Origin of the sequence: Neomelitea salexigens DSM 19753 (genome assembly GCF_000422345.1) — a bacterium.
Taxonomy (GTDB): domain Bacteria; phylum Pseudomonadota; class Gammaproteobacteria; order Pseudomonadales; family Spongiibacteraceae; genus Spongiibacter; species Spongiibacter marinus_A.
Genome location: NZ_AULP01000002.1, coordinates 172,356 through 229,522, shown reverse-complemented (window position 1 = coordinate 229,522; position 57,167 = coordinate 172,356). Strand labels below are relative to the sequence as shown.

The following is a 57,167-nucleotide window of genomic DNA, read 5'->3' as shown; positions in this document are numbered from 1 at the left end:
TTCTTGCAGTTTAGCGATGGCGTTGTCGCTTAAGTCGCCGCCGCTGGTGTTGTCCAGGCAGGCGCGAATGCAGCGCTGCACAACCAAGTCGTTGTATTTACGCAGCGGCGAGGTGAAGGTGCTGTAGCAATCGAACCCCAGGCCAAAATGTGGGCGTGGTTCGGCGCTAAGCTCCCCAGGCTGAAGCATGCGAGCCATAATGCTGCGCAGCGGCAGTGGGCTATCTGCCTTAGACGCGGCGCTCAATACGCGCCGGTAGCCGTCGAGTTCCTGAACCGGCGCGTCGCTATATTCTGGCAGGGACTGGTCGACTAACTTGCCGATACTTTCGAGGCGCTCTTCTCTAAACCCTGCGTGACCATTGTATAAAGCGCGGTCGGTGCCGCGCTTTTCGCGCAGCCATAATGCGGCGCTGCGGTTGGCCGCGAGCATGCATTCTTCTACCAGGCGGTGGGCGTCATTGCGATCTTGGCGGACGATGGCAGTGATGCGGCCCTGCTCGTCTAAGTCGTAGTGGAAGTCTGCTTGTTCGGGCATGATTAGGGCATTCTCTTCACGCCACTTGCGCAACGCCCCGCAGGCTTGATGAAGCGCCTCAATACTGGCGTGAGGAAGCTGAGAGCCTCCTGCCAAATGGACGGCGACGTCGTCATAGCTAAGTTTTGCGTGGGAGCGAATCAGGGCTTCTGAGAAAGCAATATCTTTGATTTCGCCGCTTTGGCTAATTTGCATGTTGCAAACCAGGGCCGCGCGCTCAACATCTTCTGCCAGTGAGCAGAGGTCTTGGCTGATGCGCTCGGGCAGCATGGGCTGAGTACACCCTGGTAGATAGACCGTACTCGCGCGCTGCTGGGCGGCGCGGTCCAATTCGCTGCCTGCTTCAATGTAAGCGCCGGGGTCGGCTACCGCCACTTGCAGCGTCCAGCCGGCGTCATTGGCCTCCGCGTAGATTGCATCGTCGATATCTCGCGTGCTGGCAGAATCAATCGTTACAAAAGGCGTGTCGCGCAGGTCCTCGCGTTGGTTTGCGCGACGGTCGATGAGTTCTTCCTCGGCTGGCCAGTCAAAAGGCAGCTCAAATTTGCACAGGGTATACTTGCCCTCTACGCCAGCGTCTTCCGGGCTGCCGATTTTGCTCAGCACTTTTACTTGAGATTTGCCATCTTTCCAGGGGTGGCGATGGACTTTGCAGTGCAGATAATCCCCGGGTTGCGCTTTTTTGCGCTCAGAAGGCGGGATGAAGAGCAATTTATTAAAGCGGGGCAGGTCAGGCTCCACAAAGTGCCCTTGGCCACGAACGATGTATCGGCCTGTAAAGCTTGTCAGAGGGCTATTGACCAGTTTCTCCAGCTCGCCCTTAAACTTGCCCTTGTCATCGGTCAACACATTGACCTTTACCCGGTCGCCGGGAAATACGCGCAGCATCTCGTCGGGGGGGAGAAACACATCCCGGCCATCATCCAGGCGCACGAAGCCGAAGCGGCGCTGGCTGCCGCGTACCTCACCTTCGCCCTGATCCTTACTTTCAATGATGTCGGTTTTCAGCTGCTTTAGCTGTTGCAGGGCGTTTTGGTCGAGCATGGTGTTGAGATACCTTGGCTTTCGGTCTGAGAAAGGGGCGATAGGGTAGCGGAAAACCTCCGCCACGTCTTGCTCGCCGAGGTTATGGGCGCATTAGGCACCAGATTTAGTTGACATCACCGCGGCAGCTTTTAATATTCAAGACAGCATGTCTTTATTGGAGCAGCCGTTTGCCCCATTCCGACAAGGCCCGATGGGCCATCAGTTGTAGGCTTGGTAGCCGCTATGCGGGGGCAGCCATGCCGCCGTCTTCTCTTCCTCAAAACATCCTCACCACGTTGCTCGTCGCGCTATTGAGCAATGGTCCGATTTGTTTCTTGCAGCCAGTAGAGAGCCCCTGATGGAAAAAATCTTTGTTCTGGATACCAATGTTTTATTGCATGACCCGATGGCCCTGAGTGCTTTCCATGAGCACCGTGTGGTCGTGCCGATGACGGTTCTCGAAGAGCTTGATCACATTAAGGACCGGCGTGACAAGGACGTAAGCCGTGAGGCGCGCATTGCGATCAATGCGATTGATAAGATTCTATTCAAGGCCAGCCCCAAGCAGATTCAGGAGGGGGTGCCGATCCCGGCGGCACGTGAAGGCGAGGCTGCGGGCTCCCTGGCGATCTTTCCCGATCAACTAATCAGTCACGATACCGAGGCTCCGTATCTGGATGGCAGCCAGCAGCAGGCGAACGACAACCGGATTATTAATGTTGCCTTGCACTTACAGGTGAAAAATCCAAAGGCCTACGTTTGCTTGGTAACCAAAGACATCAACATGCGTTTGAAGGCCAAGGGGTCGGGGCTGGAAAATGTTGAGGACTATCGACGGGACCGGGTTCTGGACGATATCCAGTATATGGCGAAGGGCTATGAACACCTCGCCGGGCGATTCTGGGACCAGGTCGACAGTGTGGAAACGCTACGGGAGGGGCCGCAAACCCTACATGTTCTAAGCAGGTCGGTGCTTCCCCATGTGCATATCAATCAGTTCATCTACGATGACAGTGGCTTTGCCGGTTTGGTGAGAGCGGTAGATGATGACCGGGTTGAGTTATTGGATCTGTGCCCTGAGCAGCTGATGCACCAAAGCCTGTGGGGCCTCACGCCACGCAACATGGAACAGGCGATGGCGTTTTTTCTCATTGCCCAGGCGGATATCGATATGACGGTGCTCACTGGTCCGGCGGGCTCGGGTAAAACCCTAATCGCACTGGCCTATGGTTTGCACGCGATACTTGAAGAAAAGCGGTATGACAAGTTGATTGTGGCGCGGTCGACGCCGCCAATTGCCGAAGATATCGGCTTCTTGCCTGGCACCGAGGAAGAAAAAATGGCGCCGTGGCTTGCTGCCTTTGATGACAATCTTGAGGTGTTACACGGGGGGGATGAGTCGCCCTACAGCAGCATCGAATATGTGAAAGACAAGGCTAATATACAGTTTAAATCACTAAACTTTATGCGCGGTCGCTCGTTCAACAATGCCTATATTGTCATTGATGAGGCGCAGGGCTTAACCCAGTTCCAGCTTAAGTCGATTATCACTCGGGTGGGGGTTAACTCGAAGATCGTGGTGCTGGGAAATCTGGCGCAAATCGACAACAAATATATTTCGCCGCTTACTTCCGGGTTAACGTACCTAGTTGAAAAAAGTAAGCACTTCGCCCACGCCGGGGTGATGCATGTAAATGGCATAGAACGATCTCGATTAGCGGCGTTTGCTGAAGAAAATTTGTAGGGCTTGCCTCGCCGTCTGTCAATAGGGTGAATCCGCGGTAGTCACTGCACTGTGCCTTTATTAATGTTGGGGTATGCAACTCGGCGTTAAATTGGAGGGAGTGCGGCCATGATTGAAGAAAAGCGTGTTGGTGCGGAACCTGTGCCTCACAACCTTACTGAGCTGCTTACTGAGCTGCAGCGAACGTCACTGCGTCGTATTGAAAACTTTGGCTGGCAGATCAAGTTTATTCGTCGTCCCCGTTTTCAGCCGCCCGTTGTCGTTGTTGAAAATACGACAGGAATGAACATTGGTATCCTGGAGGAAGATGGCGGCGTTAATCTCCGTCCGGCCATCTCCCTGAGAGACTGATTTCGCTAGCCCTTGCTTGGGTCGACGAGTGTGACGACCTGCTCATCTGGGTCGCGGCTGGCATTTGCCGCCCGCAACTCTGCGAGATAACCCTCCCATAAGATTTGATAATTTTCACCGAGTTCCCGCAAGTAGCGCCAAGAGTAAATTCCACTGTCGTGCCCGTCATCGAACACCAGCTGAACCGCATAGTTCCCGACGGCAATAATATCGCGGATCTCCACATTCAGTTTGCCAGTTTGCAATACCTCCTGGCCGCGCCCGTGGCCGCGTACCTCCGCCGAGGGTGAGAAGACACGTAAAAATTCGCAGCTGAGTTGGTAGTGACTGCCGTCGGCGTAGCGGAGCTCCAGCAGGCGTGATTTCTTGTGTAGCTTAATTTGCTGGGGCGGCATATCTGTTTGATTCATATGAGTATTTCCAGTTTCTCTGGCGACATCATAGCTGAGCGTTGGTGCGCTGTAGAGTGCAAATTCGAAGAATCTAAGTCGCTACCGCTCTGCGTAACAAAGTTGGCGGCCTAAAACGGTGCCGGCGGCGCGCGTTTATTGTACAATGCGCGGCTTTTCTTAGCCTGTATCTGCCTTGCGGGGGTTCTATGTTTAACAAAGAGATGACGATAGCTGGTTTCGACGACGATATTTGGTCTGCAATCCAGGAAGAAGAGGTTCGTCAGGAAGAGCACATCGAGCTGATTGCTTCCGAGAACTACACCAGCCCCCGCGTAATGCAAGCTCAGGGTACGGCGCTGACCAATAAATACGCCGAGGGCTATCCTGGCAAGCGCTACTACGGCGGTTGTGAGTATGTAGATAAAGCCGAGTCTCTGGCCATTGAGCGCGCCAAGGCACTGTTTGGTGCTGACTACGCAAATGTTCAGCCTCACTCAGGCTCGCAGGCAAATGCAGCGGTATATCAAGCGTTGGTACTGCCAGGTGAGACAGTGCTGGGTATGAGCCTGGATGCGGGTGGGCACTTGACCCACGGCGCCAAGCCCAACTTTTCCGGCAAAACCTATCATGCTGTGCAGTATGGCCTGAACAACGACACGGGCGAAATCGATTACGCGCAGGTCGAGGCTTTGGCTCTAGAACATAAGCCCAAAATGATTGTGGCGGGCTTCTCCGCGTACTCGGGCATTGTCAACTGGGCGAAATTCCGTGAAATCGCCGACAAAGTGGGCGCCTACCTGATGGTTGATATGGCTCACGTGGCGGGCCTGGTCGCGGCGGGCATCTACCCGAACCCAATGCCTTTTGCCGACGTAGTAACCACCACGACTCACAAAACCCTCCGTGGCCCGCGTGGCGGTTTGATCCTGGCAAAGGCCAACGAAGAAATTGAGAAGAAGCTGAACTCTGCTGTTTTCCCGGGTGGTCAGGGCGGCCCGCTGATGCATGTGATTGCCGCTAAAGCGGTGAGCTTTAAAGAGGCCATGAGCCCTGAGTACGTCGACTACCAAAAGCAGGTGGTTGCCAATGCAAAAGCGATGGCCAAGACTTTTATTGATCGCGGTATCAATATTGTTTCAGGCGGTACCGAGAACCACCTGATGTTGGTGGATCTGATCGGCAAGCCTTACACCGGCAAAGACGCTGATGCAGCGCTAGGGGCAGCCAACATCACCGTGAACAAAAACGCGGTTCCTAACGATCCACGTTCACCGTTCATCACCAGTGGTCTGCGCGTAGGTACACCGGCAGTGACAACTCGCGGCTTCAAAGAAGCAGAGTGTATCGATCTGGCCAACTGGATGTGCGATGTATTGGAAGCACTCGAGTCTGGTGATGCCAGCGCAAAAATTGAAGAAGTGAAAGCGAAGGTGCTTGAGGTTTGTAAGCGCCACCCCGTTTACGCTTAATGTAAATTGGGTTGAAGAGCCGGGCATTGCCCGGCTTTTTTTTGCCTGTGCATTTGCTGCATTCCCCTCTAAAATGGAGATGGAGTGTTGCTATGAATTGGTCTGCTTGCTGAGCGCCGTAGATGCAACAGTCGAGCAGGAACTCGAAATACGTCGGCGCCTAATTTGGACTGTGTCGATGTGTATTACTCGTGGATATTGGAGTGCTTAATGAAGAAGAAAATAATAGGTGTGACTTGCGCAGTGCTAATGACGGCGTGTGCAAGCACCGAGCAGGCAGCAGATACGCAGCAGTCACAACAAGGTGCGGGTGGACTCCCTCAGTGGGTGATGAATCCTTACATTGACGATGGTTTCGCCAGTGCTCAGTGCGTGCCGTATTCCAGTAATATGTCGATCGACCGCCAGCTTGCTGTTGCCAATGCGCGGACGGATTTAGCCCAACAGCTAGAAACGAAAGTTGCAGTTTTGGACAAGGTATTTCGCGAGCGCACGGATGTGTCCAGCGGTGTATCCAGCGGCTCAACCTTCTCATCGGTGGCGAAGCAACTTACCCAGCAGACGCTGATCGGTACACGAGCTGAGCGTGTGGAGTTTGTTGAAATCGACGGTAAGAAAAACCTGTGTGTATTGGTGACAATGGGGCGCGATAAAACCCTGGCACTGTTTGATAACATGTTGGCCGCGAGTGAGCGCCAAGTGCAGCCAGATACCCGAGAGGTGCTTTTGCAGCAATTTAAGGGCGCACAAGCTCAACAGGAGCTCAACAAAGAAATGGCGCGCTAATACGTCGCTTAAATGCAGTAGGTCGCTGATGTCGTGACCGCAAGCGCACAAAAAAGCCCGCCAATGGCGGGCTTTTTTGTAGCTGCAATAGTACTGCTAACTAGTCTTGGTCTAGATCGACCTCAACAACCTCTTCTTCGGCATTGCCTACAAATCGCTCTTCGGTAAATACGACTTCACCATTATCGATAATATCGACCACGTAGTTCACGCCGCCTGGCACTTCGAAGACTTCATCCTCGCCTTTGTCGAGAATAACGAATTTGTAGTAGTCGTAGTAGCCGTCTGGCTCGTCGAGATTGTCGATACCGATGGTGAAGGCGCCGCTTCCGAAATCATTGGCGATGTTGCGAATAATCACTTTACCGGTATCGCTGATAATGACTTTGCGAGAGGCGGTAGCGGTATTGCCTTGGTCGTCGGTAACGGTGAGCTTGATCTGATACTCGCCGTCCTGCGTGTAGGTGTAGACACCCAGCGGGATACCGTCGTCAACCGTTTCGCCATCGCCAAAATCATAGCTGTATTTGACGATATTGCTGTTTGGCGCCACGGACGACAAGGCATTGAGAATACCTGTGTTGAACTCGCCGTTGTTATCGAGTGAACCGCGGATGACATCGCTATATTGGTCAAACAGGCGCGCTGTAAGTTTTCCTTTACTGCCAGCATCTTTGCTAACAGGCAAGAAAAACAGCTTACTGGCAGATTGGATTTCGCCTGCGCTGCTTCTGCCGCCAATGCGGAAGCCGAGCTCGCCTTCCACTTCGGGAACTTGGATCTCAAAGCTAACATTGCCACTATCGCATGGGCCATCTTCGCTGGTGCGATTGCCGTAGCAGATGCTCGTGTAACCCAGTTGCGGCTCATCCAAATTGAACTCATCAATGCTTGCCTGGTCCATCTCCAAAAGCTCACGCAAGGGCTCGTTGAGGTTCGCGTAGCCAATGTAAATGCGATAGGTGCTGCCGGGTTTGGCGGCAGGCAGGCGGCGATCTGGCCCTAGGCCAAAGATAGCAAAGTCCGAGGTCAGGCCTTCGGGTCCGGCATTGAGGTAGTTGCCTTCCAATAAACCGACAAATTCCATGCTGTCCGCGGCGTCTGCTTCATTGACCAGCGTGCCGCGGCCGAGGAAGGCCAGACGGGCAGGGCCAAAGGGTTGGTTGTACAGCTTTTCTACCTCAAAGCTACCGCTGCTTTGGTCGGCTGAATAGGTTTTGCCATTGAAGCTGATGCGGATCAGTGGTCGGTAGTATTTGCCTGCGAGGCTATCCCATTTGCTTTCGGTAAAGTCTATGCGCTCTTCCCCGCGCTCGTCTGGGAGGCGCAGGTCGAGCAAGGCGGGATAGGTGCTTGAAGCAGGAGCGCTGGTTTCGATTACTCGGGTGAAGTCGTAGCCAGAGTCATTGACCGGCGACGTCGTGGTGGCATTAGCATTAGCTTCCTCGCCATCGACGACTTTCAGGCCGATGGAGTAGAGCACGGCACCAACGGGGTTACTATCATCGAAAGACCAGCCGAAGTTGGTGTAGTCAATGGCTGTGGTGCCGTCGCCGTTTTTGCTGCGCGCCCAACCGTTGATAGGAACCACAGTGCCGTCCTGGCCTTCTTCCCAGGAGTTGGTCCACTCTACAACGCCTAGGCCATCTTTCAAGTACAGATAGTAGGAAAAACGTTCGCCGTAGTATTTGATAACAATACAGTTCTGCTCGCCGCTGATCGGCGCCGTTGCATCGTCATCAATCAGCGTTGCCGTCCAGCCAGTGCCAGAGCTGAAATTATAAAATAACGGCACGATGGTGGGGCCGGCTACCCAGCTGTCTCCGACTTCAACCTTTGCGGGGAATAAGAGCGCGGGTTGGGGCTGTCTGAAGGGCGCCACACCCAAGTCTGATTTCAGCTGCTCGGCAGTTTCCGTCAAGTAGATGTTGCCGCGACTGTCCTTGGCAAAATTATGGAAAACTGGCGCGCTGATGTCGTTGCTGTTGGGTGTTACGACATAGTATCCCAAGCGCAGGGTTTTAATTCCGCGAGAATCTTCCACAACGGAGGTTTTCCAAACGCGATCCGTTTCAAAGTCGCCGAATCCTCTTAGACGCATTTCTGAGCGATCGGGAAAGCGAAATTCCTGAGCGCCAAAGTTCACGACGATATCCGCGCTATTGTCCTCAAACGTTAGGTAGGTGTTAAGTGACAATTGTGAATCGTAATTGAGGTTGATTACGGGCTCGGTATTGGCGTTCGGCTCTTTGTACTCAGTGCCCGATTCGTCAAACACGCAGCCTTGCAGGCTCAGGCCTAGGGCTAGCGATGCGGCGGTCAGTAATTTCAGATTTTTCATAACTGGGTCCTCTTAAAGCGTGAAGCTGCCGATCAACGAAACCCCGAAGATTCGGTCGTCGTTCACGGTCGAGCCTTCAACAAGGGCGTCAAACTGGCGCTGGATATAGCTGAAGCGGACTTCCATTGGTAGTTTCATGGTAGTTTTGCGCAGATCGTAAACCGCATTGAGGGTATAGGCGTCGTACTCAATGCTGTCCTCAATGCCAAACTCGTCGCGAGTTAGTGACGTGCCACCGTCGACAGTGGCTTCAGCGTCATAGGAATAATCGTAGCGCAGGCTCAGGTCCAGGTTGCCAAACAGGCGTATTGAGCCGCCCATGTAGATGCCGCGCGATTCGAAGTTGCCTTTGTAGATAGATTCGATGGGTGTGGAAACATCGCTAGATACCGGCTTTTCGTAGTCCACGGAGAAAAAGCCCACCATGAGTCGCAGGTCTTCCTCTTCAACCGCATAGCCGATGACCGCTTCGGTGAAGGTGGTGTTGACGTCAATTTTGTCACCGGCGGTGAGCAGCTTGGCGTCGTTATCTTCTACGTAAAAATAATCACGTGTTGCTTGTACCGTAATCAAAAACGTCTGTACGTCGTAATTAATATCAATGCGGTGGTTGGATTTCTCGCCGCCGAAAAGCTGAATCGGATCGATGCTCAGGTCGGCGACAAAGCGTGTCCAGCCTTCTTTCTCTGAATCAGACGCTTGGGCGATTTCATCCTGATCGGCACTGTCACCGGGCGTCAGCTCGTAACTCAGACGGGGGCGAATCGCCGCCATCCAGCTAATGTTCTGCATCCAGGTGGCTTGCTCGGGAAACCATTCGAACTGCAGAATATTGAGGCCGACCGTTTTCACGTAGGCGTCGCGGATCGTGTCCGCCTCTAGCTCCTGATATTTGTAACCGACAGATACGCCGCCAAAGTAGTTATAGCTAGCATCGTCGCCAAAGCTCGCTCGTTGATCTTGATCTTGATCTTGCTCTTGCGCCAGTGCGCCGCTTGATAGTATTGCGGCTGCCAGTGCAATTGCCGAGGCCTTTCTCGTCATCTCACTTACCCTCTATGTGGTGTTATCCGTCTTAGTTTTGCTTTGGTGACGGTGATTTTAATGTGTTCCAAAATGTGTTCATGATGTCGGCGGCGACAACTTTGCTGAGCTTCGCCGCGGCTTTCTGGCAGGCAATTTCAGGGTCGCCGGAAACCGCTTTTGCCGAGCGACTGGCGGCGCTCAAATGTTGTGTATTCGCGCTGAGTGTCGCATCAGTTTTTATCCGGCAAAAATGCGCGCCATTGCGCTCCATCGTCCTTCTCTGGCTGTTCATGGACAGCTGAAGTTTCGCTTGATTAGCGCTTTCGCTGCCCTGTAGGCCTTTCGCGGCCAGTTCTGAGGCGATGTTCCGCGCCACTTTTTTGCTGTCTTCATCCTTTGGCGCTATGTGAATCAGCAAGTTGTCGAAAAATTTCAGTGCCCGCTCGGCGTCATTGTTGAGTGCGCTATCGTTAAACGGCTGGTTGCCGTCGAGTAGTCGATACTGGGACAGCAATGACTGAAAATTGAGCTGGCGTTCTAGCGCGCGGTAGTGGCCGCGCAGAGCAGTGGCTAGCGAAGTGCTGTCGATGGCTGGGGAGGTTTGCGCGAGCAGTGAACGAATTTCACTGGCGACGCGTTCCGCAGCCTTTGCCAAGTCCAGCTCGGCCAAACTGTATAAGCTTTGGTGCTCTGCCACCTCCCCAGTTTTGATGATGCGAATGTCGGAGAGGGCGACGTCGGGAACGCGGATGCGAATGTTGTTGTTAAACTCGCTGCGACTGCCGGATTCGTCGGAGATATTGTTTAGTGTTAGCTCTGATCCAATTTGCAGCTTAAGACTGCTGGCGATTTCATTGCGAGCGGCGAGCTTGGCCGCCTCGCTGGCAGCTGCGTGACCAAGTGAGAGGTCGGCCGCGCCAACACCGAATACAAAACCCTTGCGCTGGGGTGGTTGGTTAACCCAGTCTGGCGCGGCGGCGAGCGCGGTATTGCAGGCAATAAGTAAACTGGCGACGGCGAGCTTGCTGGCGGCTACAAGTGGATGCTTCACAGGCCAAATCTCGCGCGTTTGCTGTATTTGTGGATCTGTTTTTGACCGTTCCAAACTTCGCGGTTGCTCTTAAGGTCAATCAGTTTTAGGTCGACTTGGTAGGTGGTCGTGCGCTGTCCCTCAAGCTGGTCTACTAATGAGGTGATAACACCGCTCAGTGCATAGCCGGCGGCCGTCTCTTCGCCGAGTTCAACGGCGCTTTCCATGCTGGCAAACATTTCCTGGTCGAGCTTCTCGTCGCGCACACGCTCGCGCTCTGCGCCGGTCACCACAAACTCCGCTTTCCCGCTGCGCAACAACTCACGCTTGATCGAGTTGATGAAGGTTTCCACTGCAATTTGCTCGTGGGATCGATTGCTGATGTGCTGAATCGCAATCACAGGTAGTGAACCGTCCGCCCTTGATTTCGCCCAGGGGAAACTCAGCATGTCGCTGATCAGTGCCTCGGCAACAAGTTGCGAGTCGGTGGCATTCCAGCGATCGGTTAATGCGGGTTGGCTGCCGTTTTCCATGCGTTTAACGTTGCTACTTCCGCAGGCGCACAGCAGCGCTGAAAGAATAAGGATAGTAAGAGAGCGAAAGGTCATCATGATTTGACTCAGTAGTGATCGATGCTGATTAGGCGCTTGTCAGCGGGAACCGTCAGCGAGTTAGCGCGGTCGCCGCGCGTGATGGTAAGTTGGCGGCCCGCTAAATCTGCAGGAAGTGGCGTGATGCGTATCTTGGCTGGCAGAAGCTGCCACTGGCGTAAATCGGCGCCCGCGGTGAACGTGGCCAGCGCACCGCCGAGCGAAAACGGTAACTTAATGCCGCCGGTTATCGATTTATAGCCCGCGGATTTACTGACTTCGCGCAGCAGTGCTTCCTCGAAGCGGCGTTTCAGCGTGAGGGTCTGGTAGTGCTTGAGATCGCCAGCGATATCGGCCAGTTCAACGCTTTGCAGTAACGCGCCGTTTTCACCAATGACTTTAGCGGCTTGGTGAGGCTGTGGCTCCGAGAAATAGTCGAGAAACAGACGGATCCCGCCGCCGATTGTGTCGGTAAGGCCGAGACTTTCCAGTGCGCTCCAGTTGTCGCCGAGCTCGACGACAATGGCATCTTTGTAGGGGCTGCTGTACAGCAGTGACAGTCCAGCAAATTGCTGCTTTTGCTGGCGTTTTTCTGCATCTGTGCCGCGAATCATTGGCCGTAGGATCAGCCGCTGTTGAATGCTGTCGGCGGTGAGTAGCATTTCCAGAGGGGCTTTCGTCGGAAGTGTGCCGAGATGTTCAATCAGCCAGCTATTGGTTGTTGGCGCGCCGTCTTGCGTCGGTGCGGCAAAGGCAGACTCTTGTATGGCTTGATCGCTTGCGCCGAGTTGTTGCATACAGCGCAGACCGCCCTCTTCAGCGAGCACTTTTACATTGCTGTGCGGCGGCGAAAGGTCGCCCTCTGGCAGCGCATCCAGGGCGCGTTGGTAGCTGATTCTGGCGCTGTCCAGGTCTTGATTGATTTCAAAGACGATGCCGGAAACGACATACAGCCAGGGGCTTTGTACATCGACAATACCCTGGCTTAACTCTGTGTTCGTGCGTTCGGCAAACAGTGATACCACCATTTGTGCCAGGTCGCGGTTTTTGTCGCTGTCTAAGCCCATGTCCTGGAGAAAGCGCGCTTCGCCTTGCAGCACATCGAGGCGGCGCATTTCTACTGCTGCCGCTTCCCTTTGTTGCAGGGGGAGTTTGTCTGCGCCGGTGGCGAAATGGTTGAGCGCCTTCAGGTAACTGATAAAGCCAACTTCAAGTGAATTGGGGCGATAGGGCAGGGCACCGGGTTTGCGCAAGCTCGCGCTGCCAAACTCGCTCAGCCGTTGGGTGTAAAGTTCTTCGCTGCGTTGATAGGCGCGCTCAAGGGCTTGGTTACTTCCTCGGTAATCGCCCTCATACCGCCGCAGGCTGGCGTGGGTGAATAGCGACACGAGGTCTTGGTCATCGTAGGTGATGTCCTTGCTTAACGGGGGTGTCGGTGAAGAAAGGCCGGCGGCGATCGCCGTATTCTGCGGCTGGGTGTTGCCGCTCAAGCAGGCTGCCAGGGTGAGTGGCAGCAGGCCTGCGAGGCTTCTTTTCCAGTTTGTTCCGTTAGTCATTAGTCGAAAAACCTCAGCTCGGCACTGGTAAGTAAGCCGCGCTGAAGTTGCTCAATGCTCAGCTCGCCATAGCCAAAGGCATTGGGACGTATATGCTCGCGGGCGGCTGTTAATTTGCCCGCACTGTTTTCGCCGAGCATTTCTGCCTCGTAGAGCGCGCCGAGCTGCGGCGATGGGCTGGGGCCAAACTGCGCCGCATAATTTACCCAGCCTAAATAGCTGTTCGTGAGATAGCCGCCGCCAAAGTTAACTTCTTTGCTTTCCAGAAAGTAGGCAATGTTGCGCGAGTGCTCAAAGGCAACGCGGTCGGTATTCTGGCGAAGTTGGAATAACGGGCTGTCGCCCAGTGACTGTTCGTTCATGCCCTGCATGTCCGGCTGGAAATGGTCTTCGCGGGCAAAAATTAAATACGCGCTTACGCGTTCGCCCTGCGTATACAGAGAGATAAGGTACTTCTCATCAATGTAGTAGCGCACTTGAAGGCCGCCATCGAGTTCCTTCAGGAGCTGCGGCTCGCCAATATAATCTTGCACATAGGCCAGGTTTAACCCTGCGCGCACGTGCCGGGTACGGTCGTATTCCACTTGGTTGCTGAACTTACTGGAAATTGACTCATACACGTTTTTCATCAGCTCTATCGAGTCGGTGAAGTTGCCGAGACCGACAAACAGCAAGACCAACGACACTAACCACGTGGGCAGTCGGTTAGTGATAGCGCTAATTTTTTGATTGTGAAGTTCGACTTTATCCACGTTACAAGCTCATAAACTGTTTTTCGGCGGCGGTCACTTTTTTGATGTACTTGCGCGTTTCTTCGTAGGGCAGCTTGGTGCGCAAGGTGTTATAGACCTCGTCGGGCGACATCTCATTGATGATTTTTGACGCTCTGGAAATGTTGAGTTTGCCGGTAAATGCCTTGGCGACGTTGCCTGCCCCAGTATTGTAGGCGGCAATCGTGCAGTATTTTCGGCTCAGCGGGTCGGTAATTTTACGTAGGTAGCGCTTGTCCAAAATATTGAGATACCCGATACCGACCTCAATGTTTTTATCGGCGGTAAACAGGTAGTCGGGGGAGAGCAGGCGCTCTTTGCCGAAGTGCAGTTTCGTCACATCCCGACCTGCACTGCCCGGTACCACTTGCATTAATCCGTAGGCCGGGATCGGCGACACCGCGACCGGGTTAAAGCTGCTTTCGGTATACATGATGGCAAAGGCCAGTGAGCGGGGAATGTCCATTTCTGCCGCAAAGCGGGTGACGGCATCGCTGTATTTCCGGGCGCGGCGCACTGGCCAGCTCTCGGAAAGGTCGATCACCGCGACGGTGGCTTTGGTTTCCTTGGGTGCGGGTGCGGGTGCGGGTGCGGGTGCGGGCGCTGTAACAGTGCGCTTAGGTTTGCTTGGCGCGGTTGCCTTCTTTTTGGCGGGTGCCTGCTTAATCTCAACAACATCGATCTTGGCTTTTTTCGCCAATGCTACGGCGGCTTTGGGGGCGGTTTTTTGTCCGCTGAGCTCTTTGAGCTCCGCTACCACGGGCACAGGTGGCCGTTTCGGTGCTGAAGCCGCTTCCTGCATGCGTGCCACAATCGGGTATTCCTGGTTCGCCTGGTTACTGCGCGTCTCCAGTGCGGCTTGTAGCTGCTGATTGACGATGCGCTGCATCTCCTCAGGGGCCGGTGTGCCCAGCACGGAGATGCGAATTTGATTCTTTTCAAAGTCGACGGTGCGTTTAATACGGCGATTCTTTGCGTACTCCACCCACTTGCTGCGGTCGCTGCTCTCGGTTTCATTGCCCCAGTAGCGCTCTAAATCGGCGATAAAAGCATCGTGCTCAGCGCGAATCTCGCTGACGAAGCTATCCCATTCCTGTGTCTGAGCGGCCTCGAACTCGGCAAACTCTGCGCTCAAGGATCCGGCAAAGTCGCCGAATGCACTGTCGTCAAAGGCATTGTCTTGGGCAAAGCAGGTCGTGGCGGCCAGGCTCAGTAGGCACAGGCCGAGGAGGTGGTTACGGTTTGTTTTTGACACGCGGAATCCCTGCGTTATTTATATTTGTGCTACAAATGTCAGAGTTTAGCGTTGCCGCCCGGTATCGCAAGCCCTAATCGCGAGCATAACGCTGTTGGTTTTTGTGCTTGTACTGTCACTGAAGTAGCGGAGCTGCTAGAATTCTGCGTTTTTGGAGGGCCATTTTTGTGCGCTGCCCATTTTGCAGTTTCGACGATACCAAAGTGATTGATTCTCGCCTGGTGGCTGAGGGTGGTCAGGTGCGTCGGCGGCGCGAGTGCCTTTCATGCAGCGAGCGCTTTACGACCTACGAGAGCGCTGAGCTGTTAATGCCAAAAGTGATCAAGACGGACGGCTCCCGCGAACCTTTCGATGAAGAGAAGCTGCGCTCCGGTATTCTCAAAGCGCTGGAGAAGCGCCCGGTCAGTGTTGAGAGCATTGAAGCGGAGATCAGCGACCTCAAGCGGCGGCTGCAAGCCACCGGTGAGCGCGAGGTGCACAGTCGCGATGTTGGCGAGCAGGTGATGGAAGCGCTGAAAGCGCTGGATCACGTTGCCTATGTGCGCTTTGCCAGCGTGTACCGCAGCTTTCAGGATCTTGATGAATTTCGAGCCGAAATTGACCGTTTGTCCGCCGAGCCCGGCGGCGTAGACCTTAATAAGTTGAAGTAAGCCCCGATGATCTCCCTCAGCGACCGACAAGCGATGGCGCGTGCCCTGCAGTTGGCGGATCGCGGTCGTTATTCAACGAGCCCCAATCCGCGGGTCGGTTGTGTGATTACCCGAGCGGGGCAGCTGGTCGCAGAAGGCTGGCATCAGCGCGCCGGAGAGGGGCACGCCGAAGTGAATGCGTTGGCCCAGCTCGACGACGCCAGGGGTTGCACGGCGTATGTCACGCTCGAGCCATGCAGCCATTTTGGCCGTACACCGCCCTGCGCTCAGGCGCTGATAAACGCCGGTGTCACGCGGGTGGTGATTGCAACCGGTGATCCCAATCCCTTGGTGGCTGGGCGGGGTGTTGCGATGCTGCGCGAGGCAAATATCGACGTAGAATGTGGGCTGCTGGAAGAGGAAGCCCGTGCATTAAACCGGGGCTTCATTCGCCGCATTGCGGGTGGGCTACCCTGGGTGACGGCCAAGTCGGCCATGAGCCTCGATGGTCGAACGGCGATGGCCAATGGGCAAAGCCAGTGGATTACCGGTCCAGAGGCGCGTGCCGATGTTCAGCGACTGCGCGCGCAGAGCTGCGCCATTGTCAGTGGCGTGGATACGGTTATCGACGATGACGCCGCGTTCACCGTGCGGCCAGACAGCTTTCGCTCACCGTTGGCCGATTATCAAGGTGGGGTATGGCGGCAGCCGCTGCGAGTCATATTGGACTCGCAGCTCCGCACTCCACCGGGTGCCAAGCTGTTCTCAGGTGGGGGCGATGTCCTCATTGCAACGGTAAGCGATCACGGCGCGAAGGCCGCGGCGCTACAAGCTGCTGGTGCAGAGATACAGCGCCTGCCCGCGGACGGCGGCGGCCGGGTATGTCTGGAGTCGCTGCTGCAACACCTTGGTGAGCGGGCCTGCAACGAGGTGATGCTGGAAGCCGGCGCAACGCTGACGGGTGCATTTTTGCAGGCAGGTTTGATTGATGATTGGTTTGTGTACGTGGCGCCTTGCATGCTGGGTAGCGATGCTCGGGGTTTGGCGGCCTTGCCGCTTCAGAATATGGCCGACAAACAGCGCATAGAAATTATTGACGGCCGCGCTATCGGGGGTGACTGGCGTTGGCACTGTCGACCAAAGGTGGTTGATGCAGAGGTTGAGCAAAACTGATGTTTACCGGGATTATTGAAGCGGTTGGCGAAATTGCCGCAATGCAACCTCGCAATGGCGACCTGCGAGTGTATATTCGTACCGGCTCGCTGCCCCTGGCCGAGGTTAAGCTTGGAGACAGCATTGCCACAAGCGGTGTTTGTTTAACCGTGGTAGAACTCCCCGGCGATGGTTTTTGGGCAGATGTGTCCCGGGAAACGCTGGCCCATAGCAATTTTGCCCAGGCCAGTGTTGGCGCTGCGGTCAATCTTGAGCGGGCGATGCTCGCGAGCAGCCGCTTTGACGGGCATATCGTTAGTGGTCACGTCGACGGCGTAGGGCAAATAGTGGAAATGAAAAAGGATGCGCGCTCAATCAATGTGCGCATTCAAGCGCCGGACGAACTAGCCCGATATATCGCCCACAAAGGGTCGATTTGTGTCGACGGCGTAAGCTTAACGGTAAACCGTGTCGACGGGGCGGCCTTTGATTTGAATATTGTGCCCCATACCGCGGCTGAAACGATTATTGCGCAGTATGCCGTTGGGGGCAGGGTTAATCTGGAAGTAGACGTTATTGCACGGTATTTGGAGCGCCTGCTCGACGCGGCGGCTGATCACGGTAATAGCGGCGGAATTACAATGGCCACGCTGGCCGAAAATGGTTTTATGAAGGCGAAATGATATGGCATTTAGCACAGTAGAAGAGCTGATTCAGGACATCCGTCTCGGCAAGATGGTGATCTTGATGGATGACGAGGATCGCGAGAATGAAGGCGATCTGGTGATGGCTGCTGAGTGTGTGCGGCCGCAGGATATCAACTTTATGGCGACCCACGGGCGCGGCTTGATTTGCATGCCAATGACGCGCGAGCGCTGCGAGCAGCTTGCGCTGCCGCTGATGGTAGACCGCAATGCCTCTGGCTTTGGTACTAAATTTACGCTGTCTATTGAAGCGCGCGAGGGCGTGACGACGGGCATTTCCGCCGCCGATCGCGCACACACGGTGCGTACCGCTGCGGCCCGCAATGCCGTGGCGGAAGACATTGTTCAGCCAGGCCATATTTTCCCGCTAATGGCTGAGCCCGGCGGCGTGTTGAGCCGCGCAGGGCACACTGAGGCGGCCTGTGATTTGTCTAAGCTTGCCGGTTTTGAGCCCACCGGTGTGATCTGCGAAATTATGAACGAGGACGGCACGATGGCGCGCCGCGAAGACCTCGAGACCTTCGCTGCCGAGCACGACCTTAAGATGGGCACGATTGCTGACCTCATCCATTATCAGGTGCTTAATGAGCAGACCGTCGAAAAGCTGAGCAGCGGCACCATCAATACCGACTTCGGTGAGTTTATTCTGCACGCCTACCGCGATTCAGTGGCTGGTGAGGTGCATTTTGCCCTGCAAAAAGGCGACATCGACGCCGAGCAGCCTACCTTGGCCCGTGTTCATTTGGGCTCTACGGTTCGCGATTTATTGCAGGCGCAGCCTCCTGGCTCGACGACCGGCTGGAATATGCACCGCAGTTTGTCGGTTTTGGCGGAGCAGGGCGGCGTATTGGTATTGCTGGCGAATCGCGAGCAGGGTCAGGATATTCTTGCCGAACTGGATATTGCGCGCGGTGTGAAGTCGCCCCAGCAGGGAGATAGTGCGCAGTACCAAAATACCTACTTTAATATCGGCTTGGGCTCGCAGATATTGCGCGATGTTGGTGTTGGCAAATTGCGCCTGATGGGCGCGCCAGTGAAGTACAACGCTATTTCAGGTTTCGACCTGGAAGTCGTTGAATTTGTCAGCCCCGAGAATTTTTCCTGAGCGCAGGTGAGGCGTTAGCGCCAGGCTTATTGAATACATTTAAGGAACGGTTATGAAAACAATCGAAGGTACATTTACAGGTGTGGCGGGCTCTTTCGCCATTGTAGTGGGTCGCTGGAACAGCTTCGTTGTAGAAAGCCTGCTGGAAGGCGCTTGCGATGCACTGCGTCGTCACGGCGTTAGCGAAGACGATATCACGATCATTCGTGCGCCGGGTGCGTTTGAAATTCCCCTGGTTTGCCAAAAAGTAGCCGCCACTGAAAAGTATGATGCCATCATCGCACTCGGTGCAGTCATTCGCGGCGGCACCCCGCATTTTGAATACGTGGCAGGCGAGTGCACTAAGGGCTTGGCGCAGGTGTCAATGCAATACAATGTGCCCGTATCTTTTGGTGTTTTGACCGTCGATACCATTGAGCAAGCCATTGAGCGCGCGGGCACTAAAGCCGGCAATAAAGGTGAAGAGGCTGCGATGTCGGCCATCGAAATGGTCAACCTGCTCAAGCAAATTTAAACGCGGTTAACGAGCGGTAATACGGTGCGGCAACTCGTTCGCACTGGTTCTTTATAGTTGGAGTAACATTGTGGCCAATCGCCCCGAGCAACACGCCAAAAATCAGCTGGCGGCCTCCCGCCGCAAAGCGCGGCACTACGCTTTGCAGGCACTTTATCAGTGGCAAATGGCCTCTCAGCCTCTAAACGTTATTGAGGCGCAGTTCCAGACGGACTACGACATGAAGAATGTCGACAAGGCCTTCTTTCATGAGCTGCTGCATAACATCCCGGCAAAACTGAGCGAGCTGCAGGCGGCCTTTGAGCCCCACCTCGATCGTCAGCTCAATGACCTGGACCCCATCGAACTCTGCCTGTTGTACATGGGGTGCTACGAGTTGCTGTGCCGTATCGACGTGCCCTACAAGGTGGCGATCAACGAAACGGTAAACCTCGCTAAGCGCTTCGGTGCGACAGACGGTTACCGCTACATTAATGGTGTGTTAGATCAAGTTGCGGCGAGCGCACGTGAATTGGAAGTTGGCGCTGAGAAAAAACGGCGCGACGGCTAAGTACGATGACAACGCCGAATCGCCCCGGTGAATTCACGCTGATCGAGCGCTTTTTTAAGCCCCTGTCACGGACTTCATCGTTTGTCCGTCATGGTATCGGCGACGACTGTGCGGTGCTCTCGCCGGCGGCAGATGAAGAGCTGGTGTTGTCGGTGGACACCTTGGTCGAGGGGGTGCATTTTCCCCGCCACTACGCGCCGGCGAAGCTGGCGGTGCGATCCCTGGCCGTGTGCATCAGTGATTTAGCAGCGGCTGGCGCCTGCCCTGAGGCTTTTACGCTTGCCCTGACTGCGCCGGAGCTCAACGAGAGTTGGCTGCAAGAGTTTAGCCGAGTGTTGGCCGCAGAGGCCGAGCGCTACGGCGTGTCCTTGGTGGGTGGTGATACCACTCGCGGCCCACTCTGTCTTAGCCTACAAGTCATGGGCAGCGTGCCCAAGGGACAGGCACTGTTGCGTAATGGCGCGCGACCCGGAGACCTTGTTTATGTTTCCGGTGAGCTGGGCGGCGCGAGAGCCGCCTTAGATTATCTTGAAACGCTCTCGCCAACAGATGCTCAGCAAGGCTACCTTCAACGTTACCATTCCCCATTGCCGCGTTTGGCCTTAGGCCAGGCACTGCGCGGTGTAGCCAATGCGGCAGTCGATATCTCCGATGGCTTAGTGGCCGATCTTGGTCACATTCTGCGAGCAAGCGGCGTGGGCGCCACCATTTATACCGAGAGGCTGCCCGTGGCGATGGGGTTGCGCGATGTTGCGCAAGGCGTCGACTATGCCCTGTCCGGCGGTGATGATTACGAACTTTGTTTTACTGTTCCTGGGCAATATCAGGCCCACCTTCGCGCACTGGAAAAGACCTTAGCATTGCCATTGCACTGCATCGGGGAAGTTATCGATGGCGCCGGGCTCAAGTGCCTGGATGCCGAGGGCGTTGTCTATGAGACCGCTGCGGGATACCAACATTTTTGAGGCGTTATGAAAAAGATACCGATTAGCTATTTGCGCCATCCAACACACTTACTGTCGTTGGGGTTCGGCAGCGGCTTGTCGCCCAAGGCGCCGGGCACGTTTGGCTCGCTAGCTGCGTTGCCGCTTTGGTATTTGCTGCAGTACCTGCCGCCCAGTAGCTACATTTTAGTGGTGGTCGCGGCTTTTGGGTTAGGCATTTACCTTTGCGGTGAAACGGCGCGAGCCCTGGGCGTACACGACCACGGCGGCATCGTTTGGGACGAGTTTATCGGTCTATGGATCGCGCTGTTTTTGCTGCCTCAGGGTTGGTATTGGGTTGTGGCCGGCTTCGCATTATTTCGCCTGTTTGATATCTGGAAACCGTGGCCGATTCGTGTACTTGACGCAAAAGTACACGGTGGTTTGGGTATTATGGTCGACGATGTATTGGCAGGCTTTTATGCCTTTGTCGTGTTGCAGTTGGCGTTTCTTTTATTGTGATCAGTACACGTGTTGGTAGTGAGGGTAGCTAGGTATGGTTTCCATCGGTACGCCGTTTAGTAGCAGTGCTTGCAAGGTCCTGTTGTGTGGCTCAGGCGAGTTGGGCAAAGAGGTCGCCATTGAGCTGCAGCGCCTGGGGGTTGAGGTTATCGCCTGTGACCGCTACGAAAATGCGCCGGCCATGCAAGTGGCTGATCGAAGTTACTGTTTTTCAATGCTTGATGGCGACGAGCTGCGCAGGGTTATCGAATTAGAGAAGCCCGACTACGTTGTGCCAGAAATCGAAGCGATAGCGACCGATGTGCTGGTAGAACTTGAGCGCGAGGGCGTTAATGTGGTGCCCAGTGCACGAGCGGCGCAACTCACTATGAATCGCGAAGGAATACGTCGCTTGGCGGCAGAAACCCTGGGTATTGCAACGTCGCCGTATCGCTTTGCTGACAACTATGATGACTTTTGCGCCGCGGTTGAGGCGATTGGTTTTCCCTGCGTGATTAAGCCCATTATGAGCTCTTCTGGCAAAGGGCAGAGCCTGCTGCGCAGTGCATCAGAGCTTTCTAAGGCCTGGGACTATGCCCAGCAGGGTGGCCGCGCAGGGGCGGGGCGGGTGATCGTTGAAGGCTTTGTCGACTTCGATTACGAAATTACCCTGCTCACTGTCAGACACCGCGATGGTTGCAGCTTCTGTGCGCCTATTGGTCATCGCCAGGAGGCTGGGGATTATCGAGAGTCCTGGCAGCCCCAGGCGATGTCTGAGGCGGCGTTGGCGGCGTCGAAGTCTATTGCAGAATCCGTCACTGCAGCGCTCGGCGGTTGGGGGCTGTTTGGTGTAGAGCTGTTTATAAAAGGCGATCAGGTGTGGTTCAGTGAGGTGTCCCCGCGCCCCCATGACACGGGGCTTGTCACACTGATTTCGCAGGATCTGTCAGAGTTTGCTCTGCACGCTCGCGCGATTCTCGGCTTGCCTATCCCCAACATTGCTAACCATGGGCCGTCGGCCTCTGCGGTGATTTTGGTCGATGGCGTTTCCAACGCGACGCGGTTCGACAACCTCCATAAAGCCTTGGCAGAAAGTGATACTCAGCTGAGGCTCTTCGGCAAACCAGAGGTGAATGGCCAGAGAAGAATGGGGGTTGCCTTGGCACGCGGCGTGGATGTAAACGACGCCAAGGCAAAAGCCATTGCTGCGAGTGAAGCGGTGAAAATAAATTTGTAATACATGTCATCTAGGCTTGCCAGCAGAAATTGGCTGTGTATATATTATGGCAATGCGCTAATTTGCACGGATGTGCAGTTGTTTGCGCGGTATAGGGCGGTCTGCTAGTATCGCGGATCGTTTTTTGGGTGGTTGTAAAACAATCACTCTTTGTTAAAGCGGAAATTCGTGCCGATCCCCCAGGCTGGGGCGCTGACGAGGATGTCAGTGGGCGCGAAGGTGCACAGGGATAGTGTGCAAAGCGTGAGAATCCACTCGTGATTGTCACCGTCTATTTCTCCCTGTGTCACCAACCCATGGAATGGTTAAGTTGGTGGTATGCCCCAGATAACAAAAAATCGAATGACTCCGCGGCCCATGGTCGCTATCCGAAAGGGGATGATGCTGGTTAGCGGCTTGGTGGCCGTGTCGGTCGCTGGCTGCTCGACGACCACTGAATCATCGGCGAACTTGCCGGAGAAAAATCAACGGGGCGTGCTTTATTCGGAAGTTATGCTTCGCTCAATGGCCCCGCCGTCGAATGATCAAGACGTGGTTCTCAATTCCTATGCTTTCGCACCCATGGAGCCCAACGGCGAGGTGAGTGTTGGTGTTCAGCTGTATTCCGAAGACGCTGATAAGCCCGATGCGCTCAGCCTGGGTCAGGTGTTAGCCAGCGTGTGGAGTGAGCACCCAAATGTGGTGCGGGCGCTGGCCGAGGTTGAGGCCACGGGCTTTGAAATTTCGGGGGCGCGCAGCGGTTTTTACCCTTATATGTCGGTCACGGCTCGCCAGGCAAGTAACGACGCCTCTGCCACAACGGTCAATATTATCCAGCCGTTGTGGATGGGCGGGCGCACCTCCGCAGAGCTAAAAGAGGCCGAAGCGGGACAATATCGCGCTTTGGCCGAACTGAATCAAACACGCCTGGACTTGGCCTTAGACACCAGTGAGGCCTACCTGAATGTTGTGCTGGCGAAAGAGCAGGGCCAACTGTGGGCGCGCTATATCAATAATCTTCAGGCCTTGCTCGATACGATTAGTCGTCGTGCGTCGTTAGGGGTGTCTCCGGAGGCTGATATTCAAACCGCCCAGACTCGGCTGAGTCAGGCGCGGGCTGGCTTACAGGCCAGTAAATCGGTATTGCTGCGCAGTCGCCTTCACTTAGAGTCTTTGTTGCATCGTTCTGTGCGAGAGGTGCGCTGGCCCGCTGAGCGTTATCGTCTGTCCCATGAAGAAATGTTCAAAATACTTGATGATCGGGCAATCAAGTACCACCCCGCACCACAACTCGCAGGCGCCGAAATTGCTCTGCAAAAAGCGCGGGTAAAGGTGGCTAAGTCGGCGGTGTATCCGCAGTTGAGCTTGCAGTACAGCACGCAGCTCGACCAATCTGCTGGGGATTTCACGCCGGACTCATCAACGCAATTGGTGCTGCAGTTTTCCAGCGACAGCGGCCTCAAGGGGTATAACAGTTACCGGGCAATTCTTCAGCGTTTGCATGGCGCAGAGCAAGACCTGGTTTATTCCAAACGCGATGTCACCGACATCGTCAGCAGCGCGTATTCCGAACGCAATGCCTCGCAAGAGCAGTTTTACGCGCAAGTGGAAGCGGCGCGCGCGGCGGTGAACTTAGTCGATAGCTTTTTAAGGCAGTTTAAAGTGGGCAGAAAGGCGTGGTTAGAAGTATTGAACGCTCACCGCGAGGCGCACGAAGCCTTGCTGCAAATTTCTGCAATTAAAAAGAGCTATTGGTCGGCGAATACGCGTTTGGCCCTTCACGGAATGATGTGGTCTCGATTAGATGCCGGAGCACCGGCTATTGAATTAGCGCTCCAGGAGCAGTAGGTCAAAGTATGTCTAGTAATCTCGCCGAATCCACCGCTGAAGTTGAAGTGCAAGCAAGGCCTAAGCCCGCTGAGTTGGCAAGCGATGAGCAGGATATTTCAATGCCCTTAGCTGCTAAAGCGCTAATGGACATGGCAAGGCGCAGAGGTTTGCACGCCTCCAAGCACGAAGCCGAGCAGGCCTGGGGGCAGGTCACGGCAAATACCAGCCGCGACCGCTTGATTGCCGCATGGAAGTCGCTATTCAAGGGGCATGCCGTCGCCAGCAGCACGGCTGGTTTATTGTCGCCCGGCCAGTTACCGGCGTGGCTGGTTACGGCGAATAGCATAGGTGTTGTGCTCAAGCTGGCGAGTAGTGAGTCGCCGATGGTGGTTAAATGGTTGGGCGCAGAACCCGTCAGTTTGCCGGCTAACCCAGAGGTATTGGTTCCCGTAGCGCCCCTTGCTGCAGAGGAGGATGAAAGCTTTATCGAAAGCGAGCCTCGCGGTAAGGCGACTGAGGCGATTCATGTTGCGATAAAGGCGCATGCGCCGCTGCTCGGTAAGGTCGCGTTGGTATCGGTGTTTATCAATCTTATTGCCGTCATGTCATCGCTGTTTGCAATGCAGGTATACGACCGAGTTGTTCCTAATTTTGCCTATGCCACGCTGTGGTTTTTGGCAATTGGTATGGGCGTGGCCTATGTGTTTGACGTTATTTTTAAGCTGGTGCGCCTAAAAATTATGGACGCGACCGGCAAGCGCCTGGACGAGGCACTGTCGCTCTACATATTTGAGCGCTTGCTGGGCCTAAAGTTAGATCGACGCCCGAGTCGTCAGGGCTCACTTGTCGCACAGGTCAGGGACTATGAATCGGTGAAGCAATTCTTTACCTCGTCCACGGTGTTCTCATTGGTTGACCTGCCTTTCGTTGGTTTGTTTGTGGCGGCGATTTATATGATAGCCGGCCCGGTTGCTCTGGTGCCGTTGGTATTTGTGTTGTTAAGCACGCTAATTGGTCTGGTGGCTTACAAGCCACTGGCGCGCATTCAACAAGAAAATAATGACGCAGTCGTGCGCCGCCAGGGAATGCTCTATGAGGCGGTATCCAGCGGTGAAGTAATAAAATCCCAGGGTGGAGAGGCAAAATTTAGTGACGCCTGGATTAACGCGACAAGGGAAACGTGCGACCGCGGTGAAGAGCTCAATTACGTGTCGTCCGTGGTGCAGATTGTCACGGCGTTCTTTCAACAGCTCTCTTACGTGGCCATTATTATTACCGGTGTCTATGTCATTGAGACTGGCGAACTCACTATGGGCGGTTTAATCGCCTGCTCAATTTTGGGCGGACGGGCGCTGGCAAGTATCTCTGGTATATCCGCCCTGCTGGTGCGTTGGCACCATGCCAAGTATTCCCTGCAAGTGCTGGATCAGGTGCTGTCCTGCCCGAGTGACCTGGATGCCAAGCGCGAAGCGAATACCCATGCTCTGCCGTTGGACCTCGAACTGGTTGATGTGAAGTATGCCTACACGGGGTCGCAGCTACCGCAGTTCAGTGCTGAAGCGCTACGCATTGATGCAGGCAGTAAAGTGGCCGTGTTGGGTCGCAATGGCTGCGGAAAATCGACGTTGTTGAAATTGTTTGCAGGTATTGCCACGCCAAATCAAGGTGAGATCCGTATCGCCGGTCTCGACTACGAGCATTGTCGGCAGAGTTGGTTGCGTGAAGTCATTGGATACCTTCCCCAAGAGCCGAAATTGATTTCCGGGACCTTGCTCGACAACCTCACCCTGGGGATGAGTATGCCCAGCGAAGATGAGATCGTCGCCGCACTTGAAAAAACAGGCCTTCTCGATGCTGTGCAGCGCCACCCGTTGGGCCTGCAGCTTCCAATCACTGAAGGCGGGGCTGGAATGTCGGGCGGACAGCGACAAGCTGTCGGGCTAACGCGGCTGGTACTTCAAAATCCCAAAGTCTGGTTGCTTGATGAGCCTGCGGCCAGCCTGGACTCGGTACTGGAGCAAAAAGTTATCGATATTATCCAGGGGTTGCCCCGTGACACCACGGTTATCTTTACAACTCACAAGCAATCCTGGGTGAGTTTAGCGGATCGCGGATTCATCATTCACAACGGCGAAATCGTCAAAGAAATGCTTGCGGATGCATCGGCACCCGCTGTGCAAAACCAAGCTCAAAAAGCTGGCAGCCAAAACGGCCCGGGTGTTGTAAATGTAGGGGGTGGACAATGATATCCGCAGAGGACTTATTCTCACGCTCTCGTCCCATCAATATTGGCGCGGCCGGCAGAATGCTATGGGTAATGGGGCTGACCGTTGTGGCCAGTGTCGCGTGGGCGAACTGGGCAGTACTGGATGAGCAGGTAAGGGCCAGTGGCGAGGTGATCGTTTCTAGTCGTTCGCAAATCGTCCAGGTAGTGGACGGTGGTGTTCTGCAAAGTTTGAATGTGAAAGAGGGTGAGCTGGTCAATGCTGGTGACGTTCTGGCGGAGCTGGACCGCACCCGTTTTGCCGCCAATGCCGCTGAGACCCGCTCCAAAGTGCTGGATCTAACGGCAAACGTGGAACGCTTACGCGCTGAGCTCAACGGCACGCCGCTGAAATTTAGTGATGCCGTAGCAAGGGAAAGCGACCTCGCCGAACGACAAAAGAACCTGCACACGCGACGCCTCCGTCAGCAGCGCGAAGAGCGAAACAGCGTCAAAAAATCACTGCGACTTGCACAGGAAGAGCTAAGCGCTTTGCAACAGTTGGCGCGCACGGGTGATGCCTCTCAGTCAGAAGTGTTATCGGCGCGACGCCAAGTGGTTGAGCTCACCGCTGAGCTTACTAACAGGCAAAATGAATATCGCCGCGACGCGCAAAAAGAACTGGCGAGCACCCAGGCGGAATTGGAACAAACCTTGCAAATCTACAAGCAGCGCCAAGAGGCGTTGGCGGCAACCATTATTCGTGCGCCGATGTCGGGCAGTATTAAAAATATCCGCATTACCACGATGGGAGCGGTGCTTAAAGCGGGCGATGAGCTATTACAAATTGTGCCCTCAGATGAACCCTTACTAATAGAAGCGCGAATTTATTCAAAAGACGTAGCCTTTGTCAGACCGGGGCTCAGAGCGAATGTGAAGTTAGATGCTTACGATTCAAGCATTTATGGCGCGCTGGAAGGTGAAGTGGTGTATGTGAGCCCTGACACGATTGATGAAGATCTGCGTCAAAATGAAGACCCTTACTACCGGGCGCAAGTAAAGATCACCCAGTTACCTGAAAGAAAGGGAATAGAACCAATAGAGGTGATACCAGGTATGACAGCAACGGCGGAGATTATTACCGGCCATAGAACGGTTGCGCAGTATATTCTTAAGCCCTTGCGCCGCGGCAGTGCTGAAGCGTTAACCGAGCGCTAAAAAAGTTTTATTATCTTGTAGCGTTTTTATGGCATTGTACTATGCTATAAAAACTCGAAAAATAAAGTGTGGTGTCGCTTTAAATATTAAATAAGATTGTTAATAGTGCATCATTAAAGTGCGCTGTAACAAACTGGAAAGCGAAAGGATTTAATTAAAGATAAAATCTTTCGAGCAGCTTTATAGGGTATTGACGTGTTGACAGCGCTGACGTACCTTTCAAACTCGAAAAAGTTTATGTCAAGTCGGTACTCGTACATACCGACGTTACGCAAGTCTGTTTCAAGGATTGAGTACAGCGCGTAACACGGCAGGCAGGATAGCTTGCTATTGACCAGGATACTGATTGCAAAATCAGTTGCTGTAGAGATTCCGGCGGATGTCGGATAGTACTCGTACCCAGGGAGATACAAATGAAAAAGCAAGGAACGCGTGAGCAAATTACAGTGGATGTGGATACGACTGCTGTCGACACATTGTCTGCCGAATTGGCGGCTGCTGTAGCCCCCCAAGCCGAACTAGAAACCGCACCTGTAGAAGGCCTCTTCGACGATGAGAAGAAGCTGGAAGAGGAAGTGGCGCTTAGCGAAGGCGCAATTCAAACTGAAGCCGTAGAAGTTGCTGCTGCCGACAATGGCGTTGCGGCAATGGTTCTGGCTGACACCAACGCGCAGTCATCTGGCGGCGCATCAACCGGTGGTTCGTCCGGCGGCTCAGTGCCGACTGGCGTGTGGATCGGTGCTGGTGTTCTCGGTGCGGCGGCCATTGTTGCAGCCTCAGACGACGATGACGACGACAACGGCGGTAGCAAATCGCCCAGCACACCTGCAAACCGTGCTCCAGAAGCGGCGGCCAGCCAGGCTGTAAGTGTTGACGAAGGTGACTCAACCGTTATCTCCATCAACGCAACCGACGCAGACGGCGATTCACTGACTTACTCGCCCACTCAGCCCGCAAACGGTCAATTAGCTGTAAACGGCAGCAACCAATTCACCTACACCCCCGATGCTGGCTTCAGCGGCACCGACAGCTTCGATGTGGTGATTTCAGACGGTAAAACCAGCATTACTCAAACGGTAAATATCACCGTTGACCCAGCGGGTAATGGCGGCACGCCAGGCGCGTATCAGCTGACCAGTGGCACTGATGTTGCTACTGCTGACGTTTTCGATGCCCCGATGGTATTCACTCCAGATGGCTCTGACCGTATTCTGTCTCTGCAAGATGAAGACGTGCTCACAGGTACTGCCGGTAAAACCGACAATACCTTGAACGTTACAATGGGGCACCAGAATGGCGATGAACAAACCTCGTGGGTTGTTACCCCTAAGCTGATCAATATCCAAAATATTAATATCGATTGGACTGGCAGCACCACAACTCTAGATCTGCGTAATGCGGACTCGACCGAAAAGGTTAATGTTGAGCGCGTTACACAAGATGCTGGTGCGGTTACGGTAGATAATATCAGTACTCCTGTGGCTGATCTACGTGTATCGAACACAGCCTCAGATGATGTCAACGTTTCTTTCGTCTATAAGCAAGGCGTGCTGACGGGTAACGATACACTTGATATCGAATTGGATGACGTGCTCGCTCAAATGGTTGGGCAATCTGGCCGCGGAACGGGTGCTGCCACAGAAGGCTTTGAAACGGTCAACCTTAACGCGGTAAACGGCGTCGACTTAGATGCCTTCTCAGTTAACGAAATGGAGTCACTAGTTATTACTGGTAGCGATAGCTTGAAAATCGTTAACCTCACTGAGATTCCGAGTCCAAGCGGCGTATTTGAAGCAAACCGGTTCAACACTGGCGCTATCAATAATCCTTCCGCTGTTGGGCTTTTGAGCCTTGATGCATCAGCCTTTACGGGTGATATGGAAATTGATATTAGCTCTGCGCTTGGTGGGCACGCTGACCCATCAAACTCGGGTGCGATGGTTCACACGAATATCCAAGGTGGTGCTGGAAACGACGTCTTTTGGACCTCGGAAACTGTGACTGACACATCGCCGACTAACCGTGATGTTTTAGATGGTGGCGCTGGTAATAACAGTTTGGTAACCACTGCAGGCGTAGAGAATGATGCGGCAATTAGCAATATTCAAAGCCTGGAACTGCGTCAGCAAAGCGGCGCACAGACGGTGGATTTCGATGCCTTTGATTCGTCCCTCACTAGTGTATTGATGAGAGGTGAACAGGCTGGGTCGGCCATGTTTAACCTGCGTGATCTGGGATCTACGCTGGCTCAAAATGGTGTTCAGCTGAATCACGGTATTACCGGTACCAGCAACCCTCTGGTTGATGTTCAGTTGAAGGATGCATCAACAGGTAGTGACACGTTTGCAATCACTATTGAAGATGATCGCAATAACCCGAATCCAGACGCCCGTGGTAATAACTTCTTCAACTTCCGCTTGGATGTAGATGGTGATAATGGTGATGGCAACACCATCAAAGATGATGGTCGTGTTGAAAATATCACTATTATCGATAATGACATCGAATCTAACACCGTCGATTTAATTAACTCTGCTGAGCATACTGGAACGCTAACGTTGAGTGGTGGTGAGGCTGGTGATGAATTTACCGTCTCTCAAACGCTGATTAGCAACGTGGTAGACGGCTCTGCTCAGGCAAGTGATCTGCGTTTGACCGTAGGTAACGCTAACCAAGATATTCGCTTGGGTAGCGGTGACGATATCCTGACGTTCGCAACGGTTGATGGCTTTAACTCTGCAGATAAAATTAGCGACCAAGGTGGTGTGGATACTGTTCGGGCAGCATTCAGCAAAGATGCGAATTTGGACCTTGTCGACATCGAGAACCTGCATATTGTTGCCTCTGAAAAAATTAGCTTGGGAATGGCCAATGCTGACGTAGACAACCTCGTCATCATGGGCTCAAACGCCACGGATAGGACTGGTAATAACAATATTACAGCCCAAAAAGCCGACAATGCAGCAGAACCGTTTGTGGTAACACCAGAAACTAAAGACGTTATCACCCTAACGGATACGACCTTGAGCGAGCTAAACTTCTCGGCCGATTTGGACGTTGATAATGACAACACTGCGGCTAATCGCTCCCAGGCTGAAGCGGCAGCTCGCCTTGCTAGTCCAACCTGGACAGGCATTGGCAGCACCGTTGCCGGTGATGCTGCATACAAGGGGTGGATTAACGATGAGTCAACCCAGGCAGTGTTCAACGGCGTAACCCTTGCGAACAACACGGGAGACACTCTAGCCGTTAACATTAATTCACAGCTTGATGATGTCATTTTTGGTGCGACCATGTACGAGCTAGGTCAGCTGACGGCACATGGCGTTAAAACCATGAATGTTACCGTAGCTGATGAAGACCGCACCGCAGGCGCGCCTAATGCACAAACGATCATCAACAACATCTATGGTAAAAACCTGTCTGCTCTGACGGTTTCAGCTCAAGGAAATGTTGATCTTAAGACCATCTCAGGTGGTGCTTTGAACAACACTCTTAAGAGCCTGGACGCTACTTCAGTGCAAGGTAACTTTACTGCAGATGCGATTGCGCTGGGCGATGGAGCCAATGTTACGTTGGGCCGCGGTAATGATGTGTTCAGTGCAGCAACTTCCGCTGGTAAGGGTATTAAAATCGACGGCGGCAACGGTAACAACGTTATCACTGGTTCGGCGCAAAATGACACCATTACGACTGGCTCTGGCTGGGACACTATCCAGGGTGGGCGCGGAGATAACGTTATCTTCTCCGGTGCAGGTAATGACCTGGTGCAAGGCCTGTTTGGTAACGATACCTACAGCGTAGGTACGGGTATTGATACTGTTCAAGATAACTTTGACTCAGGTAACGCCGCGACCACGGCAACCAATACCGTATCGCTCGATGGTGGTGGTATCACATCAGTTCAGATCGACGTTGATGGTCAGGGATTCGGTCTGGGGGATGTCGACCAAATGTTGGCTGTAGGCGCTGGCTCTACGCTAACGCTTAGCTGGACTGGCGATAGTCTAAATACCGACTCCGCCGTTCTCGATGGTCGCCGTGCATTTGTGAATGACCTTGATAAAGATGGCAATGCTGCCGCGCCAACTGCGAACTCTGATTTGTACATCCGGAACGATGGCAGTAATCAGACTGTGGACGGTGGTGACGGCAACGATGTTGCCATCATGGTTGGCGCATTAGGTACTCTCGACTTCCGGGGTGGTGCGGGTAATGATGCAGCCATTGGCGGAATGGGCGCGGATACCTTCAATGGTGGTGCTGGCGCTGACAAGTTTGCGATGCAAAACTCTAAAGTGGTAGACGGTGCTTCAGACACTGTAGTAATTGCAGATGGTGAATCAACGGCTGCTGCCATGGACCAGGTGTTTGGCTTTAATGCATTGGGTGCTGTAGGTGAGGATGTTCTCGATTTGGCCAGCACAATTGTCGCAACTAACGCGAATGTAGCTAATCCTGACACGAATGTTGGTGGAGCAGGTTCAGTCAATATTGTGAATGGAGTGGCGAATTTTAGCGATCTCAATGGCAATGCCAAGGATGTGGGAACTGGAGCGGGAGACATCAGTCTTCAGGATGCACTGGGCTACTTAGCGGCTAACCTAAATAACACTGGTAGCACTGTCGCCTTTACCTATGATGCCGATGGCAACAATATTCTGGATGAGAAAGACAGTGTCTTTGTTTTCCAGGATGGCGGGAACGACACTGTTGTAGAGCTGGTAGGAATGCCTGGTACGGCGGCCCTGGTTGGCTTGGAAAGCGGTGCTGACTCTGGTGCAGGCTGGATCGAAATCGCTTAATCGTACTTAAGTTTTCCGCGAAAGCGGAATTACTCTGAGTTGGTAACCCGGCGCAAGCCGGGTTTTTTTTGCCGCTATCCTTCGTTTTGGTGTTCCGCTATAAAATAAATTATTGATATATTAAGTATATTTTTATTGGCGTGTTTTTTGCTGAGGGAAAGTCTGGATAAGTTGTCTGGAGGGCTCAATGTGAAGCCAATTATGACGGAGCCCGTATCGGGCGTTATAGCCTCGAATAAGACGGTTAATGGCGGGGATGAAAGCTATTTCCATCAATTATTTGGGGCGTATGTAGAGCGCTTACGGAGCGGTGACGATGCCCAGTCGATTGGTAGTTTGTATCAAGCTGAAAAAACGTCACTCGAAAGCGAATTGGCGGGAAAGTTAAGCCGCATAGATTCAGAAGAAAATTTGAACTATATAGGAGCGGTTGAGAGAAAGCTTGCAGCCGAAAAGGAGATTTTTGTGCGAGAAAAAATATTGAATCTCGCGCACAGTCGTTCGCAAATGGATGTTAGTTATGAGAAAAATGATAGCTCAAATATTGAGAAGAATACCCCGACGGCTAGCGACTTAATTGCTCAAAAGCAGCGTGAGGAAATGTGTGCGTTATGGATAAGGCATGAACAGCGGAGTCAGGCCGTTGAGGCGCGTATAGCCGAACACCCAGAAAACCTTTTGCTTGCCGACCAGTTGCGCAGGAGTATGCAGGAGCAAGATTCTGAGGACAGGCAGCGAACGGCAGCCAGGGTCGCGAACTACCGCGATCAGTTATTCTCTTCCTCAAGTGACTAAGTGATGTACTCGGAAAGGTTATATGAATTCTGTTTGAGGCAATGCCTTAAAGCTGGTAAATTTGTTGCGTCAAAGTATTAGCGCTTTGCTATAAATTAATAAGCGGCAGTTTACTTGGAAGCGCGTTTAAATGTGCTGGAATGTGTCTCAATGGTTTTTTTAAATACGACTAATGAGGTGCTTGGAAGGTAACAATGGATTGTAAACAGTAAAAAAGGAATTTTAATCATGACGCAAGCTCAAACCATTACTATTGATGGAAAAGAATACGACTTGGAATCACTGAGTAGTGAAGCCAAAAATCAGCTTATGAATGTGCGAGTAGCCGATCAAAAGATCGCGACAACTCAACAGGATTTGGCAGTACTGCAAACAGCCCGCAATGCCTATGCTCGCGCATTGTCAGAAGCCCTGCCAAAAGTGAATCAATAATCGCTTGTGTAAGCCGAGTAAAAAAGCCGCTGTAGCGGCTTTTTTTTATGGCTCGTTGTTGGTGAGGCGCCAAGCCGCTTGCCTCTTGCCATTGCTTTGCCCCCACCCTACACTGACAAACTCTTGTCGGGGCGCCCGTCACGGCCAAATTGGCCAGGGCTGAGATCGCGTAGCGAGTCCCGTTGCACCTGATCTGGATAATGCCAGCGTAGGGAACAAGGTCGCCTCAGTCATATTCCGTCTCTACTGACGATCTGCTCCCTGTGTTTACAACACTGAGCGCCTACGTGCGCGGGGGGAATAATGAGTTCATCTGAATATCCGTTGCTGCGTGAAACTGCGCAAGTCGATGCCGCTGCCGTTGAGCCACTGCCGGGTTCGTCAAAGATTTATGTTGAAGGGAGTCGTTCTGACCTCCAGGTCCCGATGCGGGAAATCAAGTTGACGGCGACGCCTGTGCAAGACCCTGACGGTTCCACTCGCTTGGAGCCCAATGCGCCGGTGCGGGTTTATGATACCTCTGGTCCATACACTGATCCCGCGGCGAGCATTGATATTCGCAAGGGTTTAGCGCCAATTCGCGAGCAGTGGATTGTAGACCGCGACGACACCGAGCTGCTGAGTAGTGATAGCTCTGAATATACCCGTCAACGCGCCGCTGATTTGAGCCTTGAACAGCTGCGGTTTGACCTAAAGCGCCGCCCGCGTCGCGCGAAAGCGGGTCAGAACGTTAGCCAAATGCATTACGCTAAGCGCGGCATCATCACACCAGAGATGGAATACATCGCCATACGAGAAAATATGGCACTGGCGCAGGCGCGTGAGTCGGGAGAGCTGGCGGTGCAGCATCCGGGGCAATCCTTTGGGGCGAGCATTCCCAAAGAAATTACCCCGGAGTTTGTTCGCGACGAGGTTGCTCGCGGTCGCGCCATTATTCCGGCTAATATTAACCACCCTGAACTGGAGCCGATGATTATCGGCCGTAACTTCCTGGTAAAGGTGAATGGCAATATCGGCAATTCCGCACTGGGTTCGTCCATTGAGGAAGAGGTTGCCAAACTCACTTGGGGCATTCGCTGGGGGGCCGACACCATGATGGACTTGTCGACGGGCAAGAATATTCATGAGACCCGCGAGTGGATTGTGCGCAATTCGCCTGTGCCGGTGGGTACTGTGCCGATTTACCAGGCGCTGGAAAAAGTCGACGGCATCGCCGAGGACCTCTCTTGGGAGGTCTTCCGCGATACGCTGATCGAGCAGGCAGAGCAGGGCGTGGATTACTTTACGATCCACGCGGGCGTGCTGCTGCGTTATGTACCGCTAACGGCGAAGCGCGTAACCGGTATTGTGTCGCGCGGTGGTTCGATCATGGCGAAGTGGTGTTTGGCCCATCACAAAGAAAACTTCCTTTACACCCACTTTGACGACATCTGCGAAATCATGAAGGCCTACGATGTGTCGTTTTCGCTGGGTGATGGGCTTCGCCCCGGCTCGGTTGCCGACGCCAATGACGAGGCACAGTTTGGTGAACTGCGTACCTTGGGCGAGTTGACCAAAAAGGCGTGGAAGCACGATGTTCAGGTGATGATTGAAGGCCCCGGTCATGTGCCGATGCAGATGATCAAAGAGAATATGGACGAGCAGCTAAAGCATTGTGACGAGGCGCCGTTCTATACGCTGGGCCCGCTCACTACCGATATCGCGCCGGGCTACGATCACATTACCTCGGGCATTGGCGCTGCGCAGATCGGCTGGTATGGCTGCGCCATGCTGTGTTACGTCACTCCGAAAGAGCACTTGGGCTTGCCCAATAAGGACGATGTAAAAACCGGCATCATTACCTACAAAATCGCGGCGCATGCGGCCGACTTAGCGAAAGGGCATCCCGGCGCACAATTGCGTGATAACGCCTTGAGTAAAGCGCGCTTTGAATTCCGCTGGGAGGACCAATTCAACCTGGGGCTCGACCCGGACACCGCGAGGGAGTTTCACGATGAAACCCTGCCCAAGGAGTCTGCGAAAGTCGCTCACTTCTGCTCAATGTGTGGGCCAAAGTTCTGTTCGATGAAAATCACCCAAGATGTGCGTGATTACGCTGCAAAACTGGAGTCAGGCGATATCGAGCAGGAGATGGCGAAAAAATCTGCCGAGTTTAAAGAGCAGGGCAGTGAAATCTACCACAAGGTGTAGGCGCGCATGAGCGCAATGTCTATTGCCGTTGTTGGTGGCGGTTTGCTCGGGCGCTTGCTCGCTTGGAAATTGCTGCAGCGTGGGCACCGGCTCTGCATCTTTGAGCGCGGCAGTCGCGCTGCCGAGCAGAGCGCGGCGCGCATCGCCGCGTCGATGCTGGCGCCGTACACGGAAGTGGCGAGCGCCGAGCGTCAGGTTTTCGACTGGGGCTTGCGCGCTCTCGCGTGGTGGCCACAGCACATTGCTGAGCTGAGCGAAGCAACCGGCGTGAATATCACATGCCGCGTTGATGGCAGTGTGGTTGTTGCGCACGAACTGGATCAGTCCACCCTGGCGCACTTTCTCCAGCAGTTGCAGGCGGTAGTGCCCGATAATTTGGCCGATGTTGAGCAACTTACTGCGGCGCGCCTCGCGGAACTTGAGCCGGAGTTAGCGGGTCGTTATCGCAACGGTTTGTTTCTGCCCCACGAGGGCTACCTCGATAATAGCGCGCTACTTCGTGCTCTCGATCACGCCATCGCCAAACTGTCAGGCCAGTGGCACGAGCACGTCGACGTTACTGATATTGAGCCGGGGCGTCTGTATGCGCAGGGCCGCTGGCAAGATTTTGATTGCGTTGTCGATTGCCGCGGGATTGGTGCCAAGGGGCAGTTGGCGGGGCTGCGGGGCGTGCGCGGTGAGGTATTGTGGCTGCGTGCACCAGAGGTGAACTTACAGCGTCCAGTGCGCTTGATGCACCCGCGCTACAAGCTCTACATCGCGCCGCGGCCGGACAATCGCTATGTGATTGGTGCCACGGAGATCGAGAGCGAGTCGATGGCGCCGGTGACAGTGCGCAGCCATTTGGAGTTGCTGTCGGCGCTGTACAGCTTGCACAGTGGTTTTGCGGAAGCGGAGGTAGAGCATGCCTGGTCGCATTGCCGGCCGGCGATGCCAAACAATCTACCGGTGGTTATGGCTGAGCCGGGCCGTTTGGTAGTGAACGGCCTCTATCGCCACGGCTACCTGCTCAGTCCTCATGTCGTGGAGCAGGCATTGGAAAAGTTTGATCAAGGTATGTGTGAACGGGTCCAAGTGTCATGATCGCCGTCAGTGTGAACAATCAGCAGAAGCAGTGCGACAAGCAGAAGTCCCTGGCGGCGCTGCTTGCAGAGTGGGGCTTTGAAAGTGGCAAGGTTGCGGTTGCCGTAAACGGTGATTTTGTGCCGCGTTCACGCTATGGCGAGCACCGCCTGTGTGATGGCGATCAGCTAGACGTACTGGCACCCGTGCAAGGTGGCTAGCACTCGTTTGCTCGAAAATTGAGGAATAAAGCATGTCTGTAGATCGGCAGGACTCGTGGAGCCTCTACGGTAAGTCGTTTACCAGTCGCCTGTTGATAGGGAGTGCGCTGTATCCGTCACCGCAGGTGATGTGCGAGGCTATTTTGGCCTCGGGCGCCGAAATTATTACCGTCGGTCTGCGCCGTCAGTCGCCTGAACATGGCGGTGGAGAGGCATTTTGGCAGCAAATTAAAAGCCTTGGTAAAACCCTGTTGCCGAACACAGCCGGCTGTCACACCGTGAAAGAGGCGGTGACGCTCGCGCAAATGAGCCGCGAGCTTTTTGAGACGGACTGGTTGAAGTTGGAAGTTGTTGGTGACGACTACAATTTGCAGCCGGATCCAATAGCCACCATCGAAGCGGCCCAGCAATTGAGCAAGATGGGCTTTAAGGTCTTCCCGTATTGCACTGACGACCTGGTTGTTTGCCAGCGTCTGCGCGATGCCGGCTGTGAAGTGCTGATGCCCTGGGGCTCTCCAATTGGTACGGGCAGGGGGCTAATGAACCCCTACAACTTACAAACCATTCGTGAGCGCTTGCCGTCGCTGCCGTTGATCGTGGATGCGGGCATTGGTAAACCGTCCCATGCCGTACAGGCTATGGAGCTCGGATACGACGGCATATTGCTCAATACCGCGGTTGCCCAGGCCAGCCAGCCCGTTACTATGGCCGAGGCGTTTCGCGATGCACTCTCTGCGGGCCGCAAGGCGTATCGTGCAGGAGCGATGCCAGCTCGGCAAACCGCCTCACCGTCGACACCGACGCTCGGTATGCCGTTTTGGCACCAATAAACATCACCGCGGCGCGAGGCCGGTACCGATAGCAAAGCGCTGCTATTATCAATGGTAGGCGGGTTTCGCGCCCCAATCCATTTCAGCATAGGAAGGCTTCATGTTAACGATCCATCATCTTGGTCTCTCTCGTTCAGATCGAATTATTTGGTTGGCGGAGGAGCTCGGTCTGGAGTATCAGCTGGTCAAACATGACCGCGACCCAGAGACATTCCGCTCGCCACCGTCGCTTTGGGAGGTCAGCCCGATGGGGAAAGCACCGGTCATTGAAGATGATGGCATGGTGATCCCGGAATCCGGCGCCATCGTGGAATATTTGCTCGACAAGTATGGCGAGGGTCGGCTGCGGCCGGCCGCCGGGACACCGGAATATATTGAGTATCTGCACTGGCTTCATGCGGCCGAGTCAACGCTGATGACGCCAGTGCTGATGAATATGATCGCCGGTATGAGTGGGGTGGATAACCCGGCCTACAATAGCTTTGTGCACGGTGAATTCGATACGGTACTCGGGTACATGGAGAAGTTGCTGGCGAACAGAGAGTACATTGCCGGTGAATTTAGCGCTGCCGATATTATGGTGGCCTTTCCGCTAATGATGCTTGATTCGCCGCTGATTCCCGGGCCTTCGGGTGGCGATGTGCTTGGCCCCTACGCCAATATTCAGGCATATCTATTGCGTCTGCGCGACCGGCCGATGTGGTTCAAGGCCGAAGCCATATTTCGTCCAGAGTAGGAAGCTCCAACGGTTAATCAGAGGTAAAAAGGCCTTATGGCGAGTCATTCAAAGCCCATTGCATGGACGATTGCCGGCTCGGATTCCGGTGGCGGAGCCGGTATTCAGGCGGACTTGGTCAGCTTTCACGATTTTGGCGTGCACGGCTGTTCAGTGGTTACTGCATTAACGGCGCAAAATAGTTTTACTGTTGGGCATGTGGCCATTACGCCGCGTCGAGCGCTTGCCGCGCAAATTAATGCGCTCGACAGTGACCTGCAAGCGGCGGCGATAAAACTGGGGATGCTCGGCGGCGAAGATGTTGTTGAGATGGTGGCAAAGTACCTGGCTGACTATCGCGGCTTTGTGGTTTGCGACCCCGTTATGGTGTCTACCAGTGGCGGTCAGTTGATGGAGGACGGTGTCAGCGAGGCGCTGATCGAAAAAATCTTGCCGCGCGCCGACCTACTGACCCCGAACATCAGCGAAGCTGAAACCCTGCTCAACCGTGAGATTAACTCCCCGGCTGACGTAGAGCGTGCCGCCCAGGATATCGTAGTGTTAGGCGCCCGTTCTGTGCTGCTAACCGGCGGGCACCTGAGCACCGATGATGGCTGTCGTCACGACTATTGGACCGATGGCGAGAGTGGCTTCTGGCTGAGTGGTGAAAACATCGACACCCTCAATACCCACGGCACTGGCTGTACACTATCGTCGGCGATAGCGGCGCTGATCGCTCGTGGCTACGAACTGGCTGATGCCTTAGTCATTGCTAAGGCCTATGTCAGTCAGGGACTACGTTTGTCTGTGCAGCTCGGTGGTGGCCCCGGCCCGGTTGTACACCTGGGCTGGCCTCAGCGGCTGGAGGACTTTCCCCGTTTGAGTCGGCAGTTGCCCGCCGCGCCGATTCAGGCGTTTCCCGATTGTGGTGGTGAACTGGGTTTGTACCCGGTGGTGGATAGCAGTGAGTGGCTGGAGCGCTTGCTACGTGCCGGTGTTAAAACGATCCAGTTGCGCATTAAAATCCCCGAGCAGAGCAATCTCGATGAGGAAATTCGGCGTGCTGTTGCACTGGGCCAACAATACGGCGCGCGGGTGTTTATTAATGATTACTGGCGTCAGGCGATTGACGCCGGAGCCTATGGCGTACACCTGGGTCAGGAAGACCTGGATATTGCCGACATCGGCGCTATCGCCGCTGCCGGCTTGCGCTTGGGCGTGAGCACGCACAGCTACTATGAAATCGCTCGTGCGCATGCGCTGTCACCCAGTTATATCGCGATTGGTCCGGTCTATCCGACGACCAGCAAGGTGATGCGCTTTGGGGCCCAGGGCCTGACCCAACTCAGGCGCTGGGTCGATATTCTGTCTCCTCGTTATACCCTCACTGCGATAGGCGGGATCGACCGCCGTCGGGCCTCCGACGTGCTGGCGACGGGCGTTGGGAGCTGTGCGATGATCACCGCGATTACCGAGGCGGATGACCCTGAGGCGGTGGTCGCCGAATTACTGGCGCTTCACTAGCGAAGCTTAGCAAGGTCGGTGTAAAAGTAGCGGTATAAGGCGCTGTGCTCCTCTTCGGGGGTTTGGCGCCAGCCATAGACCTTGGGCTTCTCGCGCTCGATCACCAATGTGCCGAACAACAACCAATCGTAGATCGCTAACAGGTTGCATAGGTTGCTCCCTGAGTTTTTGCCACGGGCATGGTGATGGTGGTGCTGCGTCGGAAAGGTGAAAATGTGGCACAGGGCGTACATACTATTTCTCACCCAGGCCCAGCGGTGGTTGAGGAAATACAGGTCATAGTTCCAGTTCACGTGGTTGTGAGCCGCCCACAGGCCTTTGAACAGCGTGCCGATAATAAACACCTCTGTGAGCCCCAGGTATAGAGCCAAAAACTGGAACCAGTAATTGGGCATGATGAACCACCAAAGCCAGTGCTCGACAAAGGTCTGCGTCACCGTTAATTGCCCCTTGCCGTCGTTACCGCCCGACAAATGGTGCGGGCGATGGCCGATCTTGTAGAGGCCTTGCAGGCGTTGTAGCCAGCGCGATTTGGGCCGGCGGGCGTGGGCAAACCAGTGTCCAAGGCCGTGGAACAGTTCCTCTAAAGCAATGTAGCCGATGAGTGTTAGCCAGAAGTAATCACTTACCAACCAACTTAGGCCGCCCTGATACTGAGGAATGATGAGGCCTGCGATCCAAGCGATGCCAAACAGCAGTGCTGGCCGTTGGATAAGCACCATGCCGGCGGCACTCAAGCCCGCCATTTGCCAATCTTCCTTGCTTTTGCGCTCGGCGCGGGCGCGGCCACTGAGCCATTCCCATAGGGCAAAAACAATTATAAATAGTGTCACGAAATGCGCGGGTTGCAGTGTCATGGCAGCTCCTGATTACTGTTATATGCGGCTGATGTGGACAGATTACGGGATTTAGGGTATTTGTAAATTTGATAATTTATATATCTATTATTTATGAAGCTGAATTTACGCTCGGTCGACCTTAATTTACTCACGGTGTTTGAAGCGCTGCTGCGCGAGCAAAACTTGTCCCGGGTGGCGGAGCAACTCGGTATGAGCCAGCCGGCTGTCAGTGCAGCCTTGCAGCGCTTGCGGCTGACCATGAAAGACGAGCTATTTGTGCGCACCCGCAGCGGGATGCGGCCAACGCCGCGAGCGATGGCGGCTCAGGCGGCCGTCGCAGAGGCCCTCGCGCTGATTTCTGAAGCACTCAGTGTGGAGCAGGCATTTTCGCCGACCTCGGCTGAGCGCGAGTTCAGCCTACTCGCTGACGGCTACATGGAAATGGCGGCGCTGGGCCCTTTGCTGCGCCTATTGCAGAGGGCGGGGCAGGGGTTGAGTTTACGTAATGAGGTGCTGGATCAGCAGGACGTGGCCAAAGCCCTGTCGCGTTTGGAATACGATGCGGTGATTGACTTTGTGCGTGTCGAGTCAGACAAGGTGTGCTCGGCGCTATTGGGTGAGCAAGAGCTGGTAGTGATTGCCGCCGGTTCCCACCCGCGTATCTCTGGTAGTTTATCTGCGCAACAGTATTTTGCAGAGGGCCACATTTTGCTGCGCCAGCGCAGTCGTTACCGCAGCCAGCTGGAACTGGCGTTGGGTGGGCAGAAGCTTGAGCGTCGGGTCGACCTTCATGTTCAGCACTTCGCGGCGATGCCGTCGGTGGTCGAGCAAACCGATGCCCTGGCGTCTATGCCCCGCGAGCTCGCCAGACGATACGCAGAGGCCTACGATATTCAGGTTCTGCCTTTTCCATTGCCGGTGCCGCCGATACCCGTCTGGCTGATGTGGCCGCTAAGCCTGAACGGCGATGCAGGGCACCGTTGGTTTATTGAGTTACTCAGGCGTCAGCGATTGCCGGGTGCTGGCTAAGCTGTGGAGATATCGTATCGACCTGCGCTGTGTGGGTGCTACTATGCGCGTAGCCAAACACAGTAATCAGACAGAGCCATTTTTGAGATCGCGCGTATGAAACAGCTGGCGATAGTTGCAGTATTGATGGTGGCGGCTACGACAGCCAGCGCCAGCGAATTGATTGTGCGCGGACTATTTAAAAACGCGGTGCTGCTGGAGGTTAATGGCCAGCAGCAGTTGGTGCGCACCGGCAGTAGCCACCCGGGTGGGGCCAAAGTGCTGTTGGCGAATTCACGATTTGCTCAGGTGCGTTATCAAGGCAAAACCCACCGCCTCACTCTCAATAAACGTATTGGCACGCTGTATGCCGAGAGCGAACGCCAGGAAGTGGTGTTGCAGCGCAACAGCAATCGTGAATATCGCACTCGTCTGCAGATCAATGGTCGCAGCGCCGAGGCGGTGGTGGATACCGGCGCCACCAAGGTAGCAATGAGCGCTCGCCATGCCCGCCAATTAGGTATTCGCTACGACGACGCGCCAGTGGTTAGCATTGCCACCGCGTCTGGTGTCAGCCGCGGCTTTGCGGTGAAACTGGACAAACTGGCGGTAGGCGGCATTGAGCGCCACCATATTCCCGCTGTGGTGGTGGATGGTGACTACCCCCATGTAATACTGCTGGGAATGAGCTTTCTAGAGCATGTCGATCTTCAAGAACGCGGCAGTATTATGACCTTAAGTGCTCCCTAGGGCCTGTTAACACTAATTGAGATGCACCTGCTGGAGGTCATTTTTGCCTCCAGCTAGGCGGAGGAAGCGAAGTCTGGTGGGCCCAAACAAGCGACCGACAACAACGCTGGGGGCAAAAATGGCGCCAGCCCTCTGGGTTGTTGCTAAAAATCCACCACTCGTCGTCATTCGTCGCTCATTTGGAATAAGCAAACCTCTCTTCTCATTCCTGGATTGGCGAATTTTTAGCCGCAACAGGCGTAACTCAATTAGTGTTAACAGGCCCTGGCTGCCCAATTACGTATTCTGGCTCGCCTGCTGCGCGCGTCGCTGCTAAAATGCGCGACCGGATTTTTTCTTGGAGATGCCTGTGGCGGTCCGCTTTATTGAGTCCTCCAAGCTTCCCACCCCTTGGGGAGTGTTTGATATTCATGGTTTCGAGGACGCCGAACTCGGCAAAGAACACGTTGTATTAAGCCTTGGTGATATCGGCGACGGTGCGCCTGTGCTCGCCCGAATCCATTCAGAGTGTCTGACGGGTGACGCCCTGTTCAGCATGCGTTGTGACTGTGGCTCCCAGCTTCAGGCGGCGATGGAGAAAATTGCCGAGGAAGGTCGCGGCGCCATTTTCTATCTGCGTCAAGAAGGTCGCGGCATTGGCCTGATGAATAAGATCCGCGCCTACAAACTTCAGGATGAAGGCGCCGATACGGTCGAGGCAAACGAACGCCTGGGCTTTGGTGCAGACATGCGTGACTACAGCTTGTTAAAAGTCATGTGCGAAGAGCTCGGTATCAACAAAGTGCGTTTGATGACCAACAACCCTCGCAAGGTCAATGCGCTGACGGATCAGGGCGTCGACGTGGTTGAACGCCTGCCCTTGCAAACTGGGCAAAACCCCCATAATGCCAAGTATCTGGCAACAAAGTCCGGCAAACTGGGACACTTGTTCTAGGGCCTGTTCACACTCGTTGGGTTACGCCTGTTGCGGCGCTGTCACTAAACCGTAAGTGTATTGTCGCCGCCCAGTCATTGACGGCCGATAGCCTCTCTCTCATCGTCAACAGAGAGAGTCAGCGCGGATGTCGCAACACATTTTAGTCCTTCACGATGGTAAGCCCGGACATTTTTCGCAGGCCCAGGGCGTAGCGCGGCTGCTTGCTCGGGGCCACCGAGGTGCCCCCCAGATTTACGCCATACGGGCGCGACCCAAGCTAAAGTTGCTAAACCGACTATTGCGACTACTGGCCGCGATGAATCAACCCTGGGCGCAGCGGCTGGTGTCTATCGCATACCGCTGTGATGAATTGCCGGACATCGCACCGGATATTGTTGTGTCCTTCGGCGGCAATGTGCTGGCGCTGAATGTTGCGCTGAGCCAGCATTGGCGCTGTCGCAATGTCGTGATCGGAAATTGCTATAGCCTGCCTGCCAATGCCGTTTCGGCAAATGTCACCGCGTTTCCCACCGCTTCAGCTAGCAGCGCCTGGCAGCAGTGCAATGTTTCCAGCCGGGTAGCACTCTGCAAAACTGATGCCGAGCAAAATACCCGTTCAGGTAGCCTGTTGTCAGAGCAAGCGGAGCGTCCGCTGTGGGCGATGCTGGCGGGGGGCGATGGCAGTGGTTTGCGCTACCAGGAGAGTGACTGGCATCAGCTGGGTCAGGCGATGGCGGCAGTCGCCACGCGTCACGGCATTCAGTGGCTGCTTACCACGTCGCGCCGCAGCGGCCAGCAAGCGGGAGAGATCCTTGGCAGCTATCTGAACGAGCAGAACTGCTTGTCATCCATTGTTTATCAAGGCGCAAGTAGCCCGAATGCCGATGCCTATTTAGGGGCTGCAGAGCGTATTTTTTGCACGGAAGATAGTTTGAGCATGGTGAGCGAGTCGGTGGCAATGCAAAAACCGGTAATCGGCTTGCGCCCAGCGAATTCGGTGATTCGCGGAAGCCACTTGCGATCATTGTTGTATTTGCAGAGCCAGGGTTTGGTTGAGCGCTGGGCGATTGCTGATCTTGAGTCGTACCTGCCAAGCGCATTTAAGCCGTTGCGCTCCTATGAGCAGCACCTCGACAGCCTTTACCAGCGCTTGCAGGCGCGCCTGGCTATTGCCGAGCCAGTTGAGAGCGAGCCCTTGCCGGCGGCGGCCGCTATGCCGAAAGTCGCCGCGCGTTAGTTCAGTCTTGCAGTTGCTGTTGAATGCTCTGGACGATGCCCTCGGCGTCCAGGCCGAGCTGGCTGAGCAGGGTCTTGTGGTTGCCGTGATCGACGAAGGTGTCGGGCAGGCCGAGCTGCAATACCGTGACGTTCACGCCGCGCTGATGCAGGTATTCCGTTACCGCACTGCCTGCGCCACCAGCGATCACATTCTCTTCAACGGTGACGATCAGCGAGTGCGTCGCAGCGAGCTGGTCAATTAACTCGGTATCCAGTGGTTTAACGAAGCGCATATCTGCAACGCTAGCGTTGAGCTTTTCTCCCGCTTCCTGGGCAGCTGTTAAAAGTGTGCCAAAACTCAGAATCGCGACCTCGCCACCTTCGCGTATTTTTCGACCTTTACCGATCTCCAAGGCCGCCATTTCTGTGGCCGGTATAACTCCTGGGCCGGTGCCGCGGGGGTAGCGCACAGCCGCTGGCCCTGGGTAGTGATAGGCGGTATGAAGCATTTGCCGGGTTTCGTTTTCGTCGGCGGGCGCCATCACGACCAGGTTGGGAATGCAGCGCAAGAAACTGAGGTCAAAGGCACCTGCGTGGGTGGGGCCATCCTCTCCGACCAGACCCGCTCGGTCGATGCCGAAGGTCACGTCGAGGTTTTGCAGGGCAACATCGTGGATCAGTTGGTCGTAGGCGCGTTGGAGAAACGTCGAATAAATTGCGACAACCGGTTTCAAACCGTCACAGGCCATGCCAGCAGCGAGGGTAACGGCGTGTTGCTCGGCAATCGCAACATCGTAAAAGCGCTCTGCATAGTGTTCGGAGAAGGCAACCATTCCTGAGCCTTCGCACATTGCTGGCGTGATGCCCACTAATTTGTCGCAAATCTCGGCTTGGTCGCACAGCCATTGACCAAAAATATCCTGGTATTTGGGTTTGCTAACCGGGGCCGCCGGTTTCTTGCTTGTGGCGGGGGTGTCAGCCTCAATTTTTGAAATAGCGTGAAAGCCTACCGGGTCTTTCTCGGCCGGGGCAAAGCCCTTGCCCTTTTTAGTCATGATATGCAGCATTTGCGGGCCGTCGAGCTCGCGAAGGTTGCGCAAAGTGGGAACGAGTACATCCAGGTCGTGACCGTCGATGGGGCCAATGTAGTTAAAACCCAGCTCTTCAAATAGCGTGGCAGGGGAGACCATTCCCTTCATATACTCTTCCAGGCGCGCAGCAATGTCTTTTGCTGGGCCGGGAAATTTCTCCAACACGGATTTGCCGCCACTGCGGATTTGGTTATAGGTTTTCGATGCCCAGATCTTAGAAAAATATGTGTTCAGGCCGCCTGTATTTTTCGAAATCGACATCTGGTTGTCGTTCAATACGACCAGCATATTGGCGCCGGTGTGGCTGGCGTGGGTGATGGCCTCAAAGGCCATGCCTGCGGTCATGGCGCCGTCGCCAATGACTGCAACGGTGCGCCGGTCGATGCCCTGTTGTCGGGCAGCGATGGCCATGCCTAAGGCGGCGCTAATACTGGTGCTGGAATGCCCGACGCCGAAGGTGTCAAAGGGGCTTTCCTCGCGTTTGGGGAAGCCCGCTAAACCACCCGCTTTGCGCATGGTATTCATGCGCTCGCGCCGGCCAGTTAATATTTTATGCGGATAGCACTGGTGACCGACATCCCAGACCAGGCGGTCTTCGGGGGTGTTGTAAATATAGTGCAGGGCGATAGTGAGCTCGACAACGCCCAGGCCAGCGCCAAAATGCCCGCCGGTTTGACCAACGGAATACAACAGGTACTCGCGGAGTTCGTAGGCGAGTTGACGGAGTTGCTGTTCTTCCAAGCCGCGCAGGTCGTCCGGGTCGGCGATGCCATCGAGTAAGGGCGTTGACGGTGGCTGCGAGGGAATTTTCTGGAACATCAATTTCTGACCCAAAGCGGCGAAAAAGGGGGCAATTGTAAACCAATTGTCGGCCTGCGACACGGTGTTCGCGCGGTACTATACGTTGTTAGCGGCCAATGTTGATGGCCCGCTTAGTGTTGCCGTTCAATAATATAGTTGGAAAGTTGGTGCAGTGCGTCGCTGTGATCGCCAAAGCCGCTCAGTGCCGCCACGGCTTGCCGGTGGAGTTGCCGAGCGAGGTCCTTGGCGCCATCGAGGCCGAGCAGACTGGGGAAGGTCGGCTTGTTTAGCGAGATATCGGCGCCCTGGGTTTTGCCCAATGTCGCCGTGTCGCTCTCTATATCGAGGATGTCGTCTTGCACCTGGAAGGCCAGGCCGACGGCTTTGCCGTAATCGTCCAGTTGTTGTTGCTGTGACGCGCTGGCTCCGCAGGCCAGGGCGGCCAGGCCGATAGCCGCACGGATGAGTGCGCCGGTCTTGAGCTGGTGCATGGTTTGCAAAGTGTGCAAATCGAGGCGGCGATTAACGTTCGCGAGGTCGATAGCTTGTCCGCCGACCATGCCGCGCGGGCCACTGGCGGCCGCCAGAAGCTTGACCATCGCCACGCAGTGTGTGGCGGGGAGGGGTAGCTCGGCGATCAGTTCAAAGGCGCGACTTTGCAAGCCGTCGCCAACAAGAATGGCCGTGGCCTCGTCGTAGGCGATATGGCAAGTGGGCTTGCCGCGGCGCAGGTCGTCGTCGTCCATGGCGGGCAAGTCGTCGTGAACCAAGGAGTAGGCATGGATCATCTCAATGGCGCAGGCAATGCTGTCCAATGTGGCGTCGTCGATGTCGGTCTGTAAGGTTTGCGCGGTGGCATAGACCAGTGTGGCGCGCACGCGTTTGCCACCATTCATGATGCTGTATTGGCTGGCTTCGGTCAGGCGAGTTAGCTGTTCGCTGGCATCGTGATCGCTGAACTCACTAAATGCCTGAGCCAGGTGCTCCGGCAGCGCGCGCTGTAGCCGCAACTGACATTGCTGAAGGTAGGTGTCGAAGGGCATTAGGCGGGGTCCGTAGCGTCGAGGTCGGCGGTGAGTTGTTGGACCTTTAGCTCGGCATCGGCGAGTGCCTGCTGGCAGTCTTTGCTCAGGCTCATTCCCAGCTCGAAGGCTTTTAGTGACTCTTCCAGGCTCAACTCGCCAGATTCCATCGTTTGCACGAGTGTTTCGAGTTCTTTGAGGGCAGATTCAAAATTAACCGCCTTTGCCTTGGCCATCGGGTACTCTCCAACTGAGGGAATTTTCGACGGCATTTTAGCAGCCCTTATGGCTAACTGTCCGCTGTTGGCGGTTCGTTAACACCAATTGAATTGCTCCCGCTGTAAGTAAATGGGTCGCAACAGGCGCAACGCTGTGCCTATGCACTTTATAGTGGCTATCGGCAGGCTGGCAGGAGAGGATGGCGTCATGTTATTTGACGGAGGGCGTTCGGTGACAACGTGGCAAGCGGTAATTGAATTTTGGTTTGATGAATTGACGCCCGATCAGTGGTTCGCCAAGTCGGCAGAATTGGATTCGCTGATCAATAGGCGATTTGGTGAGTGTCACCGTGCGGCGGCGGCCGCCGAGTTATATGAGTGGCGTGAACAGTCGCTGGGTCGTTTGGCCGAGGTCATTGTATTGGACCAGTTTTCCCGCAATATTTATCGCGACCGCCCGCAGTCGTTTCAATGTGACCCGCTAGCGTTGGTATTGGCGCAAGAGGCCATAGCCGGCGGTGCAGATCGCGATCTCGATGAGCAACAGCGGGCGTTCTTATACATGCCGTATATGCACAGTGAATCGAAACTGATTCAGCGGCAGTCTCTTGCCCTCTACCAGGCGCTGGGAGTGGAGAATAATCTTCGTTTTGCTCGCCAGCACGCTGATATTATCGAGCGCTTCGGCCGCTACCCTCACCGCAATGCCGTACTTGGACGAGAGTCCAGCGACGAAGAGCTGGAATTTTTGCAGCAGCCCGGCTCTTCATTTTAACGAGTCAGGCGCAAGCTAAGCGCACAGGTAATTGCCCATACGGCGTTGAACGCCAGCACGAAGGCGGGCGTCAGCGTGCCGAGGGCGAGTCCCGCCTGGCCGTAAGGGGAGTGATACGGGAAAATAATGAACAGCTGGACGGCGCTGGGGGCGAGGCTGATCAGCAGGGCGCGTCGCAGCCATGGCCCGCTGAACAGAGGCAAGGCAAATAGCAGGCCCCACAGGCCTCCCCACACCAGGCGGGGGTAGAGCCATTCCGGCGTTAGCGGTGGCGAAATATTGACCCCCGCGGCGGCGGTTAGTCCGTAAAGCCCGCAAAGCCAAAGCGCCAGGCTGTTGGCCAAGCCGCCCAGGCTACCGGCGGCGTAGCAGGTGAGATAGTTGCGCATATTGCCTCCTGTTGGGGTGTGTTGCCGTCGCGCTGACATGAACACTTGGTAACTCGCGTTCTCGGGATTCGACTTCCCCTCGGCGCGCCTTCAGTGCAGAATTCACGCCCTGAACAATGTTAAGAGATGGACTATGGCCAGCGCGAATAATTCCGATATTGCATTAATTACCGGCGCCTCTGCTGGTATTGGCCGAGCCTTCGCGCAGGCGCTCGCTCCGCAGTGCTCGTCGATGATTCTTGTGGCGCGCGACGCAGAAAAACTGTCGCGTGTTGCCGAGAGCCTGGCGGGTGTGGACTGCGAGATTCACTGTATTGCCGTCGATCTATGCAAGCCTCTGGGCGTGGCCGAAGTAATGGAAGCCATCCGACAAAAAGGCCCGGTGAGCATTCTGATTAATAATGCCGGTTTCACCACCGACAATGCGCTGGTGGACAGTGATCTCGATGCCGAGCTGGAGATGCTGTCCCTGCATTGTCAGGCGAGTGTGTCGCTGTGCCGTGGCGCGCTGCCCTATATGCAGGAACTGGGCCGCGGGCGGGTGATTAATGTCGCTTCCATGGCGGGCTTAATTCCGATGAAAGGCGCTGCGGTATACGGCGCTTCAAAAGCGTTTTTGGTGGCGTTTAGTCAGTCTCTTGCCAAGGAAAATCACCGCCACGGTATCGCCGTGCAATGCCTGTGCCCCGGCTACACTCACAGCGACTTTCACGGGCGTGAGGCGCTGGCGGGCTTTGATAAGCGTTCGATTCCCGAGGAATATTGGTCGAGCGCGGAAGATGTCGTCGCGGCAAGTTTGGCTGCCTTCTCGCTAACGCCGCCACCGACCTTGCTTGTGCCCGGTGAGCACAACAAGCAGTGGGTTCGTGAAGAGCAGGAGCGCCAGCGCGCTGCACTAGAGGCGATGCCCTAGGGCCTTTTTAGGTCGGTTGAAAGCGGCGTTATCTCGCGGTTTTTTTCTAACTGATAGCACTCCAGGTCTTCGGCCATGATCAATGTGCCGCTGTAGTGCTGGCGCGCTTCTTTGCGCAGGTCGTCGATGCTGTGTTCAACGCTTTCCCCGCCCTTGAGGCGATAGCGCTGACTGAAATGCGTTAGCAGCAGGTGCGGCAGTTCGCTGCGCTCGGCGGCTTTGGCGACCATGGCTGCCGTGCTGTGCATGTATTGCGGTCCTACTCGGGCCAGAACGTCCTCGGTAAACGTTGCCTCGTGGATCATGGCATCGCTGTTGCACATGGCGTCGTGTAGCAGGGCGGGTTGGTCGTTGTCACCGCCGACAATAACGCTGCGTGGTGACCAAGCCGCTTGGCTAACGTCGTCGGCGAGGACGGCTCGGCCGTCATCCAAGACGATGTTTTCCCCTTTTTGCAGTCGGTTCCACAGCGGGCCTCTGGGAATTCCCTTGGCGTCTAACGTTTCTTCAATCAGGTGGCGGGGTGGGACTTCCTCGGCGCGGTAGGCAAAGCAGGGTACGCGGTGAGACAGCGCGTGAGCGCTGACCCGCAGATGGCCATCGTCAAAATGGAAGTCCGGCGCATCGCTACGCACAAACTCCAGGGGGAAGCGCAGCTCCCGTATGTCGGTGTGCAGGAAGGTGGCGCGAATAAACTGTTCGATACCGTCGGGCGCACAAATCGTTAAGGGTGCTTTGCGGCCACTCATGTTGGCACTGGCGATCAGGCCGGGGAGTCCGTAACAGTGGTCGCCGTGCACGTGGGTGATGAAAATGGCACGCAATTTGGCGCTGCTGTATCGCGTGTGCTGTATTTGGTGCTGAGTGCCCTCGCCGCAGTCGAACAAGTACCAATCGCGGGCGTCGTCGATGGCCAGCGCCAGGCCGGTGACATTGCGGTGCCGTGTGGGGGTGCCGGCACTGGTGCCGAGAAAGGTTAGGCGCATGACGGGTCGCCGTGCTGAATGGTTTGTCGCCGCTTGGCCAAAATGTCCAGGCTGTGCTGCGACGGTGGCGCTTCCAAGATCGCCGCCATACTGTCAATAAGGTTGCTGGCCATGAAGTCAGTGTCGCGGATCAATGGGTTAAAGCCCGTGTTTTTACGCACCCGCGCATGGTCGGAAACGCCGTGAAAGCCGAGTACGTTCATCAATAAAATGCGCTGCTGGGCAATTTCAGGGGGAAGCTCGGTTAGTTCCTGTGCTGCCAGCTTTGCGATTTTGGTTTCCCGCGCCAGCTGCAGGGAATGCTTATCTGCCAGGTCGTAGCCCAGGGTATTGGTGGCAATCAGTTCGGCGCTGATGTGGATATAGGCTTCGCCGCCGTCGCTGTCGTCCAGCTTCTCGATCAGCGGTTGAACAATGGCGGTGGCGACCAGTTGAGGTGTGGCAACACCGTCAGCCAGCATTTGGTCTGCTAATTCGGCGCGGCGCTCGGCAAGTGCGGGGCCGTGCTTGTCGAAAATCGCCTGTAGCAGGCCATTTTTATTGCCAAAATGGTATTGCACCGCATTGCGGTTGGCTTGGCCTGCAGCGCGGGTAATGGTATTGATAGAGACGCCATCGACACCCTGTTCGGCAAAGAGCCTTTCGGCCGCGCGAATAAGGCTGTCACGTGTGCGGTGGCTTCGGGTGTCTTTAACGGCGGTCAGTGTCATATTCCTTGCATGCGGCGGTGGTATAGCGCCTTAGCTTAGCAAAAAACCGCGTTTGTTTCGTGGGCGATGGCCTGGCGGCAGCGGTTTGCGAGCTTATACCGCCAGCAACTATCCTCAGCTTGTCTGCCTCCAGTCGCCATACCGATACGTAAACTCGTCCGTTCGGAGGTTATAGGCGGCGAACTCGCCACACTATAGTGAAGATCGATACCGCATCGGCGGGGAACAATAAGCAAAGAAGGATGCCACCATGAAGTTTGCCTACCACCACAGTATGTGTCCGGTTGAACAGTATGTGCCGCTGAGTATTGAAGCGGAGAAGCTGGGTTTCGACACCATCACCATGCCTGACAGTATTTGCTACCCCAAAGAAGCGAGCTCTAAGTACCCCTATAACAACGACGGTAGCCGAGAGTTCCTCGATGGTGTTCCCTTTATGGAACCCTTTCTACTAGCGGCTCACCTGGCGGCGAAAACCGAAAATATTCGCTTCACAACCTCAGTGCACAAATTGGCTGTTCACGAGCCAGCGCTGATCGCCAAGTCGTTGTCGACCTTGGCTATTCTTAGCGGTAACCGCTTTGGTTACGGTGTGGGTATTAGTCCATGGGCCGAAGACTTCGAAGTCACCAATGTCCCCTGGGAGCGTCGCGGTAAGCGCATGGACGAGATGATTGAGATCATCAATGGCCTGATGAGCGGCGAGTACTTCGGTTATCAGGGGGAAATCTTCGATCTGCCGGAAATTAAGCTGTGCCCCGTGCCGAGCGAGCGCCCCCCGATTCTTGTCGGTGGTCACTCTAAGCCTGCACTGCGCCGCGCGGCTCGCCTGGGTGATGGCTGGATTGCGGCCGGGGGTGATTTAGACTCGATCAAGGCGATGATCGATCAAATCAATGAATTCCGCGTTGAGTATGGGCGCGATCACTTGCCCTTCGAATTTCAAGCCATGACCGCTGAGGCCTACAGCGCGGATGGCATTAAACGCTTGGAAGATATTGGCGTTGACGAGGTGTTGGTTGCCTTCCGCGATGTCTATGCCTCTGAGCCTGACGACAAAACGGTCGAAGAGAAAGTGGCAATGCTGCAGTGGTACGCGGCCGAGGTTATCGAGAAAAGCCGCGCTTAAGCGCTGGCTGCGTCCGGGCGGCGTTTCTCCGGGCGCAGCTGTTCAATCATTCTAAACAGATAGGCCGATCGCTCTTCCCGTTCGTTGAAGGGCCTCATCACTAGGTTCTTGGCCATGCCGATCACCAGGTCAAAGGCGATATTGGTGATGTCTTCTGCGCTGACATCGTCACGCAATTCACCCTGCGCTTGCAGCGAGGTAATCATGCCGCGCATTAATTCGCGGTTCTGTGTGTTCTTTTCCAACTCGGCCTGCAGGCTATCTTTGTGGGTCAGGGCGAAGGTGTGCAAATTTAAGCGCACTCGCCACTCGAGGTCGGACTCCTCGTCGAGGGGGAGGCCCGCTTTGATGATGGGGAAAAACTGATCCAGGCTCAGGTTGTCCTGCTGGGTACTGGCCTCTTGCATACGCAGGTCAATGCGCTGGTCTGCCCAGCGAAACGCCGCAATCACAATTTCTTCTTTGCTGCTGAAGTAGTGTGAAAGCACGCCGATGGAGCACCCCAGTGATTTTGCTAGCGCGCGGGTAGTGAGCGCCTCGAGCCCCTTGCTGGCAATGAGTCTCGCGGCCGCTTCGGCGACTTCCTCGCGGCGGCTGTCGTGGTCTACTTTCCTCACTGTGGGGCGTACCTCTGAGTGTGCTCAATTGTTTCTGGGCGGAACTATACCTGAAGATGACGAATATTTCATATCGAACGCTTGATATGTATCGAGCTGGCTTCTATGATGACTTCCAAAATAATTCACTACACGGACCCCCTTCGGAGGGCAGAAGCATGGCCACAGCAGTCAATACGGATTACAAACTCGCTCCCAATAACGACAAGTTGGATCACATTCCCGGCTCGTTTGGGTGGCCGGTTATTGGTCACACCTTTCCACTGGTGAAAGACCTCTACGGCACGATCGATAAACAATACAAGGAGTTCGGGCCAGTTTCTCGCTTCGGACTGGCGGGCTTTAAAGGCGTGCTGCTGGTTGGCCCCGACCTCTATAAAGAGGTTTACCTGGATCGCGATAAAAATTTCTCTGCCGAGATGGGTTACATGGGCTCACTCGGGCGCTTCTATAAGGGTGCGCTGTTGCTGCGCGACCACGAAGAGCACCGTTTTCAGCGTCGTATGATGCAAACAGCCTTCAAAAACGACGCGATGAAAGGCTATATCGGCACAATGGGGCCGATGATTGGCGAGGCGGTGGAGTCCTGGGGTAAGAACAAGGAAATGTTGTTCTTCCCGGCCATTAAGCAAACCTTGCTGGATGTTGCTGCAGAAATTTTTGTCGGTTTGGATAAAAACGACTCGCGCGCGGATGAGCTGAATACCGCCTTCTTGAACATTGCCGAAGGGTTGATGGGAATTGTCACCAAAGAAATTCCTGGCACTAAATACGCTAAAGGTAAGAAGTCTGAGCGTTTCATTAAAGAATTCTTTGGTAAGTTGATTGCAGAGCGTCGCGCGGGCAATGGTATTGATACCTTCACCTTCTTCACCAAGGAAAAAACCGAAGAGGGCGAGTATTTCTCTGACGAGGATATCATCGCGCATATGAGCTTCTTGCTCTTTGCCGCCCACGACACGACTACCAGTGCACTCAGTCACCTGTTGTTCCACTTGGGTCAAATGCCAGAACTGCAGCAACGCTTGCGCGAAGAGGCGCAGTCTATAGATAAGGACTTCTTGGAATACGAAGACTTAGAGAAAATGCCTCTGGCGGAAGCGGCGACTAAAGAGGCATTGCGCTTACACCCCTCGGTGATGATGATGCAGCGTCGTACTATTAATGACTGTGAGCTGGGCGGTTTCAAAATTCCTGCCAATACGATTTTGTTCATCGCACCGCAGCACACCCACCGCATGAGTGAATACTGGGATGCGCCGTTGAAGTTTGATATTGACCGTTGGCTGGAGCCGCGCAATGAGCACAAGCGTCACAGCTTCAGCTTTGTGGGCTTTGGCGGTGGTGGCCACAAGTGCATCGGCATGCATTTTGCGCTGATGCAGGTGAAGAACTTCCTGCACCAGTTCCTGCGCCGGTATGAGTTCCGTCTGGCAGATAATTTCAGCGACAAGATGCAAACCGTGCCTCTGCCGAAGCCGGTTGATGATCTGCCGATTGTGCTGACGCCAATTGGCAAGTAGCAAGAATGAAAAAGGAGCCGAAAGGCTCCTTTTTTGTATTGGCTTGGGGGCTGTCGGGGCGTCCTAGGCTTTCTTTGCCATCGCTTGTGAACCGACCATAATCATGCGAATCATAACCACCGTTTGGTCGATGAGTTCGGCGCGCTGGTCAACTGACTGACTGGCGGCGCTGGCGCCCATGGCGACAACCAGGCGGGTGATGGCCTTCGCGGTGAGCGCAGGTTCAAAGGTAGCGTGGCCAGTGAGTTTCTCCATACGCTCCAGCTCGTCGCGCAACTCGTCCTCAAAATAGGTGAGTTCCCGTTCGACGGCTTTGCGGAAGGCGTCCGAGCCCGTGGACATCTCGCGCAGCAGCACCTGCAAGTATTTTTCATCGGCGTCGAGCTGGTCCATAAACGCCTCGACCGACGTGCGAATTGCACTGCGCTCCATGGAAAGCCGCTGTCGCGCTTCGCGGATAATGCCGCGCAGGGCGCGCCCCGCCTGATCGATAAGCGCAACAGTCAGCTCATCAACATCGCGAAAGTGGCGGTAAAAACTATTGGGGGCGATCCCGGCCTCTCGAGCAATTTCCCGAAGACTCAGCGTGGAAACACTGCGGTGAGTGCCCAGCAGCCGCACGGCGGCGTCCATTAAATCTTGCGCGGTAACCTGAGTCCGGCGACTGCTGGTCTCGGCTTCCTGCTTGTTCTTGCGTCGTGTTCTGATTCCCATGTCTCTGCCGTGTTCGCGTTTGGCCCTGCTGGCCTGAAGCGCTCATTCTAGTGCGTTGTTTGACGTTCGTATATACAAGTAAATATACACATGAATATACAAGTGTATTGACACATATAAATACACGTGTATATTGGTCGAAAATTCACCACTGGATGTAAACAATGGCGAGTGTGTTTTCTTCTTCGAATGGTTTTCCTGAGCGCATGCCGCGTGTGGCGGGAATGCTGGGAGCGCTGATAAGCGAGTCGCAATTTGATTTTTGGGCTCGCGAGTTCGGCAGCATTACGGCGTGGCGGCGGGTATTTGCCCGCGTACAGAGCCTGCATATGGAGGGGGCAGAGACGTTGAGTATAGGGCTGCGCCCTAACCGGAATTTTCAATCAGCAGTGGCGGGCCAGCATGTAAATGTGTCTGTAGAGATTGGCGGTCGCCTCTGTACCCGTAGTTACAGTCTGTCGCGCCCCGCCGAGGGTGGTTGTGTCAGCATCTCGGTGCGTCGTGAGCCGGGGGGGCTTGTCAGCAACCACATACACGATCACTTGCAGGTGGGCGATGTGCTTGAGCTAAGCCAGCCCTATGGTGGGCTCTCGGAAGGCTTGGCAGAGGCGCGCGCGCAGGTATTTCTCGCGGCGGGTAGCGGTATTACGGCGATCTATAACCTGATTGCCGAGCAGGCAAGGCGAGGAGAGGCACTTCGGGGTGAGCTGTTGTACTGGGAGAAGCAGGTCGATCGTTTCTGCTTTACCGAGGAGCTGGATGCGCTCTGTCAGGCGCACCCTCAGTTTTCCGTGAAGCGGTTCTGCAACGCCGACGCCTCCTCATCGCTGTATTCGACTGGGCGCTTGAGCACGGAGCTGGCGGCGCAGCTATGTGAGCGGTATCCAAATGGCAGTGTATTTGCCTGCGGCGGCAGCGCGTTTGTGGGAGCTGCTCGCGAGCTGTTTTCTGGCGTGGTGGGTGGTTTCTATGCCGAGGCATTTAGTCCGCCGCAGCGGCTTGGCGGGGATGTGGCAGAGGAGCGTTTCTTTGAGGTCTCGTTAACTCGCAGCGGACAAACGATCACGGTTTCTTCTCAGCAGTCGCTGCTTGACGCGCTAGAAGACGCGGGGCACCGACCTCCCCATGGTTGCCGCATGGGTATTTGCAACAGTTGCAGCTGCGGCCAGCGCAGTGGGGAAAGTCAAAATCAGTTAAACGGTGAGCAGCTTCGCGGGGCCGGTTCTGTGCGCCTGTGCGTAAGCCGCGCAAACAGCAATATCGAATTGGACATATAGGTGAGCGTTGTGAGTCAGGGTAAAAGTAGGGCGCTGGGCCCAGAGGAATTAACCGCGTTTGGCGAGGACGTCGACGCATTGCAAAAGCGAGCGATCGCCGATGTGGGGGCGCGCGATGCCCGCTACATTCGCCGTTTGATTCGCGTGCAGCAATACATGGAGGTCGTGGGGCGAGGGCTGCTGTTTATTGGTGTTTTCCCTCCTGCATGGGTACTGGGCACGGTATTGCTAGGTGTGGCAAAAATTCTGGAGAACATGGAAATTGGCCACAATGTAATG

Annotated in this window: 53 protein-coding genes and 1 riboswitch (2 of these 54 cut by a window edge); of the genes, 35 read left to right on the top strand and 18 right to left on the bottom strand. The window is 54.9% G+C overall.

Features of this window, described 5'->3' with window-relative positions:
• On the bottom strand, nt 1–1,647 hold the 5' portion of the coding sequence (locus H573_RS0104380) for a VacB/RNase II family 3'-5' exoribonuclease (protein ID WP_154653834.1). It extends 318 nt beyond the left edge of the window; only the first 1,647 of its 1,965 coding nucleotides appear in the window; the start codon lies at nt 1,645–1,647; the stop codon falls past the left edge of the window.
• Between the two features lie 274 nt (nt 1,648–1,921).
• Here H573_RS0104380 and H573_RS0104375 point away from each other — a divergent pair, with 274 nt between their 5' ends.
• Complete coding sequence (locus tag H573_RS0104375; protein ID WP_027873200.1) at nt 1,922–3,307, top strand: PhoH family protein; 1,386 nt, start codon at nt 1,922–1,924, stop codon at nt 3,305–3,307.
• Nucleotides 3,308–3,415: 108 nt separating this feature from the next.
• Nucleotides 3,416–3,658, top strand: coding sequence for a hypothetical protein (locus H573_RS17005; protein WP_051171007.1), 243 nt, complete (start codon nt 3,416–3,418; stop codon nt 3,656–3,658).
• Between the two features lie 5 nt (nt 3,659–3,663).
• Here the strand turns inward: H573_RS17005 and H573_RS0104365 are convergent, their stop codons facing one another.
• A complete protein-coding gene (locus H573_RS0104365) occupies nt 3,664–4,068 on the bottom strand; it encodes a gamma-butyrobetaine hydroxylase family protein (protein ID WP_027873199.1) in 405 nt (134 codons plus the stop codon).
• Between the two features lie 188 nt (nt 4,069–4,256).
• On the opposite strand from H573_RS0104365, the gene glyA reads away from it, so the two are divergent.
• Both glyA and H573_RS0104355 read left to right on the top strand, forming a co-directional pair.
• Nucleotides 4,257–5,519, top strand: a complete 1,263-nt coding sequence (gene glyA / locus H573_RS0104360; RefSeq protein WP_027873198.1) for a serine hydroxymethyltransferase — start codon at nt 4,257–4,259, stop codon at nt 5,517–5,519.
• 210 nt (nt 5,520–5,729) lie between these two features.
• On the top strand, nt 5,730–6,305 hold the full coding sequence (locus tag H573_RS0104355) for an LPP20 family lipoprotein (protein WP_027873197.1): 576 nt from the start codon (nt 5,730–5,732) through the stop codon (nt 6,303–6,305).
• A 100-nt stretch (nt 6,306–6,405) separates the two neighbouring features.
• Here the strand turns inward: H573_RS0104355 and H573_RS0104350 are convergent, their stop codons facing one another.
• Genes H573_RS0104350 through H573_RS18835 form a run of 7 tightly spaced genes read right to left on the bottom strand, consistent with a single transcriptional unit; the run spans nt 6,406 to nt 14,873 of the window.
• Complete coding sequence (locus H573_RS0104350) at nt 6,406–8,646, bottom strand: PKD domain-containing protein (RefSeq protein ID WP_027873196.1); 2,241 nt, start codon at nt 8,644–8,646, stop codon at nt 6,406–6,408.
• Nucleotides 8,647–8,658: 12 nt separating this feature from the next.
• The gene (locus H573_RS0104345; protein WP_027873195.1) at nt 8,659–9,690 is read right to left on the bottom strand and encodes a hypothetical protein; all 1,032 of its coding nucleotides are present in this window, start codon (nt 9,688–9,690) and stop codon (nt 8,659–8,661) included.
• Between the two features lie 31 nt (nt 9,691–9,721).
• Nucleotides 9,722–10,723, bottom strand: a complete 1,002-nt coding sequence (locus H573_RS0104340) for an LPP20 family lipoprotein (RefSeq protein ID WP_027873194.1) — start codon at nt 10,721–10,723, stop codon at nt 9,722–9,724.
• Complete coding sequence (locus tag H573_RS0104335; RefSeq protein WP_036255735.1) at nt 10,720–11,313, bottom strand: penicillin-binding protein activator LpoB; 594 nt, start codon at nt 11,311–11,313, stop codon at nt 10,720–10,722. The genes H573_RS0104340 and H573_RS0104335 overlap by 4 nt, the downstream gene beginning before the upstream one ends.
• Before the next feature lie 8 nt (nt 11,314–11,321).
• Nucleotides 11,322–12,848 carry a COG3014 family protein gene (locus tag H573_RS0104330; RefSeq protein ID WP_027873192.1) on the bottom strand — a complete coding sequence of 509 codons (1,527 nt, stop codon included), beginning with the start codon at nt 12,846–12,848 and terminating at the stop codon, nt 11,322–11,324.
• On the bottom strand, nt 12,848–13,600 hold the full coding sequence (locus tag H573_RS0104325) for an ETEC_3214 domain-containing protein (RefSeq protein ID WP_027873191.1): 753 nt from the start codon (nt 13,598–13,600) through the stop codon (nt 12,848–12,850). The genes H573_RS0104330 and H573_RS0104325 overlap by 1 nt, the downstream gene beginning before the upstream one ends.
• 1 nt (nt 13,601) lies before the next feature.
• On the bottom strand, nt 13,602–14,873 hold the full coding sequence (locus H573_RS18835; RefSeq protein ID WP_051171006.1) for a transglycosylase SLT domain-containing protein: 1,272 nt from the start codon (nt 14,871–14,873) through the stop codon (nt 13,602–13,604).
• 167 nt (nt 14,874–15,040) lie between these two features.
• Between H573_RS18835 and nrdR the strand changes: the two genes are divergently transcribed.
• The 21 genes from nrdR (at nt 15,041) to thiD (ending at nt 39,992) form a co-directional block, all read left to right on the top strand.
• Nucleotides 15,041–15,523, top strand: coding sequence for a transcriptional regulator NrdR (gene nrdR, locus H573_RS0104315; protein WP_027873190.1), 483 nt, complete (start codon nt 15,041–15,043; stop codon nt 15,521–15,523).
• Between the two features lie 6 nt (nt 15,524–15,529).
• Nucleotides 15,530–16,675 carry a bifunctional diaminohydroxyphosphoribosylaminopyrimidine deaminase/5-amino-6-(5-phosphoribosylamino)uracil reductase RibD gene (gene ribD, locus H573_RS0104310; RefSeq protein ID WP_036255733.1) on the top strand — a complete coding sequence of 382 codons (1,146 nt, stop codon included), beginning with the start codon at nt 15,530–15,532 and terminating at the stop codon, nt 16,673–16,675.
• Complete coding sequence (locus tag H573_RS0104305; RefSeq protein ID WP_027873188.1) at nt 16,675–17,337, top strand: riboflavin synthase; 663 nt, start codon at nt 16,675–16,677, stop codon at nt 17,335–17,337. Before ribD ends, H573_RS0104305 begins: the two co-directional genes overlap by 1 nt.
• 1 nt (nt 17,338) lies before the next feature.
• Entirely contained in the window at nt 17,339–18,463 is a 1,125-nt protein-coding gene (gene ribBA / locus H573_RS0104300; protein WP_027873187.1) for a bifunctional 3,4-dihydroxy-2-butanone-4-phosphate synthase/GTP cyclohydrolase II, read from the top strand.
• Between the two features lie 52 nt (nt 18,464–18,515).
• Entirely contained in the window at nt 18,516–18,977 is a 462-nt protein-coding gene (ribH, locus tag H573_RS0104295; RefSeq protein ID WP_027873186.1) for a 6,7-dimethyl-8-ribityllumazine synthase, read from the top strand.
• Between the two features lie 70 nt (nt 18,978–19,047).
• Nucleotides 19,048–19,527 (top strand): transcription antitermination factor NusB, encoded by a 480-nt coding sequence (gene nusB / locus H573_RS0104290; protein WP_027873185.1) that lies wholly within the window; start codon nt 19,048–19,050, stop codon nt 19,525–19,527.
• A gap of 5 nt (nt 19,528–19,532) precedes the next feature.
• Nucleotides 19,533–20,492, top strand: coding sequence for a thiamine-phosphate kinase (gene thiL / locus H573_RS0104285; protein WP_027873184.1), 960 nt, complete (start codon nt 19,533–19,535; stop codon nt 20,490–20,492).
• Between the two features lie 6 nt (nt 20,493–20,498).
• A complete protein-coding gene (locus H573_RS0104280) occupies nt 20,499–20,972 on the top strand; it encodes a phosphatidylglycerophosphatase A family protein (protein WP_027873183.1) in 474 nt (157 codons plus the stop codon).
• A gap of 34 nt (nt 20,973–21,006) precedes the next feature.
• Nucleotides 21,007–22,188 carry a formate-dependent phosphoribosylglycinamide formyltransferase gene (purT, locus tag H573_RS0104275; RefSeq protein ID WP_027873182.1) on the top strand — a complete coding sequence of 394 codons (1,182 nt, stop codon included), beginning with the start codon at nt 21,007–21,009 and terminating at the stop codon, nt 22,186–22,188.
• A gap of 357 nt (nt 22,189–22,545) precedes the next feature.
• Complete coding sequence (locus H573_RS0104270) at nt 22,546–24,015, top strand: TolC family protein (protein WP_161624236.1); 1,470 nt, start codon at nt 22,546–22,548, stop codon at nt 24,013–24,015.
• Between the two features lie 8 nt (nt 24,016–24,023).
• On the top strand, nt 24,024–26,243 hold the full coding sequence (locus H573_RS16995) for an ATP-binding cassette domain-containing protein (RefSeq protein ID WP_051171005.1): 2,220 nt from the start codon (nt 24,024–24,026) through the stop codon (nt 26,241–26,243).
• On the top strand, nt 26,240–27,418 hold the full coding sequence (locus tag H573_RS0104260) for a beta-barrel domain-containing protein (RefSeq protein ID WP_036255731.1): 1,179 nt from the start codon (nt 26,240–26,242) through the stop codon (nt 27,416–27,418). Before H573_RS16995 ends, H573_RS0104260 begins: the two co-directional genes overlap by 4 nt.
• Before the next feature lie 413 nt (nt 27,419–27,831).
• Nucleotides 27,832–32,223 (top strand): beta strand repeat-containing protein, encoded by a 4,392-nt coding sequence (locus H573_RS0104255; RefSeq protein WP_027873179.1) that lies wholly within the window; start codon nt 27,832–27,834, stop codon nt 32,221–32,223.
• A gap of 189 nt (nt 32,224–32,412) precedes the next feature.
• The gene (locus tag H573_RS0104250) at nt 32,413–33,018 is read left to right on the top strand and encodes a hypothetical protein (protein WP_154653833.1); all 606 of its coding nucleotides are present in this window, start codon (nt 32,413–32,415) and stop codon (nt 33,016–33,018) included.
• A 228-nt stretch (nt 33,019–33,246) separates the two neighbouring features.
• Nucleotides 33,247–33,450: a DUF6447 family protein gene (locus H573_RS0104245; RefSeq protein ID WP_027873177.1), complete on the top strand. Its 204-nt coding sequence runs from the start codon at nt 33,247–33,249 to the stop codon at nt 33,448–33,450.
• A gap of 117 nt (nt 33,451–33,567) precedes the next feature.
• A riboswitch (TPP riboswitch) is annotated at nt 33,568–33,682 on the top strand.
• Nucleotides 33,683–33,753: 71 nt separating this feature from the next.
• Nucleotides 33,754–35,640, top strand: a complete 1,887-nt coding sequence (gene thiC, locus H573_RS0104240; RefSeq protein WP_027873176.1) for a phosphomethylpyrimidine synthase ThiC — start codon at nt 33,754–33,756, stop codon at nt 35,638–35,640.
• 6 nt (nt 35,641–35,646) lie between these two features.
• The gene (gene thiO, locus H573_RS0104235; RefSeq protein ID WP_027873175.1) at nt 35,647–36,723 is read left to right on the top strand and encodes a glycine oxidase ThiO; all 1,077 of its coding nucleotides are present in this window, start codon (nt 35,647–35,649) and stop codon (nt 36,721–36,723) included.
• Nucleotides 36,720–36,923, top strand: coding sequence for a sulfur carrier protein ThiS (gene thiS / locus H573_RS0104230; RefSeq protein WP_027873174.1), 204 nt, complete (start codon nt 36,720–36,722; stop codon nt 36,921–36,923). Before thiO ends, thiS begins: the two co-directional genes overlap by 4 nt.
• A 32-nt stretch (nt 36,924–36,955) precedes the next feature.
• A complete protein-coding gene (locus H573_RS0104225) occupies nt 36,956–37,753 on the top strand; it encodes a thiazole synthase (RefSeq protein WP_027873173.1) in 798 nt (265 codons plus the stop codon).
• Between the two features lie 100 nt (nt 37,754–37,853).
• Nucleotides 37,854–38,489, top strand: coding sequence for a glutathione S-transferase family protein (locus H573_RS0104220; RefSeq protein ID WP_027873172.1), 636 nt, complete (start codon nt 37,854–37,856; stop codon nt 38,487–38,489).
• A 36-nt stretch (nt 38,490–38,525) separates the two neighbouring features.
• A complete protein-coding gene (gene thiD / locus H573_RS0104215; RefSeq protein WP_027873171.1) occupies nt 38,526–39,992 on the top strand; it encodes a bifunctional hydroxymethylpyrimidine kinase/phosphomethylpyrimidine kinase in 1,467 nt (488 codons plus the stop codon).
• On the opposite strand, the gene H573_RS0104210 is transcribed toward thiD, so the two are convergent.
• A complete protein-coding gene (locus H573_RS0104210; RefSeq protein ID WP_027873170.1) occupies nt 39,989–40,849 on the bottom strand; it encodes a sterol desaturase family protein in 861 nt (286 codons plus the stop codon). The two genes, thiD and H573_RS0104210, sit on opposite strands and share 4 nt — an antisense overlap.
• Before the next feature lie 93 nt (nt 40,850–40,942).
• Here H573_RS0104210 and H573_RS0104205 point away from each other — a divergent pair, with 93 nt between their 5' ends.
• The 4 genes from H573_RS0104205 (at nt 40,943) to H573_RS0104190 (ending at nt 44,742) form a co-directional block, all read left to right on the top strand.
• Nucleotides 40,943–41,860: a LysR substrate-binding domain-containing protein gene (locus H573_RS0104205; RefSeq protein WP_027873169.1), complete on the top strand. Its 918-nt coding sequence runs from the start codon at nt 40,943–40,945 to the stop codon at nt 41,858–41,860.
• 96 nt (nt 41,861–41,956) lie between these two features.
• Complete coding sequence (locus H573_RS0104200; RefSeq protein ID WP_051171004.1) at nt 41,957–42,589, top strand: retropepsin-like aspartic protease family protein; 633 nt, start codon at nt 41,957–41,959, stop codon at nt 42,587–42,589.
• A 343-nt stretch (nt 42,590–42,932) separates the two neighbouring features.
• Complete coding sequence (gene ribA / locus H573_RS0104195; RefSeq protein ID WP_422730521.1) at nt 42,933–43,523, top strand: GTP cyclohydrolase II; 591 nt, start codon at nt 42,933–42,935, stop codon at nt 43,521–43,523.
• 127 nt (nt 43,524–43,650) lie between these two features.
• Nucleotides 43,651–44,742 (top strand): ELM1/GtrOC1 family putative glycosyltransferase, encoded by a 1,092-nt coding sequence (locus H573_RS0104190; protein ID WP_027873166.1) that lies wholly within the window; start codon nt 43,651–43,653, stop codon nt 44,740–44,742.
• A 1-nt stretch (nt 44,743) separates the two neighbouring features.
• On the opposite strand, the gene dxs is transcribed toward H573_RS0104190, so the two are convergent.
• From dxs to H573_RS0104175, 3 genes are all read right to left on the bottom strand, one after another.
• On the bottom strand, nt 44,744–46,633 hold the full coding sequence (dxs, locus tag H573_RS0104185; protein WP_027873165.1) for a 1-deoxy-D-xylulose-5-phosphate synthase: 1,890 nt from the start codon (nt 46,631–46,633) through the stop codon (nt 44,744–44,746).
• Nucleotides 46,634–46,746: 113 nt separating this feature from the next.
• Nucleotides 46,747–47,658, bottom strand: coding sequence for a polyprenyl synthetase family protein (locus tag H573_RS0104180; RefSeq protein ID WP_027873164.1), 912 nt, complete (start codon nt 47,656–47,658; stop codon nt 46,747–46,749).
• Nucleotides 47,658–47,873 carry an exodeoxyribonuclease VII small subunit gene (locus tag H573_RS0104175; RefSeq protein WP_027873163.1) on the bottom strand — a complete coding sequence of 72 codons (216 nt, stop codon included), beginning with the start codon at nt 47,871–47,873 and terminating at the stop codon, nt 47,658–47,660. The genes H573_RS0104180 and H573_RS0104175 overlap by 1 nt, the downstream gene beginning before the upstream one ends.
• Before the next feature lie 190 nt (nt 47,874–48,063).
• On the opposite strand from H573_RS0104175, the gene H573_RS0104170 reads away from it, so the two are divergent.
• Nucleotides 48,064–48,630, top strand: a complete 567-nt coding sequence (locus H573_RS0104170) for a DUF924 family protein (RefSeq protein WP_051171047.1) — start codon at nt 48,064–48,066, stop codon at nt 48,628–48,630.
• Here the strand turns inward: H573_RS0104170 and H573_RS0104165 are convergent.
• On the bottom strand, nt 48,627–49,019 hold the full coding sequence (locus H573_RS0104165) for a hypothetical protein (RefSeq protein ID WP_027873161.1): 393 nt from the start codon (nt 49,017–49,019) through the stop codon (nt 48,627–48,629). The two genes, H573_RS0104170 and H573_RS0104165, sit on opposite strands and share 4 nt — an antisense overlap.
• A 133-nt stretch (nt 49,020–49,152) precedes the next feature.
• Here H573_RS0104165 and H573_RS0104160 point away from each other — a divergent pair, with 133 nt between their 5' ends.
• Nucleotides 49,153–49,932, top strand: a complete 780-nt coding sequence (locus H573_RS0104160; protein WP_027873160.1) for an SDR family NAD(P)-dependent oxidoreductase — start codon at nt 49,153–49,155, stop codon at nt 49,930–49,932.
• On the opposite strand, the gene H573_RS0104155 is transcribed toward H573_RS0104160, so the two are convergent.
• Both H573_RS0104155 and H573_RS18830 read right to left on the bottom strand, forming a co-directional pair.
• Nucleotides 49,929–50,918: a ribonuclease Z gene (locus H573_RS0104155; protein ID WP_027873159.1), complete on the bottom strand. Its 990-nt coding sequence runs from the start codon at nt 50,916–50,918 to the stop codon at nt 49,929–49,931. The two genes, H573_RS0104160 and H573_RS0104155, sit on opposite strands and share 4 nt — an antisense overlap.
• Nucleotides 50,909–51,628 (bottom strand): TetR/AcrR family transcriptional regulator, encoded by a 720-nt coding sequence (locus tag H573_RS18830; RefSeq protein ID WP_051171003.1) that lies wholly within the window; start codon nt 51,626–51,628, stop codon nt 50,909–50,911. Before H573_RS18830 ends, H573_RS0104155 begins: the two co-directional genes overlap by 10 nt.
• A gap of 250 nt (nt 51,629–51,878) precedes the next feature.
• Between H573_RS18830 and H573_RS0104145 the strand changes: the two genes are divergently transcribed.
• A complete protein-coding gene (locus tag H573_RS0104145; RefSeq protein WP_027873158.1) occupies nt 51,879–52,757 on the top strand; it encodes a TIGR03619 family F420-dependent LLM class oxidoreductase in 879 nt (292 codons plus the stop codon).
• Here the strand turns inward: H573_RS0104145 and H573_RS18825 are convergent.
• Nucleotides 52,754–53,374 carry a TetR/AcrR family transcriptional regulator gene (locus H573_RS18825; protein WP_051171002.1) on the bottom strand — a complete coding sequence of 207 codons (621 nt, stop codon included), beginning with the start codon at nt 53,372–53,374 and terminating at the stop codon, nt 52,754–52,756. The two genes, H573_RS0104145 and H573_RS18825, sit on opposite strands and share 4 nt — an antisense overlap.
• A 158-nt stretch (nt 53,375–53,532) precedes the next feature.
• Here H573_RS18825 and H573_RS0104135 point away from each other — a divergent pair, with 158 nt between their 5' ends.
• Nucleotides 53,533–54,897, top strand: a complete 1,365-nt coding sequence (locus tag H573_RS0104135; protein ID WP_027873157.1) for a cytochrome P450 — start codon at nt 53,533–53,535, stop codon at nt 54,895–54,897.
• A gap of 63 nt (nt 54,898–54,960) precedes the next feature.
• On the opposite strand, the gene fabR is transcribed toward H573_RS0104135, so the two are convergent.
• Complete coding sequence (gene fabR / locus H573_RS0104130; protein WP_027873156.1) at nt 54,961–55,611, bottom strand: HTH-type transcriptional repressor FabR; 651 nt, start codon at nt 55,609–55,611, stop codon at nt 54,961–54,963.
• A 164-nt stretch (nt 55,612–55,775) separates the two neighbouring features.
• Between fabR and H573_RS0104125 the strand changes: the two genes are divergently transcribed.
• The gene (locus H573_RS0104125; protein ID WP_027873155.1) at nt 55,776–56,888 is read left to right on the top strand and encodes a flavin reductase family protein; all 1,113 of its coding nucleotides are present in this window, start codon (nt 55,776–55,778) and stop codon (nt 56,886–56,888) included.
• Between the two features lie 9 nt (nt 56,889–56,897).
• Nucleotides 56,898–57,167, top strand: the beginning of a protein-coding gene (locus tag H573_RS0104120) for a fatty acid desaturase family protein (RefSeq protein ID WP_027873154.1). 822 nt of this gene lie beyond the right edge of the window; the window shows 270 of its 1,092 coding nt (coding positions 1–270); the start codon lies at nt 56,898–56,900; its stop codon lies off the right edge, out of view.

Coding starts and splice junctions, on each gene's coding strand:
- H573_RS0104375 (WP_027873200.1), top strand. CDS start 1,922: ATGGAAAAAATCTTTGTTCTGGATACCAATGTTTTATTGCATGACCCG.
- H573_RS17005 (WP_051171007.1), top strand. CDS start 3,416: ATGATTGAAGAAAAGCGTGTTGGTGCGGAACCTGTGCCTCACAACCTT.
- H573_RS0104365 (WP_027873199.1), bottom strand. CDS start 4,068: ATGAATCAAACAGATATGCCGCCCCAGCAAATTAAGCTACACAAGAAA.
- glyA (WP_027873198.1), top strand. CDS start 4,257: ATGTTTAACAAAGAGATGACGATAGCTGGTTTCGACGACGATATTTGG.
- H573_RS0104355 (WP_027873197.1), top strand. CDS start 5,730: ATGAAGAAGAAAATAATAGGTGTGACTTGCGCAGTGCTAATGACGGCG.
- H573_RS0104350 (WP_027873196.1), bottom strand. CDS start 8,646: ATGAAAAATCTGAAATTACTGACCGCCGCATCGCTAGCCCTAGGCCTG.
- H573_RS0104345 (WP_027873195.1), bottom strand. CDS start 9,690: ATGACGAGAAAGGCCTCGGCAATTGCACTGGCAGCCGCAATACTATCA.
- H573_RS0104335 (WP_036255735.1), bottom strand. CDS start 11,313: ATGATGACCTTTCGCTCTCTTACTATCCTTATTCTTTCAGCGCTGCTG.
- H573_RS0104330 (WP_027873192.1), bottom strand. CDS start 12,848: ATGACTAACGGAACAAACTGGAAAAGAAGCCTCGCAGGCCTGCTGCCA.
- ribD (WP_036255733.1), top strand. CDS start 15,530: ATGATCTCCCTCAGCGACCGACAAGCGATGGCGCGTGCCCTGCAGTTG.
- H573_RS0104305 (WP_027873188.1), top strand. CDS start 16,675: ATGTTTACCGGGATTATTGAAGCGGTTGGCGAAATTGCCGCAATGCAA.
- ribBA (WP_027873187.1), top strand. CDS start 17,339: ATGGCATTTAGCACAGTAGAAGAGCTGATTCAGGACATCCGTCTCGGC.
- ribH (WP_027873186.1), top strand. CDS start 18,516: ATGAAAACAATCGAAGGTACATTTACAGGTGTGGCGGGCTCTTTCGCC.
- thiL (WP_027873184.1), top strand. CDS start 19,533: ATGACAACGCCGAATCGCCCCGGTGAATTCACGCTGATCGAGCGCTTT.
- H573_RS0104280 (WP_027873183.1), top strand. CDS start 20,499: ATGAAAAAGATACCGATTAGCTATTTGCGCCATCCAACACACTTACTG.
- purT (WP_027873182.1), top strand. CDS start 21,007: ATGGTTTCCATCGGTACGCCGTTTAGTAGCAGTGCTTGCAAGGTCCTG.
- H573_RS0104270 (WP_161624236.1), top strand. CDS start 22,546: ATGGTCGCTATCCGAAAGGGGATGATGCTGGTTAGCGGCTTGGTGGCC.
- H573_RS16995 (WP_051171005.1), top strand. CDS start 24,024: ATGTCTAGTAATCTCGCCGAATCCACCGCTGAAGTTGAAGTGCAAGCA.
- H573_RS0104260 (WP_036255731.1), top strand. CDS start 26,240: ATGATATCCGCAGAGGACTTATTCTCACGCTCTCGTCCCATCAATATT.
- H573_RS0104255 (WP_027873179.1), top strand. CDS start 27,832: ATGAAAAAGCAAGGAACGCGTGAGCAAATTACAGTGGATGTGGATACG.
- H573_RS0104245 (WP_027873177.1), top strand. CDS start 33,247: ATGACGCAAGCTCAAACCATTACTATTGATGGAAAAGAATACGACTTG.
- thiC (WP_027873176.1), top strand. CDS start 33,754: ATGAGTTCATCTGAATATCCGTTGCTGCGTGAAACTGCGCAAGTCGAT.
- thiO (WP_027873175.1), top strand. CDS start 35,647: ATGAGCGCAATGTCTATTGCCGTTGTTGGTGGCGGTTTGCTCGGGCGC.
- thiS (WP_027873174.1), top strand. CDS start 36,720: ATGATCGCCGTCAGTGTGAACAATCAGCAGAAGCAGTGCGACAAGCAG.
- H573_RS0104225 (WP_027873173.1), top strand. CDS start 36,956: ATGTCTGTAGATCGGCAGGACTCGTGGAGCCTCTACGGTAAGTCGTTT.
- H573_RS0104220 (WP_027873172.1), top strand. CDS start 37,854: ATGTTAACGATCCATCATCTTGGTCTCTCTCGTTCAGATCGAATTATT.
- thiD (WP_027873171.1), top strand. CDS start 38,526: ATGGCGAGTCATTCAAAGCCCATTGCATGGACGATTGCCGGCTCGGAT.
- H573_RS0104210 (WP_027873170.1), bottom strand. CDS start 40,849: ATGACACTGCAACCCGCGCATTTCGTGACACTATTTATAATTGTTTTT.
- H573_RS0104205 (WP_027873169.1), top strand. CDS start 40,943: ATGAAGCTGAATTTACGCTCGGTCGACCTTAATTTACTCACGGTGTTT.
- H573_RS0104200 (WP_051171004.1), top strand. CDS start 41,957: ATGAAACAGCTGGCGATAGTTGCAGTATTGATGGTGGCGGCTACGACA.
- ribA (WP_422730521.1), top strand. CDS start 42,933: ATGCCTGTGGCGGTCCGCTTTATTGAGTCCTCCAAGCTTCCCACCCCT.
- H573_RS0104190 (WP_027873166.1), top strand. CDS start 43,651: ATGTCGCAACACATTTTAGTCCTTCACGATGGTAAGCCCGGACATTTT.
- dxs (WP_027873165.1), bottom strand. CDS start 46,633: ATGTTCCAGAAAATTCCCTCGCAGCCACCGTCAACGCCCTTACTCGAT.
- H573_RS0104180 (WP_027873164.1), bottom strand. CDS start 47,658: ATGCCCTTCGACACCTACCTTCAGCAATGTCAGTTGCGGCTACAGCGC.
- H573_RS0104175 (WP_027873163.1), bottom strand. CDS start 47,873: ATGGCCAAGGCAAAGGCGGTTAATTTTGAATCTGCCCTCAAAGAACTC.
- H573_RS0104170 (WP_051171047.1), top strand. CDS start 48,064: ATGTTATTTGACGGAGGGCGTTCGGTGACAACGTGGCAAGCGGTAATT.
- H573_RS0104165 (WP_027873161.1), bottom strand. CDS start 49,019: ATGCGCAACTATCTCACCTGCTACGCCGCCGGTAGCCTGGGCGGCTTG.
- H573_RS0104160 (WP_027873160.1), top strand. CDS start 49,153: ATGGCCAGCGCGAATAATTCCGATATTGCATTAATTACCGGCGCCTCT.
- H573_RS0104155 (WP_027873159.1), bottom strand. CDS start 50,918: ATGCGCCTAACCTTTCTCGGCACCAGTGCCGGCACCCCCACACGGCAC.
- H573_RS18830 (WP_051171003.1), bottom strand. CDS start 51,628: ATGACACTGACCGCCGTTAAAGACACCCGAAGCCACCGCACACGTGAC.
- H573_RS0104145 (WP_027873158.1), top strand. CDS start 51,879: ATGAAGTTTGCCTACCACCACAGTATGTGTCCGGTTGAACAGTATGTG.
- H573_RS0104135 (WP_027873157.1), top strand. CDS start 53,533: ATGGCCACAGCAGTCAATACGGATTACAAACTCGCTCCCAATAACGAC.
- fabR (WP_027873156.1), bottom strand. CDS start 55,611: ATGGGAATCAGAACACGACGCAAGAACAAGCAGGAAGCCGAGACCAGC.
- H573_RS0104125 (WP_027873155.1), top strand. CDS start 55,776: ATGGCGAGTGTGTTTTCTTCTTCGAATGGTTTTCCTGAGCGCATGCCG.